This window comes from Gilliamella sp. Pas-s25 (assembly GCF_009795885.1).
In the GTDB taxonomy this organism is placed as follows: Bacteria; Pseudomonadota; Gammaproteobacteria; order Enterobacterales; family Orbaceae; genus Gilliamella.
The window spans coordinates 1-57,671 of the sequence record NZ_WTEV01000001.1 but is presented as its reverse complement, the minus strand read 5'-3'; the positions used below and the strand labels follow the sequence as shown (position 1 = coordinate 57,671).

56 protein-coding genes, 1 tRNA gene and 2 pseudogenes (1 of these 59 running past the window's edge) are annotated in these 57,671 nt (G+C 35.4%); 31 read left to right on the top strand and 28 right to left on the bottom strand.

The annotated features are described in order from the left end of the window. From cydB to sucC, 4 genes are all read right to left on the bottom strand, one after another. Window positions 1-558 carry the beginning of a cytochrome d ubiquinol oxidase subunit II gene (cydB, locus tag GQ593_RS00290; RefSeq protein WP_160430098.1) on the bottom strand. The gene continues 579 nt to the left of window position 1, outside the view, so 558 of the gene's 1,137 nt are visible here — the first part of the coding sequence; the start codon lies at window positions 556-558; the stop codon falls past the left edge of the window. A 19-nt stretch (window positions 559-577) separates the two neighbouring features. Beyond that, window positions 578-2,149, bottom strand: a complete 1,572-nt coding sequence (locus GQ593_RS00285) for a cytochrome ubiquinol oxidase subunit I (protein WP_160430097.1) — start codon at window positions 2,147-2,149, stop codon at window positions 578-580. A 100-nt stretch (window positions 2,150-2,249) separates the two neighbouring features. Then, entirely contained in the window at window positions 2,250-3,122 is an 873-nt protein-coding gene (gene sucD / locus GQ593_RS00280) for a succinate--CoA ligase subunit alpha (protein WP_160430096.1), read from the bottom strand. A 27-nt stretch (window positions 3,123-3,149) separates the two neighbouring features. After that, window positions 3,150-4,319: an ADP-forming succinate--CoA ligase subunit beta gene (gene sucC, locus GQ593_RS00275; protein WP_160430095.1), complete on the bottom strand. Its 1,170-nt coding sequence runs from the start codon at window positions 4,317-4,319 to the stop codon at window positions 3,150-3,152. Window positions 4,320-4,496: 177 nt separating this feature from the next. Here sucC and fldA point away from each other — a divergent pair, with 177 nt between their 5' ends. The 5 genes from fldA to cls all read left to right on the top strand — a co-directional run bounded on the left by fldA (window position 4,497) and on the right by cls (window position 8,106). After that, window positions 4,497-5,009: a flavodoxin FldA gene (gene fldA / locus GQ593_RS00270; protein WP_160430094.1), complete on the top strand. Its 513-nt coding sequence runs from the start codon at window positions 4,497-4,499 to the stop codon at window positions 5,007-5,009. Between the two features lie 77 nt (window positions 5,010-5,086). Then, window positions 5,087-5,539, top strand: coding sequence for a ferric iron uptake transcriptional regulator (gene fur / locus GQ593_RS00265; RefSeq protein WP_160430093.1), 453 nt, complete (start codon window positions 5,087-5,089; stop codon window positions 5,537-5,539). A gap of 70 nt (window positions 5,540-5,609) precedes the next feature. Then, entirely contained in the window at window positions 5,610-6,155 is a 546-nt protein-coding gene (locus tag GQ593_RS00260) for an inner membrane-spanning protein YciB (protein ID WP_160430092.1), read from the top strand. Window positions 6,156-6,180: 25 nt separating this feature from the next. Then, complete coding sequence (yciA, locus tag GQ593_RS00255) at window positions 6,181-6,636, top strand: acyl-CoA thioester hydrolase YciA (RefSeq protein WP_160430091.1); 456 nt, start codon at window positions 6,181-6,183, stop codon at window positions 6,634-6,636. A gap of 6 nt (window positions 6,637-6,642) precedes the next feature. Beyond that, the gene (gene cls, locus GQ593_RS00250; RefSeq protein ID WP_160430090.1) at window positions 6,643-8,106 is read left to right on the top strand and encodes a cardiolipin synthase; all 1,464 of its coding nucleotides are present in this window, start codon (window positions 6,643-6,645) and stop codon (window positions 8,104-8,106) included. A gap of 42 nt (window positions 8,107-8,148) precedes the next feature. Here the strand turns inward: cls and cpdA are convergent, their stop codons facing one another. Both cpdA and nudF read right to left on the bottom strand, forming a co-directional pair. Then, the gene (gene cpdA, locus GQ593_RS00245) at window positions 8,149-8,979 is read right to left on the bottom strand and encodes a 3',5'-cyclic-AMP phosphodiesterase (protein ID WP_160430089.1); all 831 of its coding nucleotides are present in this window, start codon (window positions 8,977-8,979) and stop codon (window positions 8,149-8,151) included. A gap of 169 nt (window positions 8,980-9,148) precedes the next feature. Further along, a complete protein-coding gene (gene nudF / locus GQ593_RS00240; RefSeq protein WP_160430088.1) occupies window positions 9,149-9,778 on the bottom strand; it encodes an ADP-ribose diphosphatase in 630 nt (209 codons plus the stop codon). Window positions 9,779-9,917: 139 nt separating this feature from the next. On the opposite strand from nudF, the gene tolC reads away from it, so the two are divergent. Further along, a complete protein-coding gene (gene tolC / locus GQ593_RS00235; RefSeq protein WP_160430087.1) occupies window positions 9,918-11,264 on the top strand; it encodes an outer membrane channel protein TolC in 1,347 nt (448 codons plus the stop codon). Between the two features lie 76 nt (window positions 11,265-11,340). On the opposite strand, the gene GQ593_RS00230 is transcribed toward tolC, so the two are convergent. After that, window positions 11,341-12,231: a LysR family transcriptional regulator gene (locus GQ593_RS00230; RefSeq protein WP_160430086.1), complete on the bottom strand. Its 891-nt coding sequence runs from the start codon at window positions 12,229-12,231 to the stop codon at window positions 11,341-11,343. A gap of 327 nt (window positions 12,232-12,558) precedes the next feature. Here GQ593_RS00230 and GQ593_RS00225 point away from each other — a divergent pair, with 327 nt between their 5' ends. After that, the gene (locus GQ593_RS00225) at window positions 12,559-13,344 is read left to right on the top strand and encodes an SDR family NAD(P)-dependent oxidoreductase (RefSeq protein WP_160430085.1); all 786 of its coding nucleotides are present in this window, start codon (window positions 12,559-12,561) and stop codon (window positions 13,342-13,344) included. Window positions 13,345-13,629: 285 nt separating this feature from the next. Here the strand turns inward: GQ593_RS00225 and metG are convergent, their stop codons facing one another. Continuing rightward, a complete protein-coding gene (gene metG / locus GQ593_RS00220) occupies window positions 13,630-15,657 on the bottom strand; it encodes a methionine--tRNA ligase (protein WP_160430084.1) in 2,028 nt (675 codons plus the stop codon). Between the two features lie 230 nt (window positions 15,658-15,887). Between metG and apbC the strand changes: the two genes are divergently transcribed. Then, a complete protein-coding gene (gene apbC, locus GQ593_RS00215; RefSeq protein ID WP_160430083.1) occupies window positions 15,888-16,982 on the top strand; it encodes an iron-sulfur cluster carrier protein ApbC in 1,095 nt (364 codons plus the stop codon). Between the two features lie 171 nt (window positions 16,983-17,153). Here the strand turns inward: apbC and GQ593_RS00210 are convergent, their stop codons facing one another. Then, on the bottom strand, window positions 17,154-17,507 hold the full coding sequence (locus tag GQ593_RS00210; RefSeq protein ID WP_160401915.1) for a DMT family protein: 354 nt from the start codon (window positions 17,505-17,507) through the stop codon (window positions 17,154-17,156). 284 nt (window positions 17,508-17,791) lie between these two features. On the opposite strand from GQ593_RS00210, the gene tpx reads away from it, so the two are divergent. Together tpx and GQ593_RS00200 are read left to right on the top strand one after the other, a co-directional pair. Beyond that, window positions 17,792-18,304 carry a thiol peroxidase gene (tpx, locus tag GQ593_RS00205; protein ID WP_160430082.1) on the top strand — a complete coding sequence of 171 codons (513 nt, stop codon included), beginning with the start codon at window positions 17,792-17,794 and terminating at the stop codon, window positions 18,302-18,304. A gap of 141 nt (window positions 18,305-18,445) precedes the next feature. Continuing rightward, complete coding sequence (locus tag GQ593_RS00200) at window positions 18,446-19,627, top strand: sugar transporter (protein ID WP_160430081.1); 1,182 nt, start codon at window positions 18,446-18,448, stop codon at window positions 19,625-19,627. 73 nt (window positions 19,628-19,700) lie between these two features. On the opposite strand, the gene GQ593_RS00195 is transcribed toward GQ593_RS00200, so the two are convergent. After that, complete coding sequence (locus GQ593_RS00195) at window positions 19,701-21,626, bottom strand: ABC transporter ATP-binding protein (RefSeq protein ID WP_160430080.1); 1,926 nt, start codon at window positions 21,624-21,626, stop codon at window positions 19,701-19,703. Between the two features lie 198 nt (window positions 21,627-21,824). On the opposite strand from GQ593_RS00195, the gene GQ593_RS00190 reads away from it, so the two are divergent. Continuing rightward, window positions 21,825-24,002: a MerC domain-containing protein gene (locus tag GQ593_RS00190; RefSeq protein WP_160430079.1), complete on the top strand. Its 2,178-nt coding sequence runs from the start codon at window positions 21,825-21,827 to the stop codon at window positions 24,000-24,002. A 48-nt stretch (window positions 24,003-24,050) separates the two neighbouring features. Here GQ593_RS00190 and glyA read toward each other — a convergent pair whose 3' ends face one another. Then, entirely contained in the window at window positions 24,051-25,307 is a 1,257-nt protein-coding gene (glyA, locus tag GQ593_RS00185) for a serine hydroxymethyltransferase (protein WP_160430078.1), read from the bottom strand. A gap of 542 nt (window positions 25,308-25,849) precedes the next feature. Next, complete coding sequence (locus GQ593_RS00180; RefSeq protein WP_237397651.1) at window positions 25,850-26,779, bottom strand: hypothetical protein; 930 nt, start codon at window positions 26,777-26,779, stop codon at window positions 25,850-25,852. A 646-nt stretch (window positions 26,780-27,425) separates the two neighbouring features. Here GQ593_RS00180 and GQ593_RS00175 point away from each other — a divergent pair. The 10 genes and pseudogenes from GQ593_RS00175 to GQ593_RS00130 all read left to right on the top strand — a co-directional run bounded on the left by GQ593_RS00175 (window position 27,426) and on the right by GQ593_RS00130 (window position 35,152). Next, window positions 27,426-27,737 carry a hypothetical protein gene (locus tag GQ593_RS00175; protein ID WP_160430076.1) on the top strand — a complete coding sequence of 104 codons (312 nt, stop codon included), beginning with the start codon at window positions 27,426-27,428 and terminating at the stop codon, window positions 27,735-27,737. Between the two features lie 189 nt (window positions 27,738-27,926). After that, complete coding sequence (gene rsfS / locus GQ593_RS00170; RefSeq protein WP_160430213.1) at window positions 27,927-28,244, top strand: ribosome silencing factor; 318 nt, start codon at window positions 27,927-27,929, stop codon at window positions 28,242-28,244. A 4-nt stretch (window positions 28,245-28,248) separates the two neighbouring features. Next, window positions 28,249-28,719, top strand: a complete 471-nt coding sequence (gene rlmH, locus GQ593_RS00165; protein ID WP_160430075.1) for a 23S rRNA (pseudouridine(1915)-N(3))-methyltransferase RlmH — start codon at window positions 28,249-28,251, stop codon at window positions 28,717-28,719. 13 nt (window positions 28,720-28,732) lie between these two features. Further along, window positions 28,733-29,200, top strand: a complete 468-nt coding sequence (gene ybeY / locus GQ593_RS00160; RefSeq protein WP_160430074.1) for an rRNA maturation RNase YbeY — start codon at window positions 28,733-28,735, stop codon at window positions 29,198-29,200. Window positions 29,201-29,300: 100 nt separating this feature from the next. Continuing rightward, window positions 29,301-30,173 (top strand): CNNM family magnesium/cobalt transport protein CorC, encoded by an 873-nt coding sequence (gene corC / locus GQ593_RS00155; RefSeq protein ID WP_160430073.1) that lies wholly within the window; start codon window positions 29,301-29,303, stop codon window positions 30,171-30,173. Next, window positions 30,166-31,707, top strand: coding sequence for an apolipoprotein N-acyltransferase (gene lnt, locus GQ593_RS00150; protein WP_160430072.1), 1,542 nt, complete (start codon window positions 30,166-30,168; stop codon window positions 31,705-31,707). The genes corC and lnt overlap by 8 nt, the downstream gene beginning before the upstream one ends. Window positions 31,708-31,934: 227 nt before the next feature. Then, window positions 31,935-32,843 (top strand): annotated as a pseudogene (locus GQ593_RS00145) (glutamate/aspartate ABC transporter substrate-binding protein). A 164-nt stretch (window positions 32,844-33,007) separates the two neighbouring features. Continuing rightward, on the top strand, window positions 33,008-33,727 hold the full coding sequence (locus GQ593_RS00140) for an amino acid ABC transporter permease (RefSeq protein ID WP_237397650.1): 720 nt from the start codon (window positions 33,008-33,010) through the stop codon (window positions 33,725-33,727). A gap of 1 nt (window position 33,728) precedes the next feature. Further along, on the top strand, window positions 33,729-34,430 hold the full coding sequence (locus GQ593_RS00135; protein WP_160430070.1) for an ABC transporter permease subunit: 702 nt from the start codon (window positions 33,729-33,731) through the stop codon (window positions 34,428-34,430). Then, window positions 34,427-35,152, top strand: a complete 726-nt coding sequence (locus GQ593_RS00130) for an amino acid ABC transporter ATP-binding protein (RefSeq protein WP_160430069.1) — start codon at window positions 34,427-34,429, stop codon at window positions 35,150-35,152. Before GQ593_RS00135 ends, GQ593_RS00130 begins: the two co-directional genes overlap by 4 nt. Window positions 35,153-35,250: 98 nt before the next feature. On the opposite strand, the gene recD is transcribed toward GQ593_RS00130, so the two are convergent. Both recD and GQ593_RS00120 read right to left on the bottom strand, forming a co-directional pair. Beyond that, the gene (recD, locus tag GQ593_RS00125; protein ID WP_160430068.1) at window positions 35,251-37,101 is read right to left on the bottom strand and encodes an exodeoxyribonuclease V subunit alpha; all 1,851 of its coding nucleotides are present in this window, start codon (window positions 37,099-37,101) and stop codon (window positions 35,251-35,253) included. Between the two features lie 25 nt (window positions 37,102-37,126). Beyond that, entirely contained in the window at window positions 37,127-38,710 is a 1,584-nt protein-coding gene (locus tag GQ593_RS00120; protein WP_160430067.1) for a DUF4139 domain-containing protein, read from the bottom strand. A gap of 244 nt (window positions 38,711-38,954) precedes the next feature. On the opposite strand from GQ593_RS00120, the gene nadR reads away from it, so the two are divergent. Together nadR and pnuC are read left to right on the top strand one after the other, a co-directional pair. Further along, window positions 38,955-40,187: a multifunctional transcriptional regulator/nicotinamide-nucleotide adenylyltransferase/ribosylnicotinamide kinase NadR gene (gene nadR / locus GQ593_RS00115; protein WP_160430066.1), complete on the top strand. Its 1,233-nt coding sequence runs from the start codon at window positions 38,955-38,957 to the stop codon at window positions 40,185-40,187. A gap of 6 nt (window positions 40,188-40,193) precedes the next feature. Beyond that, entirely contained in the window at window positions 40,194-40,883 is a 690-nt protein-coding gene (gene pnuC / locus GQ593_RS00110) for a nicotinamide riboside transporter PnuC (RefSeq protein ID WP_160430065.1), read from the top strand. Window positions 40,884-40,986: 103 nt separating this feature from the next. Here pnuC and GQ593_RS00105 read toward each other — a convergent pair whose 3' ends face one another. From GQ593_RS00105 to GQ593_RS00080, 6 genes are read right to left on the bottom strand one after another with little or no spacing between them, the layout of a single operon-like run. Next, complete coding sequence (locus tag GQ593_RS00105) at window positions 40,987-41,613, bottom strand: protein-L-isoaspartate(D-aspartate) O-methyltransferase (protein ID WP_160430064.1); 627 nt, start codon at window positions 41,611-41,613, stop codon at window positions 40,987-40,989. Window positions 41,614-41,618: 5 nt separating this feature from the next. Beyond that, window positions 41,619-42,641 (bottom strand): tRNA pseudouridine(13) synthase TruD, encoded by a 1,023-nt coding sequence (truD, locus tag GQ593_RS00100; protein WP_337189682.1) that lies wholly within the window; start codon window positions 42,639-42,641, stop codon window positions 41,619-41,621. Between the two features lie 21 nt (window positions 42,642-42,662). Continuing rightward, a complete protein-coding gene (gene ispF, locus GQ593_RS00095) occupies window positions 42,663-43,148 on the bottom strand; it encodes a 2-C-methyl-D-erythritol 2,4-cyclodiphosphate synthase (RefSeq protein WP_160430063.1) in 486 nt (161 codons plus the stop codon). 4 nt (window positions 43,149-43,152) lie between these two features. After that, entirely contained in the window at window positions 43,153-43,866 is a 714-nt protein-coding gene (ispD, locus tag GQ593_RS00090; RefSeq protein ID WP_160430062.1) for a 2-C-methyl-D-erythritol 4-phosphate cytidylyltransferase, read from the bottom strand. Next, complete coding sequence (ftsB, locus tag GQ593_RS00085) at window positions 43,866-44,162, bottom strand: cell division protein FtsB (protein ID WP_160430061.1); 297 nt, start codon at window positions 44,160-44,162, stop codon at window positions 43,866-43,868. Before ftsB ends, ispD begins: the two co-directional genes overlap by 1 nt. A 21-nt stretch (window positions 44,163-44,183) precedes the next feature. Beyond that, entirely contained in the window at window positions 44,184-44,501 is a 318-nt protein-coding gene (locus GQ593_RS00080; RefSeq protein WP_160430060.1) for a TusE/DsrC/DsvC family sulfur relay protein, read from the bottom strand. Window positions 44,502-44,694: 193 nt separating this feature from the next. On the opposite strand from GQ593_RS00080, the gene GQ593_RS00075 reads away from it, so the two are divergent. After that, window positions 44,695-44,782 (top strand) — tRNA-Ser (locus tag GQ593_RS00075). Window positions 44,783-45,355: 573 nt separating this feature from the next. Here GQ593_RS00075 and GQ593_RS00070 read toward each other — a convergent pair. From GQ593_RS00070 to GQ593_RS00055, 5 genes and pseudogenes are all read right to left on the bottom strand, one after another. Next, window positions 45,356-45,586, bottom strand: coding sequence for a hypothetical protein (locus tag GQ593_RS00070; RefSeq protein ID WP_160430059.1), 231 nt, complete (start codon window positions 45,584-45,586; stop codon window positions 45,356-45,358). Between the two features lie 280 nt (window positions 45,587-45,866). After that, window positions 45,867-46,367: a GNAT family N-acetyltransferase gene (locus GQ593_RS00065; protein ID WP_202115310.1), complete on the bottom strand. Its 501-nt coding sequence runs from the start codon at window positions 46,365-46,367 to the stop codon at window positions 45,867-45,869. A 25-nt stretch (window positions 46,368-46,392) separates the two neighbouring features. Then, a pseudogene (locus GQ593_RS13735) lies at window positions 46,393-46,488 on the bottom strand (IS5/IS1182 family transposase); the annotation flags it as partial. A 47-nt stretch (window positions 46,489-46,535) separates the two neighbouring features. Beyond that, window positions 46,536-47,686 (bottom strand): IS3 family transposase gene (locus GQ593_RS00060; RefSeq protein WP_160430058.1). Its coding sequence is split into 2 segments (ribosomal slippage): window positions 46,536-47,440 and window positions 47,440-47,686, totalling 1,152 coding nucleotides; the frame shifts between segments, so codons are not numbered across the junction. Window positions 47,687-47,716: 30 nt separating this feature from the next. Continuing rightward, window positions 47,717-48,289, bottom strand: coding sequence for an NAD(P)-binding domain-containing protein (locus GQ593_RS00055; RefSeq protein WP_337189698.1), 573 nt, complete (start codon window positions 48,287-48,289; stop codon window positions 47,717-47,719). Window positions 48,290-48,655: 366 nt separating this feature from the next. Between GQ593_RS00055 and GQ593_RS00050 the strand changes: the two genes are divergently transcribed. From GQ593_RS00050 to GQ593_RS00040, 3 genes are all read left to right on the top strand, one after another. Then, complete coding sequence (locus GQ593_RS00050; RefSeq protein WP_160430057.1) at window positions 48,656-49,393, top strand: 3-oxoacyl-ACP reductase family protein; 738 nt, start codon at window positions 48,656-48,658, stop codon at window positions 49,391-49,393. Between the two features lie 69 nt (window positions 49,394-49,462). Continuing rightward, window positions 49,463-50,638, top strand: coding sequence for an HlyD family secretion protein (locus tag GQ593_RS00045; RefSeq protein ID WP_160430056.1), 1,176 nt, complete (start codon window positions 49,463-49,465; stop codon window positions 50,636-50,638). 8 nt (window positions 50,639-50,646) lie between these two features. Continuing rightward, a complete protein-coding gene (locus GQ593_RS00040) occupies window positions 50,647-52,176 on the top strand; it encodes a DHA2 family efflux MFS transporter permease subunit (RefSeq protein WP_160401907.1) in 1,530 nt (509 codons plus the stop codon). Between the two features lie 21 nt (window positions 52,177-52,197). Here GQ593_RS00040 and GQ593_RS14105 read toward each other — a convergent pair whose 3' ends face one another. Next, window positions 52,198-52,479 (bottom strand): hypothetical protein, encoded by a 282-nt coding sequence (locus tag GQ593_RS14105; RefSeq protein ID WP_160430055.1) that lies wholly within the window; start codon window positions 52,477-52,479, stop codon window positions 52,198-52,200. A 13-nt stretch (window positions 52,480-52,492) separates the two neighbouring features. Further along, a complete protein-coding gene (locus GQ593_RS00030; protein ID WP_160401836.1) occupies window positions 52,493-52,894 on the bottom strand; it encodes a hypothetical protein in 402 nt (133 codons plus the stop codon). Between the two features lie 123 nt (window positions 52,895-53,017). Here GQ593_RS00030 and GQ593_RS00025 point away from each other — a divergent pair, with 123 nt between their 5' ends. Next, window positions 53,018-53,836, top strand: coding sequence for an AraC family transcriptional regulator (locus GQ593_RS00025; protein WP_160430054.1), 819 nt, complete (start codon window positions 53,018-53,020; stop codon window positions 53,834-53,836). A gap of 209 nt (window positions 53,837-54,045) precedes the next feature. Continuing rightward, entirely contained in the window at window positions 54,046-54,201 is a 156-nt protein-coding gene (locus GQ593_RS00020; RefSeq protein ID WP_160401838.1) for a hypothetical protein, read from the top strand. Between the two features lie 51 nt (window positions 54,202-54,252). Here the strand turns inward: GQ593_RS00020 and GQ593_RS00015 are convergent, their stop codons facing one another. Continuing rightward, window positions 54,253-55,110 (bottom strand): AraC family transcriptional regulator, encoded by an 858-nt coding sequence (locus GQ593_RS00015; RefSeq protein ID WP_160430053.1) that lies wholly within the window; start codon window positions 55,108-55,110, stop codon window positions 54,253-54,255. Window positions 55,111-55,358: 248 nt separating this feature from the next. Here GQ593_RS00015 and GQ593_RS00010 point away from each other — a divergent pair, with 248 nt between their 5' ends. Both GQ593_RS00010 and GQ593_RS00005 read left to right on the top strand, forming a co-directional pair. Continuing rightward, window positions 55,359-56,021: a cytochrome P450 gene (locus tag GQ593_RS00010; RefSeq protein ID WP_160430052.1), complete on the top strand. Its 663-nt coding sequence runs from the start codon at window positions 55,359-55,361 to the stop codon at window positions 56,019-56,021. 1 nt (window position 56,022) lies between these two features. Next, the gene (locus tag GQ593_RS00005) at window positions 56,023-57,387 is read left to right on the top strand and encodes an MFS transporter (protein WP_160430051.1); all 1,365 of its coding nucleotides are present in this window, start codon (window positions 56,023-56,025) and stop codon (window positions 57,385-57,387) included. Window positions 57,388-57,671 lie beyond the last annotated feature (284 nt).

Genomic DNA, 57,671 nt, shown 5'->3' with positions numbered 1-57,671 from the left:
TGCTCCACCATGAGCAACAAATAACATTAAGCTCACAACGCCAGTCAATAATGCAAAAGGATTAAGCAAACCAAAGAAGTTACCATCATAAAACACGCGATAAGAGTTATCAAATCTAAATGGAACTCCTTCTAATAAATTGCCAAAAGCGACCCCAAAAACGAGTGCAGGTACAAAGCTACCAGCAAAAATGCCAGCATCCCATAAATTACGCCATTTTGAATTTTCTAGCTTACTGCGATAATCAAAACCAATTGGTCTAAAAAACAGCGCACAAAGCACTAAAATCATCGCAATATAAAAGCCAGAAAATGACGCAGCATAGGCCATAGGCCAGGCGGCAAATATTCCCGCTCCAGCGGTAATTAACCAAACTTGGTTACCATCCCAATGAGGCGCAATTGCATTAATCATAATACGACGTTCCGTATCTGTTTTACCGATAAAAGGTAATAAAATACCCACGCCCATATCAAAGCCATCTGTGACAACAAAACCGATTAAAACAACACTAATCAGCACCCACCAGATGACGCGTACAATTTCGTAATCAATCATTGTGTATACTCCCTATGCCTTATTTTGTTATCGGTTGTGTTTTTTCATAATGATAGTTGCCAGTGCCCAAAGAACTTGGTCCTAAGCGAGCAAATTTAAACATTAAGAATAATTCAGCAACTAAGAACAATGTATAAAGCCCACAAATAAGTACCATAGTGAATAACACTTCACCCGCTGTTAATGATGAATTTGCCACTCCAGTTGGTAAAATATCTTGAATAGCCCAAGGTTGACGTCCATATTCTGCAACAAACCAACCAGATTCACAGGCTAACCAAGGGAACGGTAAAAATAGAACTAATAAACGATGTAACCAACGTTTTTCACCAATTTTATTTTTATATGTTGTCCATAACGCAAATCCAGTCCCAAGAATCATTAACACACCTAGACCTACCATCACTCTAAATGCCCAAAATAGTGGCCATACTGTAGGTATTGAGTCCTCTGTCGCAGCTTTAATATGTTCTTCAGTCGCTTGAGGAATAGTTAGATTATCACGATCGGTAAAGCGTTTAACTAGATAACCATAGCCTAAATCAGCTTTATTATCCTCAAATGCTTTAAGGACGTCAGGATCTTGATTGCCTTGTTGGATTTTTTCTAAATTTGTATAAGCTAAAATACCTTTACGAATTCTCGTTTCGTTATTCGCTAATATATCTCTTAATCCAGTTACTTGCGTGTCAAATGAACGCGTGGCCATTATGCCCATTGCATAAGGAATTTCTATTGCAAATAAATTTTCTTTATTCTTTTGTGACGGAAAGGCAATCACATTGAACGATGCAGGTGCTGGTTGAGTTTCCCATTCAGCTTCAATGGCAGCAAGTTTAGCAGGTTGGACAGTTGTCAGTTCGTGCCCCGCTTCATCGCCCATAATAGCAACTACAATTGACATGATAAGACCAAAGGGAGCAGCCACAGCAAAAGAACGTTTTGCAAATCCAACATCCCGTTTTTTTAGTAAATAATAAGAGCTGATGCTTAATACAAAGATCGCACCGGTCAAATAACCAGCAGCAACGGTATGAACAAATTTATATTGAGCAACGGTGTTAGTAATCAACTCAAAAAAGTTCGCCATTTCCATGCGTGAATTAATTGGGTTAAATTCAGAACCCACTGGGAATTGCATCCACCCATTAGCAACTAAGATCCAAAGTGCTGAAAGATTAGAACCGAATGCAACACACCAAGTTACCATTAAATGTTTACCACGGCTTAATCTATCCCAACCAAAAAAGAATAAACCTACCATGGTTGATTCTAAGAAAAATGCCATTAAACCTTCAATGGCTAATGGCGCACCAAAAATATCACCCACATAATGTGAATAATAAGACCAGTTAGTACCAAATTGAAATTCCATGGTCAAGCCAGTTGCGACCCCAACAGCGAAGTTGATAGCAAACAGCTTGCCCCAGAATTTTGTCATATCTTTCCAAACTTGCTTGCCACTAACAACGTATACCGTTTCCATAATTGCTAGCATAAACGCTAAACCCAGCGTTAATGGTACAAAAATAAAATGATACATTGCAGTGAGTGCAAACTGGAGACGTGAAATTTCTACTATATCTAACATAAACGCTCCCTAAATCTCAAATGCTCACAAATTTTTTACGTTATTGATGAACATTATACACAGATAATTACAAAATAATAATTGATATACATCAAAAAAACTATATCGTAATTTGTTTTTTTACAGCATCGCCGATATCAGTAAGACTTGTTACAACCGTAATACCTGCCGATTGCAATGCTTTAGATTTTTCCACCGCGGTGCCTTTATTACCCGAAATAATGGCTCCTGCATGCCCCATGCGTTTGCCTGATGGAGCAGAAACACCGGCGATATAAGCAATCACAGGCTTAGTTACATGTTTTTTAACATATTCAGCGGCTTCTTCTTCAGCGCTACCACCAATTTCGCCAATCATCACAATAACTTCAGTTTTAGGATCTTGCTCAAGTAACGCTAAAATAGAAATAAAATCGCTACCTGGAATAGGATCACCTCCAATACCCACACACACAGATTGCCCTAAACCGATATCGGTTGTTTGTTTAACCGCTTCATAAGTTAGTGTTCCAGAACGAGAAACGATCCCCACCTTTCCTGCTCGATGAATATGACCTGGCATAATACCTATTTTACATTCATCTGGGACAATAATCCCCGGACAGTTCGGTCCAATCATTACGACATCATTTAGCCTTAATTTTTCTTTAACAACTAACATATCTAAAGTTGGGATACCTTCAGTAATACAGACAATTAGTTTAATACCTGCATCAATTGCTTCTAAAATCGAATCTTTACCAAATGCGGCTGGCACATAAATGACACTTGCTGTTGCACCTGTTGCTTCAACCGCTTCTTTAACTGTATTAAAAACGGGTAAACCCAAATGAATTGTACCACCTTTGCCTGGCGTCACGCCACCAACTAACTTGGTACCATAAGCAAGTGCTTGCTGTGAATGGAAAGATCCTTGACTACCAGTGAATCCTTGGCAGATAACTTTGGTTTCTTTATTAACTAAAATTGACATAATAACTATTCTCCACGCTCCCTATTATTAGGCAACAGCGACAATTTTTTGAGCAGCATCGGTTAAACTTTCTGCAGTAATAATATTTAATTCACTTTTCGCTAAAATTTCTCGAGCAAGCTCAGCATTATTACCTTCAAGACGAACAACAACGGGAACAGTCAGGCCGATTTCTTTAATTGCACTAATAACACCATCAGCAATTAAATCGCAACGAACAATACCACCAAAAATATTAACCAAAATCGCTTTCACATTTGTATCAGATAATATTAACTTAAATGCTTCAGCAACGCGTTCTTTCGTTGTACCACCACCGACATCCAAAAAGTTAGCTGGTTCACCGCCATATAGTTTAATAATATCCATCGTTGCCATCGCAAGACCTGCGCCATTAACCATACAGCCAATATTGCCATTTAATGATACATAGCTAATACCTTGTTTTGTAGCAATTGACTCACGCTCATCCTCTTGAGTTGTATCTCTTAAAATAGTTAAGTTTGGATGCCTAAAAAGCGCGTTATCATCTAAAACAACTTTAGCATCTAAACAAATAAGTTCTTCTGAATCAGTAATCACTAACGGATTGATTTCGGCTAGTGAAACATCATTTTCTAAAAAGAGTTTTGCAAAATTAACAAATAATTTTGTAAACTGATTAACTAATTTTCCTGTTAACCCCAATTTAAACGCAAGTTCACGACCTTGATAAGCACAAGGACCTGCCAGAGGATCAAGTGAAGTTTTATAAATTAAGTGTGGTGATTTTTCGGCAACGCTTTCTATATCAACGCCACCTTCTGTTGATGCCATAATCACAATACGCTTCGAACTGCGATCGACCACCGCGCCTAAATACAGTTCTTTCTGAATATTAGACGCCTTTTCAATTAAAATCTTATTAACTGGCTGACCTTTATCGGTGGTTTGATAAGTAACAAGAAACTGCCCCAACCATTTTTCAGCAAATTGCTTTATTTCATCATAACTTTGAGTACATATAACGCCACCGGCTTTACCTCTCCCGCCGGCATGAACTTGACATTTAGCAACCCAAAGGCCTGAATCTGCCTGTGAAGATAATTCAGATAACGTATCTTGTACTTCATTAATTGAATTACAAACATACCCCTCAGGTACGGGCAAATTATATTGTTTAAAAAGATATTTAGATTGATATTCATGCAAGTTCATAAAGACATTCCACAGCCTAAATTAATATAAAAACAGGCGATAATTCTAATGCAAGATAAATAAATTGTATAGCAAATAATAAGTTATGTTTAGGGTTAGTCAGGATTATTGCTGATAGTAAGTGACAATGATATACTTCTAGAATATTTTAATATCGAAAATAATAAAGGTACAAATATGAAACAAGTTGGTATTTTTTTTGGTAGTGATACTGGCAACACAGAAAATGTAGCTAAGCAAATCCAACTCATTTTAGGTAGTGACAACGCCGAGCTTTTTGACATTGCAAAAGCCACTAAAGAAAACATTGAACAATACAATTATCTATTTTTTGGCATTCCAACTTGGTACTATGGCGAATCACAAGCAGACTGGGATGACTTTTTCCCTAATTTAGAAAAAATTGATTTTAACGGTAAAACTGTGGCGATTTTTGGTTGTGGCGATCAAGAAGACTATGCCGAATATTTTTGTGATGCCATGGGAACACTTCGCGATATTATTGAGCCTAAAGGAGCTAAGATTGTTGGGCATTGGTCAACCGAAGGTTATAGTTTTGAAGCGTCAAAAAGTTTAGTTGATGACGCACATTTTGTTGGTTTAGCGATTGACGAAGATCGTCAACCCGAATTAACTGAAGAAAGAATTAACAATTGGGTGAACCAAGTTAAAACCGAAATGAAAATTTAAACTATTAAAATGATTTCTTTTATTTACCGTATATAGTTCCTATAATAGGTAATTATTCATCACTAATGGAAAGTAATATGACAAATCATGATAATAATGCGGCACTCAAAAGCGCTGGTTTAAAGGTTACACTACCTCGATTAAAGATTTTAGAGTTATTACGCGATCCTTCATGTCAACATATTACAGTAGAAGATCTTTATAAAAAACTACTTGATATGGGTGAAGAAATCGGGCTTGCAACCGTTTATCGTGTTTTGAATCAATTTGACGATGCAGGCATTGTGACACGCCATAACTTTGAGGGTGGCAAAGCAGTTTTCGAACTAGCTACACAGCAACATCACGATCATTTAATTTGTTTAGATTGTGGCGAAGTATTTGAGTTTCGCGATGATATTATTAATGCGAGACAAAAAGAAATCGCCGAACAATATGGTGTAACATTAACTTTTCACAGTTTATATCTTTATGGGCATTGTCAATCTGGTAACTGTAAAGCGCATCCTGAACTTCATCACAAAAAATAAGCCTATTCCAATAGGCTTTTTACTTATTTACAATATACCAACTCATCTTTTGTACTAGGTTAATAATTAAATGAAACAACTTTTAAACTTTATTCCGCTTATATGCTTTTTTATTTTTCTAACCATGTATGATGTCTTTGTTGGCGTTCAAGCATTAATGATCGCGGCAACAGTATGTTTTCTTCTCATTCTTATTCTATATAGAAAAATAGATAAAGTAGAGTTGATTTCTTATCTAATGATCATGGTTTTCGGTGGATTTACACTTTATTTGCGTGACCCAAATATCATCAAATGGAAAGTCACTATTATTAATTTTTTATTTGCCACAGCCTTATTAGTTAGCCAATTTATTTTTAAAAAAAACCTACTTCAAAAAATGCTTGGCAAAGAAATACAGCTCGATACTGCTATTTGGAATAAACTCAATTTATTATGGATCTTCTTTTTTATATTATGTGGCGCCATTAGTTTAGGTGCAACCTATTACACGACTGATGATTTCTTTTGGATATTTAAAGTATTTATTTTACCTGCCGCATCGTTACTATTATCGTTAATATCAGGTATCTATATTTACAAAAATATGAATAAAGATATAGATAATAAACAATAAGTTATAACAAACGGAGTATTTTAGCATGACACAAGATACAACCCCTAAAGGTCAATTAGTGCTTAGAACGCTTGCCATGCCGGCTGATACCAATCCTCACGGACACATTTTTGGTGGGTGGATCATGTCTCAAATGGATCTTGCTGGCGGTATTTTATCAAAAGAGATCGCGAGAAATCGAGTTGTAACAGTTAATGCTAGTAGCATTACATTTTACAAACCAGCAATGGTCGGTGATGTTGTTTGTTGTTATGCGCGTTGCATCAAAACAGGAAAAACATCAATCACGATAGGTATTGAAGTTTGGGTTAAAAAAGTCATTGATACATCTGACACTACACAACGTTTTTGCATAACAGATGCTGTATTCACTTATGTTTCAGTAGATAAACATAATAATCCCAAACCATTACCTGAGGTTTTTCAACATTATGATTGTACTAAAGATCCAATAGCTAAACTGAATCTAACTCATAGCTAAGTAAATATGCAATTTACCTCATTTCATGCTTTAATCAGCACTTTGATCTTCCTTGTTTATTGGCTGATTATTGTTTCAACAACATTACGAATTGTCTTCAAACGAAGACCAACGACTTATGTTATTGCATGGATGTTAGTCATTTATATCTTACCGCTTGTTGGTGTGTTCCTTTATTTTACATTGGGCGAAGCTCACTTAGGGCAGCAACGTGCTAAACGAGCGCAAAAAATGCGTCCAACGATTTCCAAGTTTATTAACCGACTAAGTGACTTTCCAGATATCTTCACTAAAAACGTAAGCCAAGTCAGCAAGCCGATTTTCCAGCTTTGTAAACACCAAACAGGGCTTGATGGAATTAATGGTAATCATATTGAGCTATTGAGTGAAACAAATGTAATTTTTGACCGCTTAATTGATGATATCAATCAAGCAACGTCAAATATTGAAATGGTATTTTATATCTGGAATGAAGGTGGTCGGGCAGACGAAGTCGAGCAAGCACTCATTCAAGCAACACAGCGAGGGGTAACTTGCCGATTAATGGTTGACTCTGCCGGTAGCAGACATTTTATTAAAACTAATGCCAGTAAAAGAATGCGTGATGCGGGCATCATCATTGTCGAAGCTTTACAAGTCAACTTGCTTCGATTTATGTTTCGACGTCTGGACTTACGTCAACACCGCAAAGTGGCTATTATCGATAACTATATCACTTATACTGGCAGCATGAATATTGTCGATCCACGTTTTTTCAAACAAAATAAACATGTTGGCAAGTGGGTTGATATCATGGTCAGAGTAAATGGTCCAGTTACAACACTCATGGGCGCTATATATGCCTGCGATTGGCAGCTAGAAACAGGCAAATATTTAGCCCTACCACAAATCACTGATTTTGCCGAACCACCAGAAGATAAAAAACATATTATGCAATTAATCGCATCGGGTCCTGGTTATATGGAAAGCATGATACACCAAGTATTATTAACGGCAATTTATTCAGCGCAAGAACAAATTATTTTTACTACACCTTATTTAGTACCGACTGATGATATTTTACATGCTGTATGCACCGCAGCTCAGCGAGGTGTCGAAGTCATCATCATTATTCCTAAAAACATTGATTCACTAATGGTAAAATGGGCAAGCCGGGCTTTCTTTTCTGAATTATTAAACGGTGGAGTCAAACTTTATCAATTCAACGATAACTTATTACATACCAAAAGTGTTTTAATCGATAATCAATTAAGCCTTGTTGGCACTGTAAATTTGGATATGCGCAGCTTATGGCTTAATTTTGAAATTACAGCGGTAATTGATGATGCAGAATTTGCTCAGTCACTATCAATTCTCTTACAAAAATATTTATCTCATTCAGATAAAATAAGTACTGAAAAATGGAACCAACGCCCAATTTGGCAACGCATTGTTGAACGACTGTTCTACTGTTTTGCTCCTTTGCTATGATTTTTAAGTTAATTTTAAGCTCGCAACTATTATTACTATTCGTTAATAACCACTTTGAGAAACGTCGGGTAAAAACTGATTATCCGCTAAACGATAAACTTCGCTCTCGATAGAACCATCAGCATTAAGTGTGATTTCTCGCCAACCTGGCGCATCGTCACTTGATACTTGAAAATCATAACATTCAGGCTTAAATTGAAAACACGTTGAAGGAGTTGAAAACGCATGACAATGATGCCAAACATAATCTTGTTTTTGATGAATGTGTCCCCAACCTATTCCCTTTACATTAACATTTTTTTGAATAATTTGCTCGAATTGGTCACTATTTTTTAAAATATGGTGATCTAACCAATGACATCGAGAATTAATTGGATGATGGTGTAAAAAAACTAATGCATCTCGGTCAACATGCTCAGTTAAAGCATTTTGTAAAAATTCAAGTTCAGATTCGGGTAAAAATCCATATGCTTGACCAACAACTTGGCTATTTAATAAAACAACCAGCCAGTTATCCCCCAATAACACTATTTTATTATCAGCCAGCTGATAACTTGCAAACACATCTTGCATACTAGTATAGTTATCATGATTACCAGCTAACCACACACAAGGCGTATTAAACTTGCTTATTTGTTCGGCAAAACGGGCATAAGCTTTTTTAGAACCATCTTGTACAAAGTCACCAGTTGCCACAATCAAATCAAACTGCTTATTATTACGTCCAATTTCATTGATAACTGCTAAAAAACTTGCATTGGAATTAATACCAAGCAATGAACCATCTTCATCAGCAAAAAGATGAGTATCAGTTATATGCAATATTTTACCGTAATTTTTATTACGAATTGGAAGTTTTAACAATGACCTCAAAATTCACTCCAATTACTTATCAATCTATAATTATGGTTAATAGTGTCAGCAACAAAACAAGCATTGTGACAGGCAACATAATTTTTATTATAAATCTTAGTGTTATACAAAAGTGTAAAACAGATCACACTTTTATGAAAGAAATAATTAAATATGAATATTAAAAAAGTTATTCCCACTCTTTTTTTAATAACTGATAATTAAGTTCTAACCATTGAAGCGCAATAATTGATGCAGCATTGTTAATCACTCCATCTTTGACCCATTGATAAGCTTGATTGCGACCGACAACATGAACTTTAATATCTTCGCTTTCTTCATCAAGACCATGAATACCTTTGGCTGTTGATGAATCGACTTCACCCACTAAAATATGCAATTGTTCTGTTAACCCACCGGGTGATGCTAAATAACTGATGATAGGTTTACATCGACCAATAACGACTCCAGCTTCCTCCATTGCTTCACGTTTTGCTACTTCTTCAAATGATTCATTTTCATGATCCATCATGCCTGCAATGAGTTCTAGCATCCAAGGACTATCTTGCGTTTCAATAGCGGCAATCCGGATTTGTTCAATTAGCACAACTTCATCACGTTTTGCATCATATGCTAAAAGTACAACTGCATGTCCACGTTCTAAAATTTCGCGTGTTACAACCTCGCTCATTGAGCCATCAAATTTGCGATATTGAAAGCGATATTCAAACAAAGAAAAAAAACCTTTATACAAGATTCGTTTAGTTAGATTAAATACATCATTTTTGTCAAAATGTACCGGATTATTTTTAATTTTCATATATATTCTCGATTTTAAAATGAATTTGAATAAAAAGTGCGAATGGCATGCAAACTATGCTTACTATATACTAATTATCTGTTAAAATTACGCCATTAAAAATACTACTATATTTTAATGATTTTTAAAGAGAAGATTAATGAAAAAAACTTTAACCTTTTTAATTGGCTTAGCATTAAGTCAATCTGTCTTTGCTGAAAATTTGATTCAAGTTTATGAACAAGCAAAAGAAACTAACCCAGATCTGCGCAGTTCATTAGCTGAAAAAAATAAAGCATACGCGGCAATTTCAGGTTCTCGAGCGAGTTTACTACCGCAAGTTGGTTTAAGTGCTTCTTACGGTGTAACTCATGGTCGACGTGATACCAGTGGTATAAAATCCAAAAGTGGCAATTTATACCAAGTAACGGCATCTCAAAGCATTTTTAATTTCTCAAATTGGAAAGCCTTGGATATTACAAAAAAACAAGCAAGTGTTGCCGATATTGCTTATCAATACCAAGGTCAAACATTAATCTTAAATACTTCTGTTGCTTATTTTAATGTACTAAAAGCACTGGATGCATTGAGCTTTATTGATGCCCAGAAAAAAGCCATTGGACGTCAGTTAGAACAAACTCGTCAACAACACCAAGTCGGTTTAGTCGCCATTACTGATGTACAAAATGCCCAAGCTAACTATGACCTAACTGTTGCACAACAAGTTAACGCATTAAATGAACTAAACAATGCGATCGAGGATTTACGTCAAGTAAGCGGTCGTTTTTATTCTAATTTAGCAAGCGTTAACACCAACACCTTTAGAACGGAAAACCCAACGCAAATCAGTACATTGTTAAAGCAATCCGAAGCTTCTAATCTTAATTTATTAACAATGAAATTAAATCGAGACATCGCACGTGAACAGATCAAACTTTCACAAGCAGGTCATATGCCTACAGCAAGTGTAGATGCATCAACTAATTTGAATAAAACTGATAGGTATGGTAATAACATAGCGCCTGGTGCACATGGTGGTAAATCTTATTCAGGAAATAACTATGTTGGTGTTAGTGTAAATCTACCAATCTTTTCGGGTGGTGCAACAATGTCTAAAGTTGAACAAGCACAACAAAATTACGTGAGTTTCAGCGAAAAACTAGAAAGTACTAATCGTGGCGTAATTAATCAAGTACGTTCATCATACAACAATATTTCATCATCAATAAGCGCAATCAAAGCTTATCAACAAGCAGTAGTTTCTGCACAAAGTTCATTAGAAGCCACTAATTCTGGTTATCAAGTTGGAACACGAACAATTGTTGACGTATTAAATGCAACGACCCAGCTATACAATTCTAAACGAAATTTATCTGATGCAAAATATAATTATCTAACTAGCTTACTCCAATTAAAATATGCAGTGGGAACCTTAACTGCTAACGACTTAGTTTATCTAAACAATATGTTAGGTAAAGAAGTGAGCACGTTAGTGACGATAAAATAACGATTGGTTCTTTTATGACAACTGTTAAAAAAGGCGATTTGTTCGCCTTTTTTATTATGTATAAAAAACACACTTATTACGATATTGCATTCAACACAAATTCAATAAATACTTTTAATTTTGGTGGTTGCTGACGATCAGCAGTATAAAGCATATTAAGCGGCTTGGCAGGTGGTAAAAATTTTTGTAATATGGGAAATAATTTTTTCTGCTTAATTGGCTCTTGTAACATAGATTCTGGCAACATGGTGATACCTAGCCCTTCAATCGCAGCTATCGCTAACGCTGAAGTCTGATTACTTTGAAATGTCCCTGATATAGGAATATTAACTATTTCACCATTAATCATAAACGGCCAAACATGATCTTTTTTATTCTGATTCACATATTGGTAAATCAAGCATTGATGCTTTTTCAAATCATCAGGTATTAATGGAACACCATATTGCGCTAAATAATCTGGTGAGGCAGCAAAAATAAGTTGATGAGGATTAAGTTTACGAGCAATAAGCCCTGAATCACTCAAATCACCAATCCGAAAAGCGATATCAAAACCGTCCTTAACTAAATCGACATAACGATCACTTAACTGTATATCGACACTAATTTGGGGATAACACTTCATAAAACTACTAATTAATGGCACTAAAGTAAAATTACCAAAAGTAAATGGTGCACTAATTCTAAGCACACCGCTAGGTTTATCTAAAAACTGTTGCGCAAGCATAGAGGTGGCTTTAACTTCACCTAAAATACTCACACAGCGCTCATAATACTGCTTACCAAATTCGGTAAGATTTTGTGAACGTGTTGTTCGATTAAGTAACTTTAACCCTAATTGAGTTTCTAAAAAAAGAATATATTTCGCAACCATTTGCGGAGAGGTATTTAATGAGATAGATGCCGATGCAAATGAACCTGTCTTCACAGTCAATACAAAAGCTTTCATACTTCTAAAAAGATCCATATTGCCAATCTCCAGTTGTTAATAAAACAATTTTAAAGCCATTTACTATCTTTTATTTTATAAATATTATAACGCAAATCAAGTAAACAAATAAAAACAGGGTAAATATATGAAAAAAATCGGCATTATAGGGGCAGGATTTGTAAGTCAAGCCTCTAAAGAAGTTGAAGTACCACATAATTCATGGCAAACAAATAACCAATAAAAAAATATAAAAGACCAAAATGAGTCCACCTTCCAGTAGAATAAAGTTATATTTATCATATATTTAATAGTTTGAATGCTTTTAATTAAATACAGATATTTAAAATATTAGAGGAAATAAAAATGACCAATACACATAAAAAATATACCGTCATAACCGGCGCAAGTTCAGGCATAGGTTATGCAACAGCTATTGCTTTTGCAAAACGAAATAAAAACCTTATTGTTATTGCAAGAAGACAAGAAAATTTGGCACTTTTACAACAAGAAATTGCAAAAATTGCCCCAGCATTAGAAGTAATTATAAAACTTTGTGATTTATCACAACCAACCAACGCTCATTCCCTTTTTAATGATTTAGACAACTATTTTATTGAAACATGGATTAATAATGCCGGTTTTGGTCATTACGGCAGTGTTAGCGATCAAGATTTAGAAAAAATCGAATCAATGCTTCATTTAAATATTGAAGTCCTAACAATTTTTTCAACACTGTATGTACGTAAATATCAAAATGAATCTGGGACACAACTAATAAACATCTCCTCCCGTGGCGGATATACACTCGTTCCTAATGCGGTAACCTATTGCGCAACAAAATTCTATGTCAATGCCTTTACCGAAGGGCTAGCACAGGAATTAAAGCAAGCTAACGCCCAATTAACCGCAAAGGTGTTAGCTCCGGCTGCGACAAAAACAGAATTTGGTGAAAAAGCCAATAATGTCAATAAATATAATTATGATGAAAGTTTTACCAAGTACCATACAGCAAAGCAAATGGCCGATTTTTTACTGGCTTTATACGATAGCAACAAAGTTATTGGTGAGATTAATACAAAAGATTTCACTTTTTCACTAAAAGACAACATATTTCCTTATTCAGGAAATCCGTCAGAAAATCAAAAGTAAGGAAATAACAAATTTACATGCAATGTTAAATCAAACGGAAAAATATGATTTTTAAAAAAATAGAGCTTTGGCAATCGTTATTTTAATTGCCAATTTCGATAAAAATAGAGACCTATCAATTAATTTAATTTTCAGATATTTTTATTTCAATGGCTATCTATTATGTTGCTTTATCCAACAATGTAAACAGATCAACTTGTTATACTAAAACACGTAGTTTTATAAAACATCTTAACAAGCACATTAGCTTGCTAAGATGCATTTTTTGCATGATAAGAATTAAAATTACGAAATGCGCATTCCCGGTTTAGCACCACTATCTGGCGATAACAAGTACACGCCGTCACCATCATCTTTACCACTGGCACAAATCACCATACCTTCTGAAACACCAAATCGCATTTTACGAGGCGCTAAATTGGCAATCATAATGGTTAAACGCCCAATTAGTACTTCTGGATCAGGATAAAACTGCTTGATGCCTGAAAACACATTACGGGTTTCATCACCAATATCAAGCGTCAACTGGAGTAATTTATCGGATCCTTCAACAAAACAAGCATGTTTAATTAAAGCAACACGCATATCAACTTTGGCAAAATCGTCAAAATTAATCGTATCGGCAATAGGTTCAGCAACATTTGTTTTAGCTGGTGTTGCTAGGGCAGCTTGCTCTTTTGTTTCTTCAATCATGGCAGTAATTTTATCCATATCAATACGGTTAAATAGGGCTTTAAACTGATTAATTTTATGGCTAGTTAACGCATTAGCAATGGTATTCCATTCTAATTTGCTATTTAAAAATGCTTCTGTTCGCTCAGCTAATGAAGGCACTATTGGTTTTAAATAGGTCATTAAAATACGGAATAGGTGAATACCCATTGAGCAAATATCTTGCAATGTTTGATCTTGCCCTTCTTGTTTAGCAACTACCCATGGCGCTTTTTCATCAATATAACGATTAGCTTCGTCAGCAAGTGCCATAATTTCACGAATCGCCTTACCTGATTCACGTTGCTCAAAATAATCAGCAATGATTTGAGACTTTTCAACAAAATACGCATAAAGTGCTGGTTCAGCTACATTATCCGATAATTTGCCGTCAAAGCGTTTATAAATAAATCCAGCCGAACGTGAAGCAATATTAACAACTTTGTTAACTAAATCGCTATTTACACGTTGCACAAAGTCTTCTAAATTTAAATCAATATCATCAATATGTGGTGACAGTTTAGCGGCGTAATAATAGCGTAAGCAATCAGGATCTAAATGTTTTAAATAGGTACTTGCTTGAATAAAAGTGCCTCGTGATTTAGACATTTTTGCACCGTCAACAGTCACATAACCATGCACAAAAATATTCGATGGTTTGCGATGTTCACTACCCTCTAGCATTGCTGGCCAAAATAGACTATGAAAGTAAACAATATCTTTACCAATAAAGTGATAAAGCTCAGTGCTTGAATCTTTATTCCAAAACTCATCAAAAATTGGTTTATTTTGTGTATTGCAGTAGTTTAAAAAAGAGCCCATATAACCAATTGGTGCATCTAACCAGACATAAAAATATTTACCTGGCGCATCGGGGATTTCAAAACCAAAATAAGGAGCATCACGGCTAATATCCCACGGCTGTAAGCCTGATTCAAACCACTCTTGCATTTTATTAGCGACTTGCTCTTGTAGTGTTCCAGAGCGAATCCACTCTTGTAACATAGTTGAAAAAGCCGGCAGATCGAAAAAGAAATGTTCTGACTCTTTTAAAATTGGCGTCGCCCCTGAAACTACAGACTTAGGATTAATTAAATCAATCGGGTTGTAAGTTGCACTACACACTTCACAGTTATCGCCATATTGATCTGGGGCTTTACAACGTGGACAAGTACCTTTTACAAAGCGATCTGGCAAAAACATCTGTTTTTCAGGATCAAATAGCTGTGAAATGACTTTGGTTTTAATATAACCATTGGCTTTTAAACGCTTATAAATTTGCGCTGATATTTCACGATTTTCTGAGCTATGAGTTGAATGGTAATTATCATAACTAATATTAAATCCAGCAAAATCACGCTGATGCTCAGTTTTTACTTCACTAATCATCTGTTCAGGCGTAATGCCAAGTTGTTGCGCTTTAAGCATAATTGGCGTGCCATGCGCATCGTCAGCACAGATAAAATAGATCTCATTACCACGCATACGTTGATAACGTACCCATACATCAGCTTGAATATGTTCAAGCATATGACCTAAGTGAATTGCACCATTGGCATAAGGCAGTGCGCAAGTCACCAATATTTTGCGTTGAGTTGTCATGTTGATTTATTACCCTTTATTACATAATGGCAGAAATAGTACATCAATCGTGGGATTATCGCTAGATTTATGCCATAATTTGATGAAATTTCTATACTCGATTCACTTTGTAAATGGCAAATAATCTTTTTTCGAAAATGTAAAATAATATACTTTTTACATCTTTGCCATTGATTATGTTCCACCTCTTTAAAGGAGGATCATGGGAAATGAAGCAAGTATAAATATTAATGTACAACGAGATAATAATAATGAACATTGAAGTAGAAAATATTCTTGAGAATTTTACTCATTCAACCTTACAAAAAAATTTGCTTGAACTTAGCGCAGTAACAAAATGCGAATTAGTTAATCAAAACTTATCTATCCACTTAGCCATGCCCTTTGCTTGGCAAAACGCTTTTGATGAGTTAAAAAAAATAGCCACCCCAAAATTACTAAAGCTTAACGGCATTAATGACGTTGACTGGCACATTGAATATAAAATTGCCACATTAAAACGCGCTAATGACCAACAAGCCATTAACAATGTCAAAAATATTATCGCCATAAGTTCAGGAAAAGGTGGCGTGGGCAAATCATCAACAGCTGTCAATCTTGCACTAGCTTTACAAAAACAAGGAGCCAAAGTAGGTATTTTAGATGCGGATATTTATGGACCTTCAATTCCCACCATGTTGGGCACAGAAAAACAGCAACCCTTAACACCTGACAATAAACACATGACCCCAATTATGGCACACGGATTAGCCAGTAACTCCATTGGTTATTTAGTCGATCCACATAGCGCCATGGTATGGCGTGGACCAATGGCAAGCAAGGCATTACTACAAATATTACAAGATACATTATGGCCTGAACTTGATTATTTGGTTATTGATATGCCTCCAGGAACTGGGGACATCCAATTAACCCTAGCACAAAGTATTCCAGTAACGGCTGCAATTATTGTCAGTACACCGCAAGATATCGCATTAATTGATGCCAAAAAAGGCATGACCATGTTTAATAAAGTCAACATCCCAACGCTAGGCATTATTGAAAATATGAGCTATCACATTTGCGAAAATTGTGGTCATCACGAAGCTATTTTTGGCGAAGGTGGAGCACAGCGTCTAGCTGAGCAATATCAAACAAAATTGCTCGGACAAATACCACTTCATAAAATATTACGTCAAGATCTCGATACAGGGCAACCTACTGTTATTAGCCACCCTGATAGCGAATTTACCCAACTTTATTGCCAAATTGCTGGGCGCATTGCCAGTGAGCTATATTGGCAAGGCGAAGCAATTTTACCGGATATTTCATTTAAGGCGCTATAACTAAAGAATAAGCTTGGCTGTCAACAACAGCCAATGCTATTAATATTTTATGATTAATTTGGTATAACATCATCACAATCAACCACGCAATATATGGAATATTTGAAAGGCTAATTTAGAGCATTACCGTAACAAATATGCTCAATATTTATCATGTTTTTTAACATAAAATTAAGCAAAAATCTTATCGCGGAACATAAAAAATACCGCACCTAAAAGACACAAGCCAGCCCAAATATAGTCTGTCTTAAATGGCTCTTTTAAAATATAAATTGAAAAAGGGATAAAAACAGACAAACTAATTACTTCCTGAATAATCTTTAATTGACCTGCGCTAGCAACCTGAAAACCAATGCGATTAGCAGGCACTTGCAATAAATATTCAAATAACGCAATTCCCCAGCTAGCAAACACTGCCACTAGCCAAACTTGGTTATGTAAAAACCGCAAATGCCCATACCACGCAAAAGTCATAAAAATATTACTAAAAGTCAGTAAACAGACAGTAATAAATAATTGATTCATAATGTTGATATAAGAATAAAGAAAGGTGATGGCATTATATACCATTGTCTAATAAACATACAAAACAGAAATAATTTAATTACATTAAATAGCAACACTATTAACAATAATTGAAATTGGCTAATTCATCACTTAAAACATGATAATGCTATTGCTCTGTAGCCTGTTTGGGTCTATATTGAATTAACGCCAATAGGTGCAATAACTTTAATGCATTGAACGTCGTTATCCTATCAACACTGAAATTTATTACAACACGATTATTATCCCCAAAGGAAACAGTTATGCAAAAAAGAGTTAATGAAGTTACTATGCGCGGAGCCCCTATTACTTTGTTAGGTCCAAAAATCAACGTTGGTGACATAGCACCCGATTTTATCGTGCAAGATTTAGCAATGAAGCCCATTAAATTATCCGATTTTAAAGGTAAAATCAGGATTATTAATTCGGTACCATCCATTGATACTTCGGTATGTAGTGCCCAAGTTCACCGTTTCAATGTAGAAGCAGCAAAACTAAAAGATACCGTGATATTTTCAATTAGTGTTGATTTACCTTTTGCATTAAATCGCTATTGTGCGGCTGAAGGCATTGATGCGGTCAAAGTCACTTCTGATCATAAAGATCTGGATTTTGGTTTAAAATATGGCACTGTTATTGAAGAGCTACGCTTACTTTCCCGAGCCATATTTGTCATTGATAAAAATGACAAAATTGCTTATGTTGAATATGTTAAAGAAACGTCTTCTGAACCTAATTATGACAAAGCCCTAGCGGCGGCTAAAGCGTTAGCATAAATCAAAGCAATAATACATCGCCATCCTCTGCCAATAGTGGTGGCGATGATTTAATTTAAGATTTATTGATAGCAGCTATTTAATAGACAAAATTATTCAGTTATAATCCAATAAAAACATACCTCCTCCATAATCTTAATCATGAATAATAGTATTAACCGATCTCGTATTTGGTCATCAATTCTTTGCCTTGCATTTGCGGCATTTATTTTTAATACAACGGAATTTGTACCTGTTGGATTATTACCTAATATTGCTGAAAGCTTTTCAATGGATGTTGCTCATGCTGGATTATTACTCACCATTTATGCATGGTCTGTTTCGTTATTATCATTGCCACTCACAGTATTAACGTCAAAAATGGAGCGAAGAAAACTACTAATTTTTCTATTTTGCCTATTTATTGGTAGCCATATTTTAGCCGGATTTGCGTGGGATTTTTACAGTCTGATGGCAGCAAGGATTGGCATTGCTTGTGCACATGCGGTATTTTGGGCAATTACAACACCGCTTGCAGTTCGATTAGCACCTAATGGTAAAAAAGCTAAAGCAATGGGCTTTATTGTTATTGGCGTATCGATGGCAACCATCCTAGGAATCCCAATTGGTACCATCATAGGGCAACTCGTTGGCTGGCGCGTGACTTTTTTATGTATTGCTGGTATCGCTTTTTGCGTGATGATATTACTGCTCCGTTTATTACCTACTGTACCAAGCATGGATATTATCTCTATCAAAGATATTCCAACGGTATTAAAACGGCCAATACTGCTTAACATTTATCTATTAATAGCCATTATTATTGCTGGCCACTTTACTGCTTATACTTATATCACGCCATTTATGAAAGATGTTGGCGGATTTAGTCAAAATGTTATCGTCGCTTTATTGTTAGTGGTCGGTTTTTCAGGCATGATTGGCAGTGTTATTTTTGCAAGATATGCCGAAAAAAATCCAACCGCCATATTAGTGATGCCTATGTTGTCATTGATCATTTGTTTATTATCGCTTTATGTCTGTTCATTCACGCTTTATACCGCAATCATTCAATGTTTGATTTGGGGGCTTTCGATTACCATTATTGGCATGGTCATGCAAAGCAAAGTGATTGATGCAGCGCCCGATGCAACCGATATTGCTACATCGGTCTATTCAGGTATTTACAATATTGGAATAGGCGGAGGCGCTTTTATAGGCAGTAAAGTATTAATTTTACTATCAAAGGAAGATATTGGTTTTGTTGGCGCAGCTTTCGTTATTATTGCATTGTTATTTTTCTGTCTTTATTCTAGAAAATTGTGGAATAATAAAACCATTTTATAAAAATCTTAACGCTCAGAAACAGCATTATTTATTATATACCCCAATAAATAATGCTGAAAATAACAGTCTTACATTATAATTTACTTAAAGACTCTAACTGTTCCCAGCGTTCAAAAGCAGACTCTAATTCAGCTTCTTTATCGGTTAAAGATTGTAAGATTGGTCCCGTAACCTCGTGGGGTTGATTAAAAAAGTCACTTTGACCAATTTGAACTTGTAAATCAGCAATGGCTAATTCTAATTGCTCTATTTTGCTTGGCAATTGTGTTAACTCTCGTTGCTCATTATAACTCAGCTTAACTTTCTTTTTAGTGGCTTGATCATTGCTTTTGTTATTCGCCGTGCTTAATGCTTTTTTAGGCTGTTTAACATCATTAACTGCCGCCACCTTAACCGGTTGCGCCTGTTGCTGCTGTTGCAGAGCATCAGCATAACCACCTGCATAAACGCCAATATGCCCTTTTTCTTCAAAAAACCAACATTGGGTAACGACGTTATCAACAAACTGTCGATCATGGCTAACTAGCAAAACTGTTCCCTGATAATCATTAACCAACTCTTCTAACAACTCCAGCGTTTCAATATCAAGATCATTGGTCGGTTCATCAAGTATTAATAAATTGCTAGGTTTTAAAAATAGTTTAGCCAGCAATAAACGATTACGCTCACCACCTGATAATGCACGAACAGGTGTTCGGGCGCGTTTTGGCGGGAATAGAAAATCTTGCAGATAACCAAGAACGTGACGTGATCGTCCATTAACCATCACCTCTTGTTTACCTTCAGCTAAATTATCCATCACGGTTTTTTCAGGATCAAGTTCTAATCGATATTGATCAAAATAAGCCACTTCAAGCTTTGTACCACAATGTACGCTACCTGATGTTGGCGCTAAATTACCTAACATTAGTTTTAACAACGTCGTTTTACCAATACCATTAGGACCAATCAGGGCGATCTTATCGCCACGTAATACTTGCACAGTAAAATCATTAACTAGCAATTTATCTTCAATCTGATAGGTCACATTTTCAAGCTCAAAAACAATTTTTCCAGAACGTAGCGCCTCTTCAATTTGCATTTTGGCACTGCCCATCACTTGGCGACGCTCGCTATACTCTTGGCGCATTGCTTTCAACGCACGTACTCGCCCTTCATTACGTGTACGGCGAGCTTTAATACCTTGGCGAATCCAAACCTCTTCTTGAGCTAATTTTTTATCAAATTCCGCATTTTGCAACTCTTCAACGCGCAAGGCTTCTTCTTTACCAAGTAAATAGTTATCGTAGTTACCACTCCAAGAGGCAATTTTACCCCGATCTAAATCAATAATACGCGTTGCCATTTGACGAATAAACGAACGATCATGAGAAATAAACACAATACTGCCATTAAAACTTTTCAAAAACTCTTCCAACCATTTTATGGTTTGAATATCTAAATGGTTTGTTGGTTCATCAAGCAATAAAACCGACGGTTGACAAACTAATGCTTTGGCTAATGCAGCTTTACGAAGCCAACCACCAGATAGCGAAGATAACAAGGCATCACCATCAAGTGATAACGACGAAATAACATTACGAATACGACTATCTAATTGCCAACCATTTTGATGATCTAACTGCTCTTGCATTTTCGCTAATTTAGCCAAGTTACTTTCGCAAGGATCGTGTTCAACACGATGAGCTAAATCGTAATAATCTCGTAGTAACTGTGCTTGTTCGTGTAATCCTTCTGCCACAAAGTCAAACACATTGCCTTGCACATCGCGAGGAGGATCTTGCTGTAAGCGTGAAACAATTACATTATTTTCATAAATAATTTGCCCTTCATCTAATGGCACTTCTTTATTTAACACTTTAAGTAACGTTGATTTGCCGGCACCATTGCGACCAACAAGACAAACACGCTCGTTTGGTTCAATAGACATATCGATATGATCAAGTAGTGGTGCATCGCTAAATGAAAGATAAGCATTGGTAAGATTAATTAATGACATATTAGTGATTTTTTTTGGATATTAAGTAATAAGGCATTATTCTATCATAAAGTTGCCAAAGGCAACTAAATCAAATACCAAAGATACACTAATAGGTGTCACAAATATTAGAAATTACTGTTCTGTTCTATCAAAAAAAATAAATACTGTTTATATTAATGTACAAAATATTATTTAGATTTTGATGTGGAGATAACTATGAGTCACATGTGGACATTTCAGCGCGTAGGTGGATTAGATCAAGTGGTATTTAAAAATGCCAATGATATTATTAATCTACCTGATTTAGACCCCAAATTATGGGTAGCTTTAAGTTGCCCAACCATAGGGCTAGATTTTGATGAACGAACCTTAGCGCTACTCGACTCAGACAAAGATGGACGTATTCGCATACCTGATATTTTAGATGCCATTAGCTGGACTCGAGATAAAATTATTTCATTTGATAGTATTTTAAAAACGAGCGAAACACTCCCCTTATCACAAATTGATACATCAACTCCATCAGGGAATAAACTCTCTGTCACCGCGCATAGCATTTTAGCAAGCTTAAATAAAAGTAACGTGGATTATTTAAGCCAAGACGACATACAGCAATGTATAAAAACCAATGCTGACAAGCTTTACAATGGTGATTTAATCTTCCCTGCATCAAGCGAATTATCGCCCGAAATGCAAACGTTTATTCAAACAGCAATCCAAACCACCGGCGCAAAAAAAGATATGAGTGGGCAAGACGGTATCGATCTAAACATCGCCACCACTTTTGTTGACAACTTAAAAACGTGGTTACAATGGCAAACCAAAATAAGTAACACGCAAACACCATTTGGTGAAAATAGTGCCGAAATTTGGAAGTTAATCCAACAACTCAAACCCAAAATTGATGATTATTTTTTACGCATTGAACTAGCACAATACGCTCCTCAAGCGCAAACCGCGCTCAATGTCGATGAAAAATATATTGTACCAACACAAAATGGATTACTGTCTGATGAAGCTTTAGCCGAATTACCACTATCAAAAATCGATACAACCAATGCGCTTGATCTCGTCAATGGGCTTAATCCACTTTGGAAAGCTAAAATCAGCCGATTTAAAACATTAGTGGCGTCATCATTATATAATCCCGATCAATTAACACCGCAAGAATGGCAAGACATTCAACAAAGTTTGCAAGCTTACGCTACTCTTATTAGCGCTAAGCCCGAAATGGCACAATTAACAGTTGAAATTGAACCCTCTGCCAGTATAGAAGATATGTCAAATAGCGTCATTACCAAGCTAGCTAACGATGATTTACTCAACGAATTTAAGCAGATGGTTGAACAAGACAACAAAACGCCAATATCTGCATCAGATGTGCTAGTGTTAGAAAAATTAGTCCTGTTTCATAAACATCTTTACCGTTTACTGGTTAACTTTGTCTCTTTTGCAGACTTCTTCACGCCAAAAACCCGAGCTGCCTTTCAACTAGGTAATCTTTATATAGATGGTCGCTGCGCAACCCTTTGCGTTGCAGTTGACAATATCGCCAAACACTCAACAATGGCAAATTATTCTGAACTTTGTCTACTTTATTGTGAATGTACACGGCATGGGCAAAAACAGCTGATTGCCGCTGCCATGACCGCAGGGCAAGGTGATCTATTAATTGAAGGTCGCAATGGTGTGTTTATCGACAATGAAGGGAATGATTGGGATGCCAATGTCGTTAAAATAATCACCAAACCAATTAGTATTCAGCAAGCGATTTTGGCACCATATCAACGCATTGGGCGCTGTATTACCGAACAAATTAACAAATGGGCAAGCAGCAAAGATGCCGATGTTGAAAAATCGAGTGAACAAGCATTGCAAAACCCAGCTAATAAATTTGATATTGGCAAAAGCGTCGGTATTTTTGCGGCAATTGGTTTAGCCGTTGGCGCAATCGGCACGGCATTAGCTTCGATTTTTCAAGCGATTTTTTCGCTCACTTGGTGGCAATTCCCTTTGTTTTTTGTTGGGATATTCCTGATTATTTCGGGTCCTTCTGTTATTTTGGCATGGTTAAAATTACGCCGAAGAACCCTTGGACCACTGCTTGAAGCATCAGGCTGGGCTATTAACGGGCAAGTTAAAATCAACTTAATGCTAGGCGGGCTACTCACCAGCAAAGCTGAACTACCAACAAATGCAAAACGTAATTTGCATGACCCTATGAAACAGCGCCACCAAAAGCTGATCGTTATTTTTTGGTTAGCTATTTTACTTGGTGTTGGAGCGACAGCGGGATGGTTATGGCATGAAGGTTACCTTGACCACTATATCAAGCAGCATAATCAAGAGCAAACCCAAAATAAAACTGACACAACCACCAATATTGACAAATAAAATCAACAGAGCATTTCGCCGATACTAGTCGGCGAAATTAATCAGCCATTAATGCTGATAAACAGGCAAGCGGCGACAAATAGCTAAAACTTTGTCTTTTACTGCTTGAATGGTTTGCTCGTCATCAATATTATCTAAAACATCACAAATCCAATTTGCCAAATCGCGTGATTCGGCTTCTTTAAAACCTCGGCGAGTAATAGCTGGCGTACCAATACGCACGCCTGATGTCACAAACGGGCTTTGTGGATCTTTAGGTACACTATTTTTATTGACAGTAATATTGGCACTCCCCAAAGCCGCATCGGCTTCTTTACCTGTGATATTTTTATCGACTAAATCAATTAAAAACAGATGGTTGTGTGTTTCGCCAGAAACCACTTTATAACCACGTTGCACAATCACGTCAACCATCGTTTTGGCATTTTTCACCACTTGCTGTTGATATTCTTTATAAGCTGGCTCCATTGCTTCTTTTAATGCTACCGCTTTAGCGGCAATCACATGCATTAAAGGTCCACCTTGCGCTCCAGGAAAGACCGCCGAATTTAATTTTTTATATAATTCGTCACTGCCACCTTTAGCTAAAATCAATCCCCCGCGTGGGCCACCTAGGGTTTTATGGGTTGTTGTAGTCACAACGTGTGCATAAGGAACAGGATTTGGATAAACACCTGCGGCAACCAAACCAGCCACATGTGCCATATCCACAAATAAATAAGCGCCCACACTATCAGCGATTTCTCGCATACGCTTCCAATCCACCACACCAGAATAAGCCGAAAACCCACCAATGATCATTTTTGGCTTAGACTCTTGAGCTGTTTTAGCCAGCTTGTCATAATCAATGCGCCCTGAATCATCAACCCCATAATCCACAATATGATAAAGCTTGCCAGAAAAGCTAACTGGCGAACCATGCGTCAAATGCCCACCTTCTGATAGATTCATACCTAAAACAGTATCGCCGGTCTTTAGCAGCGCCATGTAAACGGCAAAATTGGCCTGTGAACCTGAATGTGGTTGCACATTAGCATAATCAGCACCAAATAAGACCTTGGCACGTTCAATTGCTAATTTTTCAACAATATCAACATATTCACAACCACCATAATAACGTTTCCCTGGGTAACCTTCGGCATATTTATTAGTGAGCTGTGAGCCTTGTGCTTGCATTACTCGTGGGCTGGTATAGTTTTCTGATGCGATCAGCTCAAGATGATCTTCTTGACGCTGCTCTTCGCCTTTAATGGCATCCCACAATTCCTTATCATACTCGGCAATAGTCATATCTTTATTAAACATATTGACTCCTTATTATTTATTGCATCAGCCTTAAAGGCATGGTTGCACAATATGCGTATGCATAATGTGGTATAAAAAATCACAGTTAATTATCCTTACTTAATCAACGTATGATTTCAATCTTTTTTTAGAGTTATAAAAAATATTTATATTAAATAGACGAGTAAAAATGGTCTTAAGGAGGCAAGCATTATCGATAATATGAATACTAAGGCAGTTTTGATTAGACTTTTAGTAAAAAGCTTTGGAAACAGTGTTAAAAAACGTCAAAAAATTATTCAAACACCCTATTTATTTTACTTAATTATTTGTTTTTAATAATAAATAAATGCATTACAACATAATTTTTGTTTATTATTTCGGTGAGTTTTATTTTTCTGAAACAAGCGCTTTTACTATCTAGTAACAAAAGCGCATAGCTCACAGGCGCGGTCAGCTTGGAGTCCCGCAAAACGCTGGGGGCTTTGTTCTTTGCTAAATTATCCTTAATTCGCACCATAATCCCACCCGAAGCCCAAAAAATCAAGAACTAAAAACAAAAGCTAAGGCGTGACGCAAAGCCCCTCATAACCAACATTCAAAGGGGTACGCAACACTTCACCGTCAAACGAGGTCACAGCAAAGTACGTTTTGTTATCTGTTGAAGGATCACTTACCGAGTAGCCATCGTTACCGAATCTTGCCCCGTAGTAATAATACATTTTGCCCCACTCTGTGAAAAATCCTGCCCCAATTCGACGCTGATAATGATTACCACTTGATGACGGCGTAGCGCCCACAACACCTCTACATAAATCATTGTCTGGGTTGTGATCGTAATCAAGACAGATGGCATTGGTGAGGTCTTTTGCTTTCGGAAGTCGATAGCCTAATCCCTCACACCATTTTGCGTGTGATGGAACACCAGGCCATCTGTCATCTGCATCGCGGAGAACGAACCATTTCTGTAATACAAATCCATATGTTACAACCTCATGACCCTTGCTATCTTTACCCACTAACTCGAATGTCTGCGGTAAATTTGGCTTATAAACTAGACCTGGGTATGATGGACTCTCAGCTAGCCAAGAATTATTCAGCTTAGGACCTGTTAGAGTAACTCTCGTCACATCTTCTGGATTATCAAGCCAATCATCCCATTTTCCTATCTTCCATTCCACTGTAGCAGTTATACCCTCATGCGTAACAGGTTCCCAAGTCAACTGACTTGCATCAACACCTTCTATATCTAAATCAAAATATAATCCGTCAGCTCCCGTGGTCGGAAAATTAAGCGCATATGAGTAGGGGTTGATTGACTGTACTAGGAATCCTTTTTGAGAGTTCCATATGTCAACGGGACCAGCATTTTCATCTGTGCCCCAAACCAGATCAGGTCTAACGAAGTTGATAAATGGTGATGGCGATAATATGATTGCATCGCTACGATTACCTTTTTTACCGACCAATGCCTGTGAATGCCATGAAGACAACAAGAACAATACCAACGGAACTTTTGAAGATAATTTAGATAATAGTTTGGGGGATAATTTCGAGGATATCAACGAGATAAGAGAAAAAACTCGTCTAACATGGTTATTTAGGAAATTCAGGACATAGGTTTGGCAGTGCTGGTGTTTGGTGTTTGGTGTTTAAAATGATAATGCATTACGGTTCTCCTGTCAAGTAAATTATTGTTTTATTTATATTTTGCTTGCTTACCTGCTTATTAAATAAGCTATTTTTTAAATTGATGAAAGTATAACCGTTTAAAAAAAGTTTGGCTAGTTTTTTGGGGTATTTTTTGGAAAAATTTGTTAGGCGTAACTTTGATTAAGTTTGTAAAAAGCTTTAATAGATTGAAATATTTAGTTTAATTAAAAACAACAAAACAAAAGCCAAATAAAATCAATAATGTACATAAATATTTTTTAATGAGTTTTGAGGACTTACCAAAAATCATGCCTTTTTGTTATATAAGTATCCGTTAATATTTATACAAATCAACTCTTATAAGATAAAATAATTGAAAAATTATTCAGTATGATCGTATACATTATGAAGGTGAAATTTTTTCTTATTCTTTTTTTGTTTAAAACTAATATTGCAAAAGCAGGAACATTTAGGATCCATCCGCGCATGGGTCACGATTACAATCCAATATATCCATCTTTATTAGGTTTATTTTTAGGACTTTTATTCTTTGTGATTATATCGTCGTTAACAGAAGTGCTAGCTGAATTTAGTATGCATAGAGAAAAAAAGCGAAAAGCAAAAAATCCAATAAAAGATGTAATAAAAAAAGAGAAAAATTTAGCTATAAATAATCAAAAAAAATTGAAAAGAAGCCAAGTAAAGAAAAACAGAAAAGAACAAATAAAAAAAATGCGTGAAGATAAATTGGCAAAAAAGATGAGGAAAAAGAAAAAAGATAAGAAATTAGATAATTAAATAAAATTACCTTTTTAAATAAGGCTATTTTTATAATTTAGTAAACAAATATTAAAAAAAGATTTTGAGTCACATTGCTCAATATCGTTATATTTTGTCACATTCAAAAAATATACATGAATTTTTCATCGCCGTTATTTTTGAAATATATGCTATAATGGCGCTTTATTTTTAATAAAAAGAGAGATTATTTTGCAGCAGTCGTTACAAGATTTTATTATTGATAAGATTGATGATCTAAAAGGCAAAGACATTGTTACCCTTGATGTCCGCGGTAAATCAAGCATTACCGATTATATGATTATTTGTACCGGTACTTCAAACCGTCATGTTTCGTCTATCGCAGGGCATTTGCTTGATGAAGCAAAAAAACAGGGCCATTTGGTGTTAGGTAGTGAAGGGAAAAGTGATGCTGATTGGGTCGTGGTTGATATGGATTCAGTGATTGTGCATATCATGCAAGAAGAAAGCCGTCAGCTTTACGAACTCGAGAAGCTTTGGAGTTAATTGCGTGAAGATACAGCTTATTGCTGTTGGCAATAAAATGCCAAACTGGGTTACTACAGCTTTTGATGATTATCAGTCACGGTTTCCTAAAGATATGCCTTTAGAACTTGTTGAAATCCCCGCAGGTAAGCGCACTAAAAATGCTGATATTGCCCGAATTTTGGATAAAGAGGGCGAATTGATGTTAAATGCTTGCGGTAAAAGCAATCGCATTGTGACACTTGATATACCAGGTAAACCATACACAACGCATAATTTAGCTGAGCAGCTAGAACGCTGGAAAGTAGACGGGCGTGATGTGAGTTTATTAATCGGCGGACCCGAAGGTTTATCTCCTGCTTGCAAAGCAGCAGCACAGCAGAGTTGGTCGCTGTCGCCACTTACGCTTCCCCATCCTTTAGTACGAGTCATTGTGGCTGAAAGTCTTTACCGCGCATGGAGTTTAACCACTAATCATCCTTATCATCGTGAATAATTAAGGTAATAAAATGAGCACCATTATTTTAGATTTGCAAATTGCTACAGAAGATACCCTAAATTTACCAACCGAAGCGCAAATTTTGCAGTGGTTAAATGTTATTCTACCTCAATTTATGGATAATGCCGAACTCACTATCCGTATTGTTGATGAACAAGAAAGCCAGCAATTAAATAATACCTATCGTCATAAAGATAAACCCACCAATGTATTATCTTTTCCCTTTGAATCCCCCATTGAGATTGATGTTCCTTTATTGGGCGATCTAATTATTTGTAAACAAGTTGTCGAATCCGAAGCCAAGCAACAACATAAATCATTAACTTCACACTGGGCCCATATGATTGTACATGGTTGTTTACATTTACTGGGTTATGATCATATTCTTGACGAAGAAGCCGAAGAAATGGAAAATATTGAAGTTGCTATTATGCAGCAATTAGGATTTGAAGATCCTTATCAACCGATTGACGAATAAAAATATGCAATTAACCGTTTAGTTAAATGGCAATCTAACTAACTCAACAAACATATAAAATAAGTTACATTAATAACAAAGCAAGAAAGGAAAAGAGCAAATGAGTGATGATAATCACCGGAGACCTAAAAAAGGGTTTGCATTATGGTTAAGTCAATTATTTAATTCAGAGCCAAAAGATAAAGAAGAACTTATCGCGGTGATTCGCGAAGCTGAAGAAAACGAACTTATCGATCCAGATACCCTTGATATGATTGAAGGCGTCATGGATATAGCAGAGCAGCGCGTTCGCGATATTATGATTCCCCGCTCTCAAATTGTGACAATCAAAGATAATTATTCGCTTGATGAATGTCTTGATATTATTTCTGAACATGGGCACTCACGTTATCCTGTCATTAGTGAAGATAGAGATCATATAGAAGGCATTTTACTAGCTAAAGATCTTTTGATTTTTATTCGCCAAGGTGTTGATAATTTCGATCTCAAAAAAATCCTTAGACCAACCGTTGTCGTACCAGAAAGCAAACGTGTCGATCATATGTTGAAAGAGTTTCGTATGCAGCGTTACCATATGGCGATGGCTATCGACGAGTTTGGCGGTGTGTCAGGACTTGTGACTATCGAAGATATTTTAGAACTTATTGTTGGCGATATTGAAGATGAATATGATGAGGTAGAAGATCGGGATATTCGCCGCTTAACGCCCTCAGTTTATACAGTGCGAGCCCTTACACCAGTTGAAGATTTTAATGAAATATTTGCCACTAATTTTAGTGATGACGAAATGGATACCATTGGCGGTCTGGTGATGCAACATTTTGGACGATTACCTTTACGCAATGAAAGTATTACCATTGATGGTTATCAATTTAAAGTCACCATTGCAGACCGAAGGCGAATCATCCAACTGCATGTGACTATTCCTGAAGGAGCAACTGTGCCTAATTTAGAGCTACCTGAAAATGTTTAAACAAATCTTATTAAGCCTAATATTTGGTGGTATAGCGGTTTTTAGTTATGCCCCATTTCATATTTGGCCTTTAGCTTTTGTCTCGTTTGCGGGGCTTTTATGGCTTATTGCCGATAAAGCAAAAAAACAAGCCATGCTACTCGGATTAAGTTGGGGCATTGGCTATTTTACGGCAGGGATACACTGGGTTTATATTAGTATTCAACAGTATGGCGAGTTACCTGCTCTGGTTGCCATTATCGTATTAGGCCTTTTAATTGTATATTTGTCGCTTTATCCGATGCTATTTACTGTTTTGTTAAGCATAGCAAATCGTTTTACTGGGCAATTTTCATTTAAACAGCTTGTGCTTGTCGCTCCAGTGCTTTGGCAAGTAACCGAATTTTTACGTGGCTATATCTTAACTGGATTTGCTTGGTTGCAACTTGGCTATAGCCAGCTTGATAGTCCATTACGAGCCTATTTCCCTCTAGTTGGAATAGATGGCGTTAATTTATTGTTAACTATTTTGTGTGGATTATTCGTTTATTGTATAAGGACAATAACCAACAAAACACCAAAGCGGCACGCACTTGGTGCAATTATTGCACTATTTACGATCTTTTTTGCACCAATTTCATTCAATAATACTAATTGGACTACGATAGATAACACTCGTTCGGCTAATTTTGCATTAATTCAAGGAAATATTTCGCAGTCAATTCGTTGGACAAAAGATCAACTCAATGACACGTTACAAACCTATGCAAAACTGAGTCAAGAAAACTTTGAAAAAGATAAAATTATCATTTGGTCAGAAGCCAGCATCACCGATTACGAAATAAATCAGCAATCTTTTTTACAATATCTAGATAACGAAGCTAGAGCCCATGATGCTGAAATCGCTGTAGGTATTATAGATTATCGCTTTGGTGAAACTGGATATCAAGCTAATGGAGATCTCTACAATACTTTGTTGGTATTAGGTGAAAAAGAACCTTATCAATATCCAACAACTAATCGTTATCAAAAACACCATTTAGTGCCTTTTGGAGAGTTTACACCACTAGAATCAATACTTGAACCGATTGCTGAATTACTCAATATTCCTATGTCGTCGATGAAATCTGGCGAAACAAAACAACCTCAATTACAAATAAAAGGCTTTAAATTTACCACAGCTATTTGCTACGAAGTGATTTTATCGAATTTAATGTGGCAAAACTTTGCTGCAGACAGTGATTTTTTACTGACTGTATCAAATGACGCATGGTTTGGTAATAGCATTGGCCCGAAGCAACATCTGCAAATGGCACAAGCCAGAGCATTAGAATTTGGTAGGCCTTTAATCCGTAGCACTAACACAGGCATTACCGCAATCATCGATCCACATGGCAATATTGTTAAACAGTTACCACAATTTAAAACAGCGGTTTTATCGGCAACAGTATCACCCACAACGGGTTTAACGCCTTATGCAAAATGGGGAAATTGGCCTTATTTTGCTATGATGGTATTAATGTTTATGTCACTTTTTATAAAAAGACGTTCATAATTAACGATACTGGCATAATTATTGCTTAGATATAATTGGATTTAACTAAGTATTGGTGTAATCAATCATCATAATATTGCGTTAATTATTGGTTACATCTAGCTCCAATGATAGATAAATAAACAGTAAAAAGTACTTTTATGGTAAAAAATAAGTTATAATATACGCCCTTTGTAAAAATATTAAAATTATTTAATATGATACAAACTAAACAGTAGGAGACGAGTATGAACAAAAAGACAAAATTAACCAAATTAGTATTATCATTTGCAATGTTAGGACTAATGACTGGTTCGGCTGTTGCAGAAGAACTGAGTGGTACATTAGCAAAAATTAAAGATAGTGGTGTTATTGTTGTTGGTCATCGAGAATCTTCTATTCCATTTTCCTATTATGGTGATAATCAAGAGGTTATTGGTTACTCACAAGATTATTCTAATTTAATCGTCGATGCGGTTAAAAAAGAATTAAACTTACCTGATCTTAAAGTAAAATATTTACCAGTTACTTCTAAGACTCGTATTCAACTACTTAACAACTATACCTATGATTTCGAATGTGGTTCGACAACTAATAATCTTGAACGCCAAAAAACAGTTGGTTTTTCAGACAGTATTTTTATTGTTGGTACGCGCTTCCTAGTTAAAGCGGATAGCAATATCAATAGTATCGAAGACCTAAAAGGTAAAAATGTAGTAACAACAGCAGGTACAACTTCTGAAATCCGTTTAAACCAAATCAACAGTAAAGATAACTGAGGTATTCGTATCATTACACCAAAAGATCATGGCGATGCGTTTAATGCGTTAGAAACAGGTCGAGCTGCAGCATTTTTAATGGACGACGCACTACTTGCAGGCGAACGTTCTCGCGCAATTAATCCTGCTGAATGGAAAATTGTTGGTGAACCGCTTTCTTATGAAGCTTATGGTTGTATGTTGAGAAAAGGCGATACTCAATTTAAACAATTGATGGACAAGACAATTGCTGATGCGCAAAAATCAGGAAAGGCTTTAGAATCCTATAACAAATGGTTTACTCAACCTGTTCCGCCAAAAGGCGCAAATATGAGTCTTGAAATTTCGCCAAAAATGGTTGAGCTATTTGCCAATCCTAATGATAAAGCATTAGATTAATACTTTTCTTATCTTTCTAATCCAATGTACTAAATGAATTGCATTTAGTACATGATCTAATTTAGTGAATTAAATATATTATGAGTTTTAATTGGACACTCTCTTTTGAACCTATTACAGCTTTATTGAGGAGTTTTTTAGACTCCATTATGAGCTTTAATTGGATGTTATTTTTTCAATCCACCCCTTATGGTGATGGAATTTACTTCAATTGGCTACTAGATGGCATTGTTGTGACTGTTTCATTGGCTGTGACTGCTTGGATCATAGCCTTTGTGCTGGGGTCACTGGTAGGGATATGTAGAACTTTAGAAAATCAGTTTCTAAATAACTTTGCGGCAAGTTATATTCAACTATTTCGTAATATTCCATTACTGGTGCAAATGTTTTTGTGGTATATGATACTACCAGTAATATTAAGTGGTAGTGTACGAATTTGGTTTACATCTGTCTTATCGCCGAATATAAGCGCATTTATCACTGCCGCAATTGCGTTAGGGCTATTTACATCTGCGCGTATAGCAGAACAAGTAAGAACAGGTATTCAAACTTTACCTAAAGGTCAACGATATGCTGCTATTGCACTTGGTTTAACTAATCGACAAGCTTATATGTACGTTTTATTACCAAATGCTTATCGACGTATTATTCCACCATTAACGTCAGAAATGACCAATATTATTAAAAATTCATCGGTTGCTTCAACAATAGGATTAATTGATTTAATTGGTGAAATTGATCGCATTAATGAGTCAACCAATAGCATTATCGAAATATTATGCGGTGTCACAATTGCCTTTATGCTGATTAACTATGTGGTAATTACTGTCATGCGAATTGTTGAAAAACATACTCGTTTACCTAATATGAGTCACGGAGGATAAAATGCAGTTATTTCATTGGATTGCCGATATACCTTCATTAGTATTAGATAACTATCGCTTATTATTAAGTGGATTATGGTTAACAACTAAAATCACCCTTACTGCTGTGGTTTTCGGTATTATTTGGGGAACAGTACTGGCATTAATGCGTTTATCAAATAATAAGGTACTTAATGTTTTTTCTAAATGCTATGTCAATTTATTCCGCTCCATTCCTCTATTATTAGTGTTGTTATGGTTCTATTTAGCACTGCCTCAGGTCATTAAATACCTATTTAACTTGCCACCATATGCAGATGTACGTATTGCATCAGCGATGATTGCTTTTGCGCTGTTCGAAGCTGCGTATTATTCTGAAATCATTCGTGCAGGTATCAATGCTGTTGCTAAAGGTCAATATCATGCAGCTTATGCATTGGGTATGACCAAAAGCCAAGCAATGCGTTTGATTATTTTACCTCAAGCATTTAGATCTATGGTGCCATTGTTATTGACACAAGGTATTATCTTATTCCAAGATACCTCTTTGGTTTATGTCATGAGCTTAATTGATCTATTTGGCGCAAGTGTGTCGCAAATCGGTAATACACAAGGTGGCACCGTCAAGTATTCTATGATTATTTTTGCAGCTGCAAGTTATTTTATAATTTGTTTCACTGCTTCATGTTTAGTTAATTATTTCAAGAAAGGGATAAATCGATGATCTCCTTAGAAAATATATCAAAATGGTATGGACAATTTCAAGTATTAAAAAACTGCACAACTCGAGTCGGTAAAGGCGAAGTTGTGGTGGTTTGTGGTCCTTCAGGTTCAGGTAAATCAACTTTGATAAAAACAGTTAACTGTTTAGAGCCTGTACAAAAAGGCAAAATTATTATTGATGGAATTGAAGTTACAAGTAAAGCGACTAACTTAGCAAAGTTACGCTCTAAAGTGGGTATGGTATTTCAACATTTTGAACTATTCCCGCATTTGACTATCTTAAAAAATCTTACCCTTGCGCAAATTAAAGTGTTAGGTCGAGCCGATGAAGAAGCTCGCGAAAAAGCGCTTAACCTGTTAGAGCGTGTTGGTTTACTTGCTCATGCAGATAAATACCCTGCACAGCTTTCAGGCGGTCAACAACAACGTGTGGCCATTGCTCGTGCGCTATGTATGGATCCCATTGTAATGTTGTTTGATGAACCAACCTCAGCGCTTGATCCTGAAATGGTAAATGAAGTATTAGATGTGATGGTTGAACTTGCTTATGAAGGTATGACCATGATGGTTGTTACGCACGAAATGGGCTTTGCACGTAAAGTTGCACATCGGGTTATCTTTATGGATGCAGGTGAAATTATTGAAGATACATCAAAAGAGCAGTTTTTTACTAATCCACAATCAGATCGTGCTAAAGACTTTTTAGCTAAGATTATTCATTAAGTTAACTATTACAGGGCTTATCGCCCTGTTTTAATGTTTATTCATTGATTTATCTTTTTATAAAGAATTATCTGTATTAGCGCATTTAAAAAATCCACTCAACTATTGTTCTGTAATAAACTAACTAAACCACTATGCCTTTGTGTTTGTGATTTTATTGATTGTAATAAGATCGGTTCAGTCGCATAAATTGAAACGGCTTTTTTAGCGCGGGTAATTGCTGTATAAAGCAAAGAACGGTTAAGCAACGGCGAATAATCAGTTGGTAATATAATATTCACATCATCGAATTCTGAACCTTGCGACTTATGGATTGTCATAGCGTAAGCTGTTTCATGCTCAGGTAATCGAAATGGCGAAAATCCTTTAATAGAACCATCAGCAAACGGGAAATACACACGTAATTTTGAGCTACCCTTTTCGGCCATTAATGTAATGCCAATATCACCATTGTACAACCCTAATGAAGTACTATTGCGTAAAATCATAATTGGCCGACCAACATACCAAGCTTCTTTACTTTTTAAGTGAATCAATTTATTTTTGGCTAACAGCAACTCAATTTGCTTGTTTAAACCCTCTACACCAAAATGCCCTTCTCTTACGGCACAAAGTAAGCGATATTCGGCAAATTTAGCTAAAACTGCCGCAATATCATTAGTTCCATATTGCTTAATAACATTTAAATAATGTTTATAGTGATTAATACTATCATATAAAACATCTTCATAAGCTTGTTGGGATGAAAGTACATGATATTGGATATCACTTAATGACTCATCGGTTAATAATTTTTTAACGATAGTTGAGCGCCCCTCTTTAACTGCATTTGCCAACAATCCAATACCAGAGGATTCATTAAAACGATAACTTTTTTGTAATAAGCAAATACTGTCAGTGATTGTTGCTGTTTGCTCGCAAGCAGGCACAGCATAACCCGTTAATTGACTTAGCTCTTTTGCTCGTGGTTCACTATAACCATACGTAATAAAGGTACAAAGATCACCAAATACCGCACCAGCTTCGACCGATGAGAGCTGATCTTTATCACCTAACAAAATCAAACGTGCAGACGTGGGTAAGGCTTCAATGACTCTTGCCATCATATTTAAATCAACCATTGAGGCTTCATCAATAACTAACACATCAACATGCAATGGGTTATTTTTATCATGCTTGAATGAACGATTATCTGCTTTTGCACCTAATAAACGGTGTAAAGTGATCGCTTCTGCCTTTATATTGAGTGATACAAAAGCGAGTTGTTCAATTGTGCGACTCAATGATTCGGTTAATCTTGATGCCGCTTTCCCCGTCGGGGCTGCTGTAATAATTCGGGCATTAGGATTGGTTAACAAAATTCCAGCTAAAATTTTAGCCACAGTTGTAGTTTTACCCGTACCAGGCCCCCCCGAAATAATCGCGACTTTACGCGTTAATGCCGCAGCAACGGCCACCTTTTGCCAATCAATTACAGTATGATTATCGGTAAAAAGCTGATTAAGTATAGTGCTTAAATCAGCATCGCAATTTGACTCTTCATTAAGAATTGTGTGATTGAAATATTGAGCAACATTTTTTTCATCCATCCACATCCTTTGAAAATAAAGTTTATTTTCAATAAAGATAAGCGGAGATAAATTTGTTCCATCACTCACAATTTGACTATTTTGTGCTTGTTTAAGTGCGTTTATCCAATCTTGCTCGTTTGGCGAGCCTAAGGCTAACCAAAGCTGCAGTTCAATCGTAGGTTGGTTTAAGTAACTAAGATCCAAGCACACATGACCAGCTCTTACTTCTTTACTTAGCGTTATCACTAAAAAACTGAATCGTTTGATCGTAATATCATCATTTAGCTTTGCTTTATTCGTTAAAAACACGGCCAAATGAATATCCAGCAAACTAATTTGACTGTCTTGTTTAAATTGGTTTAACCATTCGTTTAACATACTGTATTTTCTGTGATTCACTCATTTATAATCCAATTATATCGTTAACTTTATCTTTTGGATAAGTCAGTTTAAAGCTTAAACTAAGATTTTTATTTTCATTTGGATTCAACTTAAACTGCCACATCAATTGACCGGTTTCTTTATTATAGTTTGCACTATCATATTTAGTATCATCAAGTATGACCGCCTTATTGATAATATTTGGTAGCTGATCATAAACAACAATATCAATGGGTAACGATTTGGCATTTTTTACATCAATGGTATAGGCATATTTTTGTGAAATATTATTGCCAAATAACGAAGGTTTTGATGTTTCATTAATATTACGGTTACGTGAAATAAAAATATTGTTATCTTTTCCTAAAGAGATATCTAGCGTTTCTTTTATATCTTTAGTAGTAATAAAACTTTCGCCAATATAATTACCGTTAAAAAATACCGTGGACTTTCCTGGTAAAAGGTTAAGTTTATCCCAATCAGCAATTTGTGCTTGTAAATATACACTGCTATCTAATTTGGGAATAGCAATATAATGATATTTCGCTTCCACTTCTTTGTTTTGTAAAGTAAGAATATTACTTTGGCTATTGGATTTAATGGTATAAGGCAATTTGACTTCAAAGCGGGTATTAATACCTAACGTTTTGGTTAATACATTATCATCAGGATTCACTGATCTTGACGCTTTTGCACTTATTTCATCATAATCTTTTTCGCTCTTAGAAAAAAAGAATCCACCTTTTGTAGTATACAAATCGATAAACCAAGGCATTAAATCAGGAGCAGTTATTCCATCACTTGGATTAGATGTCGATAAACTAAAATCCACATTTTGCCAATCCAAACCACTATTTTGATAAATGTCTGCTTTATAAGTGAGTTGTAATGGAGAATTGATATCCGCAACGCGCACATCATAAACAGGCGCCCAACCAGCTTTATTGGTGACGTACGATAAAGTCACTGGCAAGCTAATGTCTTTATCAGAATAAACTTTTACGGTAATTGCATTAGTTAAACGCTTGGTCAACGCTTTTTGTTTATCAATCTTATCTTGGCATTGTGCGATTTGTGCATCAATCTGATCGACTTCTTTCTGTAGTTTGTTTTGTTCATTTAATGCCGTAACTAAATTTGTTTTAACAAATTCCAACGCATTTTTCATTCCGTCTAAATCGTTATTTCCATTTTTAACTAACAGATCCAAGCGATTCCCCTGTAAAAGGGTAATTTGTTCAGATACGGCTTTTAATTGTATTTCAGCGGTATCATGTTTTTCTTGTAATTGCTTTAGCTCGTCAAGTAAAGGCTTAATATCTGCGCTAGGTTTATTATCGCCAACATAGTTATCATTTAATGACGTTGACAATACTTTTACGTTAGCATCATTACCAAATCCCACATTAATTGAATTTGCTTTAACACCATCGGCAATTCCAGTCAATAAAATTTCACTTTCCCCTTTATTTAATAATACCGTTGATTGCCCTTGCAATTCAGCTCCTTGCAAAAAAAGCGTTACTTTATTGAGTGTGACATTATTGTTTGCTAAGACACTATTAGAGGCAAATGCAATGAAAAAAGCTATTTTTTGAATTTTCATATTTTCTTTTCAATCTAATTGGAATGTTAATTATTGGAATATATTTAGGTTATAGGTAAGCAAGAAATAGCCACTACCTAAAATCAGTAATGGTAAAAGAGTATTCACTATTTTCAGCTTAATTGCTATAAATTTTAATAAAGTTAAATAAAAATAAATTATTTTATGTTTAATATATTGAACATAAATACAAAATGATTTATATTTTGTTTAAAATAAAAAACACAAAAATAAGGAGACTATTATGAATAGCTTCAGTTATCTAAAAAAAGCAATAAAACGGAAAAATATGTCATTGCAGACAGTTGCCGATGCTTGCCAAATGACTAAAGGTTACTTAAGTCAACTCATTAATGATAAAATTAAAAATCCTAGCGCTCAAAAATTACAATCGCTCCACCAATATTTACAAATCGAAGCATCTACCAAAAATAAGAAAGTAGGCATCATTTTTGGCAAATTTTATCCTTTACATACTGGGCATATCTATCTTATTCAGCGCGCAATTAGCCAAGTTGATGAACTGTATGTCGTACTTTGTTCCGATACTATTCGCGATATGGCATTATTTGAACAAAGTGCAATGTCTCGACAGCCCACGATCAATGATAGAATTCGCTGGCTACTGCAAACTTTTAAATATCAAAAAAATATCCATATTGAATTATTAGAAGAAGACGGCATTCCTGCTTATCCTAATGGTTGGCATGAGTGGAGTGAACGAGTTAAAAAACTGTTTCAAGAAAAAGGCATCAAGCCAGATTGCGTTTACTCAAGTGAACCACAAGACGTTACCATGTATAAAGATTTATTTGATTTAGACACCGTACTTATCGATCCAAAACGACAATTTATGCAAGTCAGTGGTACTCAAATTCGCCAAGCACCACTGAAAAACTGGCAGTACATCCCAACAGAAGTCAGACCATTTTTTGTCAGAACCGTCGCTATTTTAGGTGGTGAGTCCAGTGGTAAATCAACGTTAGTGAATAAACTAGCGAACGTATTTAATACTACTAGTGCGTGGGAATATGGACGCGATTATGTATTTTCACACTTAGGCGGTGATGAGCGCGCCTTGCAATATGCCGACTATGACAAAATTGCACTAGGACATGCTCAATATATTGATTTTGCGATAAAACATGCCAATAAAGTTTCGTTTATTGATACTGATTTTGTCACAACTCAAGCTTTTTGTAAAAAATATGAGGGCAAAGAACACCCATTTTTACAAGCGATGATCAACAATTATCGTTTTGATTTAGTTATTTTGTTAGGCAACAATACACCTTGGGTTGCTGATGGTTTACGTCATTTAGGTAGTCCAAAGCAGCGCAAAGATTTTCAACAGTTATTGATAACATTATTAGAAAAAAACAATATTAACTATATACAAATAGATTCCCCTGATTACGAAGTGCGTTATTTACGCTGTATTGAACTAGTTAATCAACTTATCAACGATGAAGAGTAATAAATTATGAATAAATTAAATGAGCTTACCATTTCAATCGGACGCAATAAATTTTATCCATTTTTTTGTATATTATGTGTCACGCTAGCATTCTTATACACCGATCCATTTACTCAATTTAATTTACGCTATACGGCTTCTTACATAGGCGCTTTTTGTGGCCTACTCTGCGTTATTTTATTAGCAAAACGTAAAAATATGGGCAATGTATTAGGTATGTTTGCCGTAGTTGCAGAATGTTGTGCAAATGTTCTTGGTGGCAATATTGGTGCAGGACTACCGCCTGTTTACTATTTTTGTTCACACATCTACGGTTTATTCACTTGGCAAAAAAACCTTGATAACCATAAAAATGTTAAAGTCCGTTCACTCAATGAAACTGCATTTTTATATGCACTCATCTTTTTGATTGTTGCCGCTTTTTTCAATATTTATTTAACCAATGAAATAGGTGCTACCAATACAAGCTACCAACTCATGGCTAACTGTTTCATTTTTGGATTAGGCGTTGTTGCTCAGTTATTATTAATGTTGAGATACTATTTCAACTGGTATTTATGGGTCATATTAAACGTATTGGTGATTGGTTTAAATATCTATACCGACAATATCATTATCGCAACACAGTACTTAATTTATCTGTTTAATGCTATTTATGGAATTTGTGAATGGAAACGTTCTGAACAGGAAGCATAAATACACCAGATTTTGTCAAAAAGTTTCAGAAAACACTATGTTTCAGTATAAAAATAGAAAATAAGTAATTTATTTTCTATTTTTTATTTGATATGAACACCAATTATTCTATATCGCCTTTAACCAAAGGTACAAATATCACCTTACCCATATTTTTGACTACAAAGTTATTGCCATCACGCTCAATTAATTGTAGAGCCTGTGTATTTTTACCAACTGGAATAACTAATCGTCCTTTATCTGCCAATTGTTCTAACAAGCTTTGCGGCACTTCGGATGCTGCTGCGGTAACAATGATGCCATCAAAGGGCCCCCGCTCAGGCCAACCTAACCAGCCATCACCATGACGCGTTGAAATGTTGTGAATATCAAGTTGCTTTAAACGACGTTTCGTATTCCACTGTAGGCTTTTAATCCGTTCCACCGAACAAACATGCTCAACTAACTTTGCCAAAACAGCGGTTTGATACCCAGAGCCAGTCCCAATTTCAAGCACTTTAGAATTAGGCTCTAATTTTAATAGTTCTGTCATCTTTGCGACAATATAGGGTTGGGAAATAGTTTGACCATTGCCTATTGGGAGCGGACGATCGTCATAAGCTTGATGCGATAGGGCTTCATCAACAAAATGTTCCCGTGGAATTGATGCGATAGCATCTAAAACGTACTCGTCTTTTATTCCTTGCTGACGCAAGAATTTAATTAGGGATTGCATTTTTAGATTTTGCATTGGGGCTACTCATTTTCCATTATTAATTCACGTATCACACTTGTCGCATAACAACCTGATGGCAAATAAAAATCGATCTCAAGAGTGCTATCATCCAACCATTGCCAATTAAGCTGATCTGCTCGTAATAATATTGACCGTCTTGCTGTTTCGACTCGTTCTTTTTTGAATAGATTATTGAATTGAGGCCAACTTTCTAAACATTTTTGTTCAAAATCAAATGCTTTAAAGCGTGTTCCAAGTGGTGAATCACCCACCATTGGTGCGGTAATATTAATTTCACCATTTCTAAGTCGCTGCTGTAATAAATCGAGTTCATCTTCTTGTGCAACAAACCAGCTACCTCGCTGTGCTAGTTGTAATATATCGCCATCTAGCACAAGTTGATGTAAATTTTGAGCTATTCGTTGGCTGACAATATCATTAAAAATCGCACTACGTGCAGCAGAAAGATAAAAGCTACGCTTTTTACGATCTTTAACTGAAATCTCGCCACAAGCCCATTTTATGGCTTGGGTAATATTATTTTCATCCCGACCAAAACGCTGCTCACCAAAATAATTAGGCACGCCATGTTGTTTGATTAAGGCTAATTTAGATTCGATTTCAGATTGGGCATTTAAATTTCTTAGTCTAATTTTAAAATAATTACCCTTTAATGCACCTATTTTTAATTTCTTATTATGCCGAGTGACTTTTAGTATCTGGCAACCAGCTACATCAAATGCCGAAAAATCGGGCGTTTGCTGACCAGGCATATGTAAGCTAAACCACTGCGTCGTTATCGCTTGACGATCTTTTAATCCAGCATAACTCACAAGCTTGGCTGAAATACCAACATATTTAGCTAACTGCTCAGCCACAAAAATAGTATTACAATCACGCTTTTGCAAAAAAGCTAAAACATGTTCACCATCGCCAGTCAACTCAAATCCAAGATCTTCTGTAACCATAAAATCTTCATGTTGCTGTTTATACTGCCCTGTCGTGGTTGGTTTTCCATATAAATAATTAAGTTTTGCTAACACTTGTATTGCCTATATTTAAATTTAATCTGCTTTGGACTTTTTGGTTAATAAAACAACTACTTGGCAAGCAATGCCCTCTTTACGTCCTGTAAATCCTAATTGCTCAGTCGTTGTCGCTTTTACACTAATTTGATCAAAATGTACTTTTAGATCTTCAGCGATATTAACCCGCATTTGATCTACATGAGGCCGCATTTTGGGTTCTTGTGCGATGATAGTAGTATCCAGATTCACAAGTTCATAACCTTTAGCTTGAACTAGGCTGTACACTTCTGTCAATAATATACGACTATCTATGCCTTTATATTTAGGATCAGTGTCCGGAAATAGCTTACCAATATCACCTAATGCTAATGCACCAATTAAGGCATCGGTTATTGCATGTAATACGACATCTCCATCAGAATGCGCAACAAGGCCATATTGATAAGGAATTTTTACGCCAGCAAGAGTGATTGGACCCTCACCACCAAACTTATGAACATCAAATCCATGACCTATTCTCATATTTTCACCTATTTGGAATCTGCTTAGTCAAATAAAAAGTAGCCAATGCTAAATCTTCAGGACGCGTTATTTTTATATTGTCTCGGCGACATTCAATCAATAAAGGGTGACCGCCACAATATTCAATCGCTGAAGCTTCATCTGTAATGGCAACATGATGATTTAAAGCTTGTTGCAAACATGATTTTAATTCACCAGCATTAAATAGTTGAGGCGTTGCTGCCCCCCATAAATAAGTTCGATCTTCAGAATAATCAACAACGGTATCATTATCTTGATATGCTCGTTTTATTGTATCACTCACACGAGTAGCTAATAAGCCTCCTTGTTTTTTATTTATTACCGTTGTGATTAACCGAGTAATATCATCATGATCAACACAAGGCCTTGCTGCATCATGAACTAAAGCCCACTGCTGATCATTTAGCAGTTGTAAACCGGCTAACACAGAATCAGCGCGAGTTTTACCACCTAAAGTGACTTTAATCTTATCGTGTAAGGCGATCGAAAGGGTATTAAATAAGTTATCTTCCGGGCTGATCACAACAATAACTTTCGCAATTTGAGGGTGCGTTAATAATTTATTGAGTGTATGTTCTAAAATCGTCTTTGAACCAATTTCTAGATATTGTTTGGGGGTTTGGCTATTCATACGGCAACCAACTCCTGCTGCCGGCACAATAGCGATGATATCATGAAGATTATTTACGTTATGCATTATCGTTTTTTTGTATCCGAATCAATTATAATTCGATAAAAATATTCATTAGATTTAACCATCCCTAAATGGCTACGTGCGCGCTCCTCTATTGCTTCATAGCCACGTTGTAAATCATCAATTTCAGCAAACATCTGTTCGTTACGAGCCTTTAACTTCTCGTTATCAGCACGCAAATTGACTAGCATTTCTACATTGCTTTGATAGTCGTACACGTTATTTTTTCCATACCACAAAGAATACTGTAGATAACCTAGTATAACCAATAACAATAAAGGGAGCTTCCATCTTCTCATGAATTTAGTCTTATCCCTTATCTATATACATTTAACTGGTTTTGGTAAGCCAGCAAGTTTTGTTGCTTGTTTAGCTGGACCATCGGGAAATAACTTATACAAATAACGACTATTACCCTTTTCTGCACCAAACTTTTTTTCCATCGCTTTAACTAACGCGCGTATAGCTGGTGAGGTTTTATATTCTAAGTAAAAATCACGAACAAATAAAATCACTTCCCAATGTGCATCGGTTAAATCAATGGACTCTTTGGAAGCCAATTCTGGAACCAAATCGACAGTCCAATCCTGCCAATTTTTTAAATAACCGTTATCATCGGTTTCTATCTGTTCTAACATTTTTCAAAGTACGCTATTTAATTTATGTTGTATTATACCCAATTAATCAAAATCCAACACTAATTTTGCAGGCAAATACCTCACCGTTTGCTTAATTCCCACAAAATTTGATGAAATTTAAAGCAAACGATAAAAAATCTTAAAATAGCTATTTACAAATCAGCAAGTCTACTTTAATATTCACAGCCATTGCGGAAGTGTGGCTGAGCGGTTGAAAGCACCGGTCTTGAAAACCGGCGAGGGGAGACCCTCCCAGAGTTCGAATCTCTGCGCTTCCGCCATCTTTCCTAAATACTTCTTAAAAACCAACAAGATAAAATGAAGATGTTATTCAGTATGCCATTTTGTATTAGATTATATTGTACAAATATCTTTACGCAGGTTACCATCAATGTATTAAGTAATTTTTATATTATCATTCATTAGTGTGCTAATTCTGCTAAATTAGCAAAATTAGCTGTGTTTTATGTGATATAAAAATTTTCCTACAATTTGACATGCATCACGGTTGGCTCTCAACAAATAAACATAACTTCACATCGAACCAAATAATATTAGGAAGAGTGTTTTTCGACAAAAAATAAGTTCTTCTTATTTTATCGAGTAAGAGATAAAAAGATTTTGATAAAAATCTGGTATCTATTCAATTTCACAGCCTTTGTTTTTTTCTAGAATTAAAATATTTTTAACAAGACAATCTGCACTATTTTGATTAGTTGTCTAGCTACCATAAGAGTAAAGTGTAAAAAAGAGTTAGTGAGGAGCAAAAAAAAGCAGTGCAATTGCACTACTTTTTTATTGATATCAGTATAGATAAACTCCTGTTAACAAACAATATGTCAAACCAATTCTTACTAATGCCGACCTGAAAGCTTTCCTCGTAATACAATAAAGGCTGGTTTTGCATTAGGATAATAATCAATATAGTGATCATTGTATAGTCGCCATAACGCCATCTCTAGGTTTTCTTTATTTCTAAGAATGCTTGGACCATACTGATAAATATGACTTTTTAAAAACTGTAAATATCCTCCTTGTTGAGATGATCCTCGCCAAAATATTAGACAGTGCCCACCTCTATTCATAAAGTTTTCTACTTATTCTTTGGTTTCGTAAATACGGTTTAATTTGAAACTCCATTGACAGAACTAATCCAAGCTCATCTTTCAGGCAGCTTATTGAACTTTGATATCAAACGAGGGTTATCTGTACAGCAGGAAAGTTGTGCCTAAAACAGGGAAATGGCAATAAATAGTAACTTATCTAGAGGTATTTAGATCTAAATATAAACCCAAATGCCTCAAAAAAGCGCGGTTAAAAATTTAGTTTGAGTGAAGCTTTACTGTACAAAGGTCTCAATAAAAATCAAAGTAGTTTATACATATGGTAATTTATCAGTACCTGATTTTCTCTGGATATTTTGTTAGCCCACTCTATTTTAAAACCCCATTTTTTGAAAATTGGCATGGCCACTTTTGAAGCATCTACACTTAATTGTGTAAGCTTTTTCTGGTGGGCCAAGTCAAGCACATGGTCATAGAGTTTTCTAGCTATGCCACGCTTTTGAAAGTCAGGATGCACGTACAGACAGTCTATGTAACCATCATCTCCAAGTTCAACAAACCCCGCAAGGCTTGAGCCAAAGATAGCCATCCAAGGCTGAGTGTTATTTAAACGTTCTAACCACTTCTGATAATCTGGTGGTGTTGAGCACCATGCTTCTTGCTGTGCTTTGCTGTAAATATCGGTATCAATAGCATGAATAGACGAATGAAACAAATCGCATATTTCAGAGGCATAGAGTGAAGAGTATGGTTTTACTTCGATTTTAGATGCAGCATTACCCAATTTGTTTCCTATTTTCATTATGATTTGCTCTAGCAAGACTTTGCACTTCAATATCGCCAACATTGACAAGGCTGGCTTCCGTACTAATAGCTTCGTGAGTATCCACATCAATAGCTAAGTCTGCTTTGCGCCATGATCTGCTTTCTTACTTTACATTTACCAAAGACTTTGATCCTCGCCAAAATATTAGACAGTGCCCACCTCTATCATTTTTTCGTTTTGGTAATATTGTTGTTCATATTGTTCAGGTGATACCCAGCCATTAGCTGAATGACGGCGTATCCGATTATAATAGATTTCAATATATTCAAATAGTGCTTTATTAGCCAGTTTCCTCGTTTTGTAGTAACAGTCATGAATAATGTGTGTTTTGAGTGTATGAAAAAAACTTTCAACAACCGCATTATCAAAGCAATTTCCTCTTCGACTCATGCTTTGCCTGAGTCCATATTGTAACAATAACTGCTTGAAATCAGCACTGCAATATTGGCTTCCTTGGTCACTATGAATGAGTACATTTTTAGGAAAGTGACGCCGAAATAAGGCTTGTTTTAATGTATTACACACTAAATGACGGTCTATATAGCGACTCGTTTGCCTAGCAATCACTTTTCGTCCATATAAATCGATAATCACCGACAAATATAACCAACCTTCACCCGTTTTAATATAAGTAATATCGGTTACCCATGTCGTATTCGGCTTATCAGGGTTAAATTGCCTATCTAACGTGTTGGGCGCAATATTGCGATGAGCCGTGTCTGTTTTATACTTGAATTTACGTGCTGCTTTACTCCGTAATCCCAATTGTTGCAAAACACGGCTAATTGTCCTTTCTGAAACTTGATAGCCCGCTTCCCTAGCATCATGAAGCAGGCTTGGCGCACCCAAACGGGCCTTATGTTGCCAATACTGCTTTTTAATATACTCGCTGAGTTTGGCTGATTTGTTTGCTCTTTTTAACCAAGCATAATAACCCGATGAACTGACACCAAGTAATGAGCATATCTTAGTAACGGGATAGCAGGTTAAATGATTTTTCATATAAGCGTACTTCACCGACTTGGATTGTTGATGAAGTACACATGCGCCTTTTTTAGTATATCATTGGCCATTTTCAGTTCTTTAATCTCTTTTTCTAACGCCATAATCCGCTGTTGCTCAGCCGTTAACTCTCGACGGCTGGTTTTATTCGGGGAAAGTTGCCTAATCCATTTATCTAGGGTTGATTTACCCACACCTAGATGGTTGGCAAGTTCGCTGATAGAAAGGTGTGCATTAGATAACGCATAATCCACCGATTGTTGTTTGAATTCGATACTAAATTTTTTGACCATGATATTTGTCTCCTATGATTTTTGTTTATATCATAGAGGCAACTTTTGTCCACTTTTTTGGCGAGGATCAGTGTTTATTCCAAACAGTTCCTGGGGAGCAAATGGACGAGGTGAGCCACAAAACAAAGTTACATTATGTGTTTTAGCTAGCTCTTTGGCAACTTGGCGACCACCAGAACCATCACCAATTATTGCAATATTTTGTGAAGACAGTTGTTTTGGATTTTGATACTGATCTATTGTCAGCTGCTGTATCTCTGCTGAAATATCTCTGGAAATATCAAGAACATTAACTTTCTGATTTGCCCCTGTTGCATTGACCAAACACTTTGCTTGAAATGTTTCTCCATCTTGAGTTTTTAAAGAATAAATTTGATCATTATATTCTACTGAATATACATTTTTATTTAGCAATACATGTAATTTGTTATGTTGAGCATAAAACTCCAAGTAATCAGCCACTTCATGCTTATCTGGATACCCTTTTTGATCACCAACCATAATTAAGCCTGGTAGCTGATTCATTGCTCTTGGTGTAAACAACCGCATACTATCTGGTCGTCTACGCCAGACGTCTCCTATACGTTCATCTCTTTCTAATATAAGAACCGTGATATTTTTTTAGTCAGAAATGACGCTAAACACAGCCAGCTTGTCCAGCACCAATGATTACACAGTCGTAAGTCATGAATTTTATCCTCTAATTGATATCTGTTGGGTGAGCATATATCAATTCAAGGGTTATTTAATTGAATAAACTAGCTATATTCGATCTCTCATTCTTTTTTTTAAATGAAAATAATTGTCAAAGAATAAATAACTATTTGAAATATAGAGAGTTAAATAAATCAATGACTTTTTTTATAAAATGAAGTCAGCTTATTTGTTCAAGACAATATTACTTACCCATTTATACAATGCTGTTAGCTTTTCACAATCTAGTAACCAAACAAGAGATAGGATAACATAATGGAAAATAAATGGTTTTTTGTTTCGGGTGGTTCACGAGGCATTGGAGCTGAAATTGTTTCAGAACTGGCTAGAGAAGGATTTAGTATTGTATTCACTTATAAAAACAGCAAAGAGGAAGCGCTTGAGTTATGTGAATCTTTGGCTTTACAAGGTAAGCAATGCAGAGCTTATCAATGCGATGTCTCTATAGCAAAGGAAGTTAACCATGTAGCAAAAGAATGTATTTCATTATTCGGTGCTCCTTACGCAGTGATTAATAATGCAGGAATTACTAAAGACAACTTGTTTATAAACATGGAAGAAAAGACATGGTTAGATCTAATGAATAATAATGTTTTGTCTAGCTATTTAGTCAATAAAGCTTTTTTACCTCATATGATTAGTCAAGGAGATGGCTGTATTCTCTTTATTAGTTCAGTAACTGCATTTAAAGGTAATACAGGGCAAGTAAATTATGCTGCGTCAAAAGCTGCAATGATTGGTATGACTCATCCATTGGCTGTTGAATTAGGTCGTTTTAATATTCGGGTCAATTCAATAGCTCCAGGTCTTATTGAAACGGACATGAGTAAAAATTTGTCGAGTAATGCATACAAAAATATGATCAAAAAAATTCCATTGGGTCGTATAGGTTCAACCAAAGAAGTGACTATGTCTGTGAATTTTTTACTCGGTTGTGGGGGTAATTATATCACAGGTCAAACTCTCGTTATTGATGGTGGAATGTCTGCTTAATGAAACTGCATATTATGATTCTGTTCATAGAAGCAAGGATTAAAATGAAATATGTAAATGGAGTATACGATGGAAAAAAACACCGATGGTCGACCGTTGAAGGGTTTAACACGATATAAAAAATTGATTATTTTATCTGTTATTTTCTTAATTTTGGGGATGGGATACTTTATTTTTTGGTATATGTTTTCTCGGTTCATACAATCTACAGATAATGCATATGTTATGGGAAATCAGGTTCCAATTCATACTCAAATAAGCGGAGGAATCTCCTCCATTTACGTTGATGATAATGACTTTGTGAGAGAAAATGATGTAATCGCTAAATTAGAATCAATTGATGCTGAAAATAATTTTAGTTATGCAAAAAATGAATTAGCCAAGGTAATAAGAGAAACTCAACAGATCAAACTGACAACTGAAAAATTGCTAGCAAGTATTCAATTAAAGCAAGCGACATTAGATAAATTAGAAAAAGATTTAGCTCGGAGAGAAAGCCTTTGGTCACGTGATGCTATTTCACAAGAAGAAATAGATCATGCTAGGCAAAATGTATTAATTGCGTCAAATGACTTAAAAATTTCCAAGCAAGAGTTAGAAATTAATAATGCCCTATTAATGCAGAATTCATTATTCGAGCATCCAAGTATTCAGCAAGCGATTTCTAAACTAAAGGAAGCCTGGCTTAACTTAAAACGAGTAACAATTGTTTCGCCTGTCACTGGGTATGTGTCAAGGCGCCAAGTGCAAATTGGAGCACAGGTTAATAGAGGGGAACGATTATTAGTTATTGTTCCTTTGGAGCAAGTTTGGGTAGAGGCTAACTTTAAAGAAGTTCAACTAAAACACATTCGATTAGGACAGAAAGTTACGTTAACTAGTGATTATTACGGAGATGATATTAAATTCGACGGGGTAATTACAGGAATTGCTATGGGAACGGGAAGTGCTTTTTCATTATTACCAGCACAAAATGCAACAGGAAATTGGATTAAAGTAATTCAGCGCTTGCCTGTTCGTATTGAATTGAATAAAGAGCAAATTAACAAATATCCATTACGGATAGGGTTATCTATGTATGTAACAGTTGATACCAGTGACGACAGTGGGAAATTACTTACTGATATTTCACCTCAAGAAATTAAATATCAGACAGATGTACTTACTTACGACTTAGATGAATTCAAGCAACTAGTCCGAGAAATTATGCAAAATAACTTAATTTCAGAGAGTAATATTCAGTGAGTAATAAAATGTCCTCATTACATCTATCAGGCCCCAAATTTATTGGGCTCATTGTTGCATTGGCAACAGTCGCTTTTTTACAAATTTTAGATTTAACTATTGCCAACGTAGCACTTTCCACTATTGCAGGAAACCTTGGAACATCAACTAGCCAAGCAACATGGGTAATTACATCGTTTGCTGTTTCCAATGCCATTTCAATTCCTTTATCTGGATGGCTAGCTAAGTACTTTGGGGAAGTTAAGTTGTTTTTGTTTTCAATTTTGATGTTTGTTGTAACCTCTTGGCTATGTGGTATCTCCAACAGCCTTGAAATGTTGATTATTTCACGAATACTACAAGGCGCTGTTTCTGGTCCAATTATCCCACTTTCACAAAGTTTGTTATTGGCTAACTCTCCAAAGTCCAAAAAAAATATGTCTTTAGCAATATGGTCGATGACTATCATTATTGCTCCCGTCTGCGGTCCTATTTTAGGTGGATGGATAAGTGATAATTTATTTTGGGGCTGGATTTTTTTACTAAATGTACCAATTGGTCTGATAGCTTGGATAAGTATTAAAATATTATTAAAAGGACGAGAAACAGAGATAAGTAAATCGCCAATAGACACTATCGGGCTTGCTTTATTAGTATTAGGTGTCGGTAGCTTACAGCTTATTTTAGATAGAGGGAAAGAGCTGGATTGGTTTAATTCATCTGAAATTATTATTTTATCTGTGGTAACGTTAGTCACACTTTCTTTTTTTGTTCTTTGGGAAATGGCATCAAAGCATCCTATTGTTGATTTATCTTTATTTAAATCAAGAAATTTCACAGTAGGGACGATTTGCATAAGCTTGGCATTTTTGCTACATATAGGAACATTAGTTATACAGCCACAACTATTACAACGGGTTTTTGGTTATACGGCAACGTGGGCAGGGTTAGCATTGTCTCCCATCGGTTTGGTTCCTATCGTTCTTGCTCCAATAGTCGGCCGTTTTGTTCCTCATCTAGATATGAGGAAGCTTGTGACTTTTGGTTTCATTGTTTTTGCTTTATGTTTTTTTTGGAGAGCTTACTCATTTGAGCCTAATATGGATTTTTCGAGTTCTGCCTGGCCCCAATTCTTTCAAGGATTTGCGATAGCTTGTTTTGTTATGCCTTTGAATATAATAATTTTATCTGATATACCTTCTCACAAGTTAGCGGCAGCAGGGAGTTTATTTAATTTTTTTAGAACATTATCTACTTCCATTGGCACTTCTTTAACAAATTCATTGTGGGAACATCGTGAAGCCATTCATCACAATCAATTAACTGATTTGATGAATCAAAATATACAAACGCTAGAGTACTCATATCAGCAGTTTCAGTTGCTCGGATTTTCTGAAACTCAAGCTTCGGCAAAACTAGCACAAAATATTACTAATCAGGGACTGGTAATCGCAACCAACGAAATTTTTTGGCTATATGGAATTATTTTTCTACTACTAATCATAGTTGTTTGGTTTGCAAAATCATCTATTACATCAAAGAGTGAAATAGAAAAATAGCCGGTTAGATAAATACATAAGTCATAACAAGATTATAATATTTTGAAAAATAAAAATGAACTTCAAAAACTTTATTGATCGGATTACCAACATGTAATGTACATATTTTTTTTCTTTGTTTACATCTATGCAAAAGACATCTTCATATGAAAGTGTAATACCAGTGGAGCTAAACGCCTTATATAAACTCTCTTGGGCTGAAAATACCAAAGTGATGTAATGTGTTATGTCCATTATCATGTCACAGGGAGTAGGGCATTTTAGGATCGTGTGACTTAAATCAATTGCTTTTTGAGTGGACATTATTTTTTCTATATCAACTCCTATGCTTTGAACACTCCTTTGAGTGTTTTAGTGTAACCGCAGTTACAAAATTATTAGAGTGCGATATTGAACCAGCTATGTTTTTAGGCCATAAAACTGCTCCGTTGGAGCTTTTTAGTCTCCAGTAATACTCTCCATCATGCAATAAGTTTTCTAATGCCGTAGCAGAACACACTCTACCGGCTAAGAACTCTATTTTTCTTCTTACTGGAAAGTATTGAATATCTTTTTTTAATTTTAATGGTAAATAATCAAAATTATTAATATTAAAATTATCTACTGAAAAATGGCAAAAAGATTGCGAAATATTTTGAGATCTTATAATAAAGTTTTTGGTGATAGGTTTAAAATAGCCAAAAATACGTTTGTATTGTTCTTGATTAACTTTATACATGATATGTGTTATCCTTTAGTTGGTTTAAGTTAATCAAATTATGAATATATGCATAGTCTTTTTATATGGTTTATGTTACTTATTTTAATAACAAGGATGTTTATTTAGCAAGGATAAAATATCATGTTAGGCAATGATTTGTTAGTTAAAGTACACCGACAAAATTTATCTACATTGTTTTTTATATATAATATCACGACGGATTGGCATCGTCACCCTTCTCTTCAATTGACAATATCATTGCACAATATGTCTTTTGAGCTAGAAACACCAGATGAAAAAAAAGATGTATTTGGTTTTATTATTCACTCAAATCTTCCCCATAAACTGAGCGCACCAGATGTCTGTTGTATTAATTTGCTTATTGACCCAGAAGATCCCTATTATCACTTATTATCGCATTTTACTGACATTAACCCTGTTTATTTTCTTACTAACGAAGAAGCATTAAAAATTGCCAATTATTTTATGAAATCTGTTACTATTAGCCAACCATTTGATCTTTATCACGTCTATAAGCTATTATGTGAGTCAGATCCCAGTTGTTCATGTGATCAAGATAACCGCATTAATAAAGCCGTCTCTATTATTTCATCATTACCCATAAAGCAAATTTCATCGAGGGAAATCGCTGAAAAAATACACCTTTCTGAAAGTCGCTTTCTTCATCTTTTTCGTTCTGAGTTGGGTATTAATTTCAGGGGTTATCTATTGTGGAAAAGATTACAGGATGTAATTGATATACTTGACTCCCCTACAACACTGACAACATTAGCCAGTGATATGGGATTTTCTGATTCGGCTCATTTTAGCAGAACATGTTTATCTAGTTTGGGACTGAGACCATCACAACTTAAACGAGCTTTAATAATTGATAATAATGACATTATGTGTGGAAAACATTACTGTTTGTACAGAGTATTTCAGGCATTGCATACCTAAAATACACTGTATTATCGTTTATATACTACTAACTGAATCAATCTTGACTTTGACTGTCAAATATTGTTGAAATGTAAAAATGATTGATCCGATCAAAAAAACATCGTATTTTAATTAAGTAATATCGTTTATCGTTACCGATTAGTTAAAGAGCTAATTAAACTTATAACAAGTAAAAAATTAGTCTACATAATAATAAAGGAATGATCATGGATACGATGAAACAAATGGCAAACACTCTCACTGCTTTGGTGAACGGTGTGCCTCATAATCGCTATATTTTTAAAATTGATGGTAATAATACTAGTGACATGGTATCGGTATTGTCATTGGATGGACAGGAAAAGTATACCGTTACAGTGTGATGTGTAGAGATCTTCTCAATATATACTGAGGTTATGAAACCTGAAAAAGTTTTATTTTATTAATTTATTATTAATATAATTATCATTTTGAATGATAGTGTCATTAAAGTTTCTCCATGGGTGGTTATTTCTCATTGCTTTTTGATAGTTACCTGGAGTTACCCCGAAATTTCGACGGAAAATAGCAATAAAACCACTAATATTATCATAACCTAAATTTAAAGAAATTTCTGTGATAGGTCTGCCCGCAACAAGCAACTCTAAAGCTTTTAACATACGTAGTTTCTGTCGCCATTCTGTGAAATTAAATCCAGTTTCATTTGTAAATCGACGAGTTAATGAGCGTCGAGAAATCCCAGCCCAAACGCTCCATTCATTAATGTTTCTATCATCACTAGGATTATTAGACAAAGCTAAAGCAATTTTTAACAAACGAATATCTTTTGGCATTGGGAGTGCTATATCAACTTGAGGTATTATACTAATCTCGTCGACAATCACTGCCATCAATCGCTTATGCTCGGGTTGCAATTCTGAATTATTCCATGTCATGGTTCGGGTAATTGCTTCACGCAATAGACTAGATAATTCTAGCATGCAGGGTTTATTCGGCAGATTATTACATTCGCTTTTTTGTATATAGATACTCCATCCGTGGAATGGTCCATGTGATCCGAGAAGAGAATGCTGTGTATCTGGAGGTATCCATATACCATGAGTTGCGGGTATTACCCATTGACTACTTTCCACTTCAATTGAAATTAAACCTTGTAATGTACCAGCTAGTTGTCCTCTCGAGTGATGATGACGTTCTGTTACTTTCACTGATGGGGATTTGAGTGATGCCGATATAATCATAGGTTCGCTATCAGAAGAAGCGACCTCTGGCGAAATGAGTGAAATATTCATTTATATGGCCTCTAAGTAATATTTTGTGGCTGGAATTAGTTAGTAAATTTTTGTTTTACTAACTATCCTAAATTAGCCCAACTTAATTCAAATAAAATAAATATAACTATATATATTAAAAATAAATTAGCAATAAATCATGAATGATTTAAAAAAATATTATTTAATATAAGCAATTGAAATTATTAATGTTATATATATTTTTAGTAGCTAGCTGTCTAGAAAGAGGTATAAAATGAAAGGAAAACATGTTTACTGAAGATATCGCACTATTTGCATCTGAAGAATTGGAAAAAGTGATATTGGATTTAATCGATGAACGTAAAAAGTGTGCTGGAGATGATATTATTTATTTTATTATTCATAATAGTAATAAAAGTGAAATATTAAGTGATAGTGAGATAGTCGCACTTTCATTAAACATCTTACTTGCAGCTTCAGAACCAGTTGATAAAGTTTTAGCAAATTGTATCTATCACCTTTATAGAAATGAATCTCATATTGATCTTGTTATCTCCAATGATTGCAGCACTAATAGTATCTTGCAGGAAAGCTTACGTATTACACCACCTGTTCATTTAATTCCACGCCAAGTCGAGGATGATAGTTGTGTTGAAGGTGTTAACTTAAAAAAAGGAGATTTAATATTTTCCTTAATACCATCAGCAAATAGAGATGAAAAATATTTTGAACATCCAAACACATTCAATCCACGAAGAGAATTTAAGGAACATCTTTCATATGGAGTGGGAATTCATGCTTGTATTGGTGCTCAATTTACAAATATGCAATTAAATATCGCCCTTCAAAAATTAGTTTTAATACTTAAAAATTATAAAGAAATTACACCACCAACGTTCGGTGGAATATATACACGAGGCGCAACTCAATATAATCTGGAAAGAGTTTAATATGAAACAATCGATTGACCTGACAACCTCAGAAAGAAAGTTAGTGTTTGCTATGACACTATCTAGTATATTGCCATTATTAGATAGCAGTATTGTTAATGTTATTTTACCCTCAATTTCGAATGACATTAATGCCTCTTATGCTTATATGCAATGGGCTGTTACCATATATATGCTTGCTTGCGCAGCTGGCATATTACTATCACCTTATGTACATGAAAATTTTGGACTCAAGAAAGCATGGGTATGCTCAATTTTAGTCTTTCTTGTTGGTTCTATATTAGTTGGATTTTCATATAATCTGGTTTCTTTAATCTTGTATAGATGTCTACAAGGTTTTGGTGCAGGAATTTTAATTCCTATTACTCAATCTACAATAGCAACTTATTTTGGTAAGGAAAGACTAAAACCGGTTATGGCATTGATTGCTATTCCGTCAGTCTTTGCCCCTGCACTAGGGCCAATTTTTGGAGCAATCATATCAGAACAGTTAAATTGGAGAATAGCTTTTTTTATCAACATACCTTTAGTACTTATGGCTTTTTTATTTGGTAGAACGACAATGCCTGATAATAAAACGTCTAAATACAATATGAATATTTATGTATTAATGACATTTTTAATTGCTTTAATAATATTTTTCATCTCTATTAAAAATATCACTTCTGGGCATTTTTTTGATATTTTTAATATTATTATGCTAGTTTTAGGTATTGGTTTGATGATGGTTTCGCTTATTATTAATAACAAGTCAGACAGTAAACTGATCGATTTAAGTTCATTTAGTTGTATTCAATATTCGTTCGCAATAATTATGGGATTTCTGACGTCACTTATCTTTTTTGGTTTCATGATTTTTTTTCCTTTAATACAAGCAATAAATGATAATATATCTATTACATATATTGGTATGTTGCTAGCTCTACAAGGTGTAGGTGCCTGGTTGGCTAGAAAATTTATTTATAAATCTCTAAGTGAGATAAATTCATTTCTAATTATTGGTGTAGGATTAATAATATCAGCAATAAGTATATTAATAATTCAAGTAGGTGGCAACGCCTTTGAAATTATCGGTTTTACTGTTCGAGGTTCCGGATTAGGCGTCGCCACGATTGCTGTTCTCTCTTCTCCATTTGAGTTCTGTGATAAAAATCAAATTAAGGACACGAGCGCTATCACGCGTGTTACACAGCAAATTGGTGGTGCATTTGGAGGCGTACTATCAGGAATATTAATCAACCTCACTCAACATCAAATACTTTCAATAAACTGCGCTTATCAGGCAATGTTTTTTGTGTCTCTGGCTTTTGGTTTTCTAGCGGTTATTGCCTATATTTTCTTTGGCCGAGTAAATACAAGGATTTAGCATACAAAAAAAACGGAACATGTGAGTTCCGTTTTTTTTCGCTTATTCAACGATACTGCTAAGCCACTTATTCTGTATTGAACAATTGAATGAACTATAAAGAGTCTCAACCTCTGACGCAGGTTTTAACTTGAATAAGGTATTTTTTCTGTTTAAACTAATTTTCTAAACCACTTATACAGTGTAACGGTATACTTTTTGATCCTCGCCAAAAAAGTGGACAAAAGTTGCCTCTATGATATAAACAAAAATCATAGGAGACAAATATCATGGTCAAAAAATTT

What these genes read in the sequence shown, in the direction of transcription:
- GQ593_RS00285 (WP_160430097.1), bottom strand. Translation starts at nt 2,149, where the DNA reads ATGTTAGATATAGTAGAAATTTCACGTCTCCAGTTTGCACTCACTGCA.
- sucD (WP_160430096.1), bottom strand. Translation starts at nt 3,122, where the DNA reads ATGTCAATTTTAGTTAATAAAGAAACCAAAGTTATCTGCCAAGGATTC.
- sucC (WP_160430095.1), bottom strand. Translation starts at nt 4,319, where the DNA reads ATGAACTTGCATGAATATCAATCTAAATATCTTTTTAAACAATATAAT.
- fldA (WP_160430094.1), top strand. Translation starts at nt 4,497, where the DNA reads ATGAAACAAGTTGGTATTTTTTTTGGTAGTGATACTGGCAACACAGAA.
- fur (WP_160430093.1), top strand. Translation starts at nt 5,087, where the DNA reads ATGACAAATCATGATAATAATGCGGCACTCAAAAGCGCTGGTTTAAAG.
- GQ593_RS00260 (WP_160430092.1), top strand. Translation starts at nt 5,610, where the DNA reads ATGAAACAACTTTTAAACTTTATTCCGCTTATATGCTTTTTTATTTTT.
- yciA (WP_160430091.1), top strand. Translation starts at nt 6,181, where the DNA reads ATGACACAAGATACAACCCCTAAAGGTCAATTAGTGCTTAGAACGCTT.
- cls (WP_160430090.1), top strand. Translation starts at nt 6,643, where the DNA reads ATGCAATTTACCTCATTTCATGCTTTAATCAGCACTTTGATCTTCCTT.
- nudF (WP_160430088.1), bottom strand. Translation starts at nt 9,778, where the DNA reads ATGAAAATTAAAAATAATCCGGTACATTTTGACAAAAATGATGTATTT.
- tolC (WP_160430087.1), top strand. Translation starts at nt 9,918, where the DNA reads ATGAAAAAAACTTTAACCTTTTTAATTGGCTTAGCATTAAGTCAATCT.
- GQ593_RS00230 (WP_160430086.1), bottom strand. Translation starts at nt 12,231, where the DNA reads ATGGATCTTTTTAGAAGTATGAAAGCTTTTGTATTGACTGTGAAGACA.
- GQ593_RS00225 (WP_160430085.1), top strand. Translation starts at nt 12,559, where the DNA reads ATGACCAATACACATAAAAAATATACCGTCATAACCGGCGCAAGTTCA.
- metG (WP_160430084.1), bottom strand. Translation starts at nt 15,657, where the DNA reads ATGACAACTCAACGCAAAATATTGGTGACTTGCGCACTGCCTTATGCC.
- apbC (WP_160430083.1), top strand. Translation starts at nt 15,888, where the DNA reads ATGTACAACGAGATAATAATAATGAACATTGAAGTAGAAAATATTCTT.
- GQ593_RS00210 (WP_160401915.1), bottom strand. Translation starts at nt 17,507, where the DNA reads ATGAATCAATTATTTATTACTGTCTGTTTACTGACTTTTAGTAATATT.
- tpx (WP_160430082.1), top strand. Translation starts at nt 17,792, where the DNA reads ATGCAAAAAAGAGTTAATGAAGTTACTATGCGCGGAGCCCCTATTACT.
- GQ593_RS00200 (WP_160430081.1), top strand. Translation starts at nt 18,446, where the DNA reads ATGAATAATAGTATTAACCGATCTCGTATTTGGTCATCAATTCTTTGC.
- GQ593_RS00195 (WP_160430080.1), bottom strand. Translation starts at nt 21,626, where the DNA reads ATGTCATTAATTAATCTTACCAATGCTTATCTTTCATTTAGCGATGCA.
- GQ593_RS00190 (WP_160430079.1), top strand. Translation starts at nt 21,825, where the DNA reads ATGAGTCACATGTGGACATTTCAGCGCGTAGGTGGATTAGATCAAGTG.
- glyA (WP_160430078.1), bottom strand. Translation starts at nt 25,307, where the DNA reads ATGTTTAATAAAGATATGACTATTGCCGAGTATGATAAGGAATTGTGG.
- GQ593_RS00175 (WP_160430076.1), top strand. Translation starts at nt 27,426, where the DNA reads ATGGGTCACGATTACAATCCAATATATCCATCTTTATTAGGTTTATTT.
- ybeY (WP_160430074.1), top strand. Translation starts at nt 28,733, where the DNA reads ATGAGCACCATTATTTTAGATTTGCAAATTGCTACAGAAGATACCCTA.
- corC (WP_160430073.1), top strand. Translation starts at nt 29,301, where the DNA reads ATGAGTGATGATAATCACCGGAGACCTAAAAAAGGGTTTGCATTATGG.
- lnt (WP_160430072.1), top strand. Translation starts at nt 30,166, where the DNA reads ATGTTTAAACAAATCTTATTAAGCCTAATATTTGGTGGTATAGCGGTT.
- GQ593_RS00140 (WP_237397650.1), top strand. Translation starts at nt 33,008, where the DNA reads ATGTTATTTTTTCAATCCACCCCTTATGGTGATGGAATTTACTTCAAT.
- GQ593_RS00135 (WP_160430070.1), top strand. Translation starts at nt 33,729, where the DNA reads ATGCAGTTATTTCATTGGATTGCCGATATACCTTCATTAGTATTAGAT.
- GQ593_RS00130 (WP_160430069.1), top strand. Translation starts at nt 34,427, where the DNA reads ATGATCTCCTTAGAAAATATATCAAAATGGTATGGACAATTTCAAGTA.
- recD (WP_160430068.1), bottom strand. Translation starts at nt 37,101, where the DNA reads ATGTTAAACGAATGGTTAAACCAATTTAAACAAGACAGTCAAATTAGT.
- GQ593_RS00120 (WP_160430067.1), bottom strand. Translation starts at nt 38,710, where the DNA reads ATGAAAATTCAAAAAATAGCTTTTTTCATTGCATTTGCCTCTAATAGT.
- nadR (WP_160430066.1), top strand. Translation starts at nt 38,955, where the DNA reads ATGAATAGCTTCAGTTATCTAAAAAAAGCAATAAAACGGAAAAATATG.
- pnuC (WP_160430065.1), top strand. Translation starts at nt 40,194, where the DNA reads ATGAATAAATTAAATGAGCTTACCATTTCAATCGGACGCAATAAATTT.
- GQ593_RS00105 (WP_160430064.1), bottom strand. Translation starts at nt 41,613, where the DNA reads ATGCAAAATCTAAAAATGCAATCCCTAATTAAATTCTTGCGTCAGCAA.
- ispF (WP_160430063.1), bottom strand. Translation starts at nt 43,148, where the DNA reads ATGAGAATAGGTCATGGATTTGATGTTCATAAGTTTGGTGGTGAGGGT.
- ispD (WP_160430062.1), bottom strand. Translation starts at nt 43,866, where the DNA reads ATGCATAACGTAAATAATCTTCATGATATCATCGCTATTGTGCCGGCA.
- ftsB (WP_160430061.1), bottom strand. Translation starts at nt 44,162, where the DNA reads ATGAGAAGATGGAAGCTCCCTTTATTGTTATTGGTTATACTAGGTTAT.
- GQ593_RS00080 (WP_160430060.1), bottom strand. Translation starts at nt 44,501, where the DNA reads ATGTTAGAACAGATAGAAACCGATGATAACGGTTATTTAAAAAATTGG.
- GQ593_RS00070 (WP_160430059.1), bottom strand. Translation starts at nt 45,586, where the DNA reads ATGAATAGAGGTGGGCACTGTCTAATATTTTGGCGAGGATCATCTCAA.
- GQ593_RS00065 (WP_202115310.1), bottom strand. Translation starts at nt 46,367, where the DNA reads ATGAAAATAGGAAACAAATTGGGTAATGCTGCATCTAAAATCGAAGTA.
- GQ593_RS00050 (WP_160430057.1), top strand. Translation starts at nt 48,656, where the DNA reads ATGGAAAATAAATGGTTTTTTGTTTCGGGTGGTTCACGAGGCATTGGA.
- GQ593_RS00045 (WP_160430056.1), top strand. Translation starts at nt 49,463, where the DNA reads ATGGAAAAAAACACCGATGGTCGACCGTTGAAGGGTTTAACACGATAT.
- GQ593_RS00040 (WP_160401907.1), top strand. Translation starts at nt 50,647, where the DNA reads ATGTCCTCATTACATCTATCAGGCCCCAAATTTATTGGGCTCATTGTT.
- GQ593_RS14105 (WP_160430055.1), bottom strand. Translation starts at nt 52,479, where the DNA reads ATGTCCACTCAAAAAGCAATTGATTTAAGTCACACGATCCTAAAATGC.
- GQ593_RS00030 (WP_160401836.1), bottom strand. Translation starts at nt 52,894, where the DNA reads ATGTATAAAGTTAATCAAGAACAATACAAACGTATTTTTGGCTATTTT.
- GQ593_RS00025 (WP_160430054.1), top strand. Translation starts at nt 53,018, where the DNA reads ATGTTAGGCAATGATTTGTTAGTTAAAGTACACCGACAAAATTTATCT.
- GQ593_RS00020 (WP_160401838.1), top strand. Translation starts at nt 54,046, where the DNA reads ATGGATACGATGAAACAAATGGCAAACACTCTCACTGCTTTGGTGAAC.
- GQ593_RS00015 (WP_160430053.1), bottom strand. Translation starts at nt 55,110, where the DNA reads ATGAATATTTCACTCATTTCGCCAGAGGTCGCTTCTTCTGATAGCGAA.
- GQ593_RS00010 (WP_160430052.1), top strand. Translation starts at nt 55,359, where the DNA reads ATGTTTACTGAAGATATCGCACTATTTGCATCTGAAGAATTGGAAAAA.
- GQ593_RS00005 (WP_160430051.1), top strand. Translation starts at nt 56,023, where the DNA reads ATGAAACAATCGATTGACCTGACAACCTCAGAAAGAAAGTTAGTGTTT.